General features: G+C 40.7%; 39 protein-coding genes, 1 pseudogene and 1 riboswitch (2 of these 41 cut by a window edge). Of the genes and pseudogenes, 16 read left to right on the top strand and 24 right to left on the bottom strand.

From position 1 onward, the window contains the following. The 10 genes from DW036_RS17080 to DW036_RS17035 all read right to left on the bottom strand — a co-directional run. A protein-coding gene (locus DW036_RS17080) for a sulfatase-like hydrolase/transferase (RefSeq protein WP_118465447.1) crosses the window boundary here: on the bottom strand, nucleotides 1-975 show its 5' portion. 441 nt of this gene lie to the left of the window's left edge; the window shows 975 of its 1,416 coding nt (coding positions 1-975); the start codon lies at nucleotides 973-975; the stop codon falls past the left edge of the window. Between the two features lie 19 nt (nucleotides 976-994). After that, complete coding sequence (locus DW036_RS17075; protein WP_118465446.1) at nucleotides 995-2,623, bottom strand: RagB/SusD family nutrient uptake outer membrane protein; 1,629 nt, start codon at nucleotides 2,621-2,623, stop codon at nucleotides 995-997. Between the two features lie 15 nt (nucleotides 2,624-2,638). Then, nucleotides 2,639-6,064 carry a TonB-dependent receptor gene (locus DW036_RS17070; RefSeq protein WP_233560480.1) on the bottom strand — a complete coding sequence of 1,142 codons (3,426 nt, stop codon included), beginning with the start codon at nucleotides 6,062-6,064 and terminating at the stop codon, nucleotides 2,639-2,641. 150 nt (nucleotides 6,065-6,214) lie between these two features. Then, nucleotides 6,215-7,159, bottom strand: a complete 945-nt coding sequence (locus tag DW036_RS17065) for a FecR family protein (protein WP_118465445.1) — start codon at nucleotides 7,157-7,159, stop codon at nucleotides 6,215-6,217. A 114-nt stretch (nucleotides 7,160-7,273) separates the two neighbouring features. Continuing rightward, complete coding sequence (locus tag DW036_RS17060; RefSeq protein WP_118465444.1) at nucleotides 7,274-7,855, bottom strand: RNA polymerase sigma-70 factor; 582 nt, start codon at nucleotides 7,853-7,855, stop codon at nucleotides 7,274-7,276. Between the two features lie 290 nt (nucleotides 7,856-8,145). Continuing rightward, nucleotides 8,146-9,750, bottom strand: a complete 1,605-nt coding sequence (locus tag DW036_RS17055; RefSeq protein ID WP_118465443.1) for an NAD(P)/FAD-dependent oxidoreductase — start codon at nucleotides 9,748-9,750, stop codon at nucleotides 8,146-8,148. Beyond that, nucleotides 9,747-10,433: a hypothetical protein gene (locus DW036_RS17050; protein WP_147401506.1), complete on the bottom strand. Its 687-nt coding sequence runs from the start codon at nucleotides 10,431-10,433 to the stop codon at nucleotides 9,747-9,749. The genes DW036_RS17055 and DW036_RS17050 overlap by 4 nt, the downstream gene beginning before the upstream one ends. Beyond that, a complete protein-coding gene (locus tag DW036_RS17045) occupies nucleotides 10,430-11,989 on the bottom strand; it encodes a hypothetical protein (RefSeq protein WP_118465441.1) in 1,560 nt (519 codons plus the stop codon). The genes DW036_RS17050 and DW036_RS17045 overlap by 4 nt, the downstream gene beginning before the upstream one ends. A 30-nt stretch (nucleotides 11,990-12,019) precedes the next feature. Continuing rightward, nucleotides 12,020-13,387, bottom strand: coding sequence for a DNA repair protein RadA (radA, locus tag DW036_RS17040; RefSeq protein ID WP_118465440.1), 1,368 nt, complete (start codon nucleotides 13,385-13,387; stop codon nucleotides 12,020-12,022). Nucleotides 13,388-13,667: 280 nt separating this feature from the next. Beyond that, the gene (locus DW036_RS17035; RefSeq protein ID WP_118465522.1) at nucleotides 13,668-14,708 is read right to left on the bottom strand and encodes an asparaginase; all 1,041 of its coding nucleotides are present in this window, start codon (nucleotides 14,706-14,708) and stop codon (nucleotides 13,668-13,670) included. 450 nt (nucleotides 14,709-15,158) lie between these two features. Between DW036_RS17035 and thrA the strand changes: the two genes are divergently transcribed. The 5 genes from thrA to DW036_RS17010 all read left to right on the top strand — a co-directional run bounded on the left by thrA (nucleotide 15,159) and on the right by DW036_RS17010 (nucleotide 21,688). Continuing rightward, nucleotides 15,159-17,591, top strand: a complete 2,433-nt coding sequence (gene thrA, locus DW036_RS17025; RefSeq protein WP_118465439.1) for a bifunctional aspartate kinase/homoserine dehydrogenase I — start codon at nucleotides 15,159-15,161, stop codon at nucleotides 17,589-17,591. 4 nt (nucleotides 17,592-17,595) lie between these two features. Further along, nucleotides 17,596-18,846 (top strand): cofactor-independent phosphoglycerate mutase, encoded by a 1,251-nt coding sequence (locus DW036_RS17020; protein ID WP_118465438.1) that lies wholly within the window; start codon nucleotides 17,596-17,598, stop codon nucleotides 18,844-18,846. 2 nt (nucleotides 18,847-18,848) lie between these two features. Beyond that, nucleotides 18,849-20,150: a threonine synthase gene (thrC, locus tag DW036_RS17015; protein ID WP_118465437.1), complete on the top strand. Its 1,302-nt coding sequence runs from the start codon at nucleotides 18,849-18,851 to the stop codon at nucleotides 20,148-20,150. 231 nt (nucleotides 20,151-20,381) lie between these two features. After that, the gene (locus DW036_RS26045; protein ID WP_147401505.1) at nucleotides 20,382-20,576 is read left to right on the top strand and encodes a hypothetical protein; all 195 of its coding nucleotides are present in this window, start codon (nucleotides 20,382-20,384) and stop codon (nucleotides 20,574-20,576) included. A 440-nt stretch (nucleotides 20,577-21,016) separates the two neighbouring features. After that, entirely contained in the window at nucleotides 21,017-21,688 is a 672-nt protein-coding gene (locus DW036_RS17010; protein ID WP_233560479.1) for a hypothetical protein, read from the top strand. A gap of 20 nt (nucleotides 21,689-21,708) precedes the next feature. On the opposite strand, the gene DW036_RS17005 is transcribed toward DW036_RS17010, so the two are convergent. Together DW036_RS17005 and DW036_RS17000 are read right to left on the bottom strand one after the other, a co-directional pair. Beyond that, the gene (locus DW036_RS17005) at nucleotides 21,709-22,020 is read right to left on the bottom strand and encodes a type II toxin-antitoxin system RelE/ParE family toxin (protein WP_009131995.1); all 312 of its coding nucleotides are present in this window, start codon (nucleotides 22,018-22,020) and stop codon (nucleotides 21,709-21,711) included. Next, nucleotides 22,005-22,196, bottom strand: coding sequence for a hypothetical protein (locus DW036_RS17000; RefSeq protein ID WP_118465435.1), 192 nt, complete (start codon nucleotides 22,194-22,196; stop codon nucleotides 22,005-22,007). The genes DW036_RS17005 and DW036_RS17000 overlap by 16 nt, the downstream gene beginning before the upstream one ends. Before the next feature lie 127 nt (nucleotides 22,197-22,323). On the opposite strand from DW036_RS17000, the gene DW036_RS16995 reads away from it, so the two are divergent. Next, nucleotides 22,324-23,232 (top strand): DMT family transporter, encoded by a 909-nt coding sequence (locus DW036_RS16995; protein WP_118465434.1) that lies wholly within the window; start codon nucleotides 22,324-22,326, stop codon nucleotides 23,230-23,232. Nucleotides 23,233-23,301: 69 nt separating this feature from the next. Here DW036_RS16995 and DW036_RS16990 read toward each other — a convergent pair whose 3' ends face one another. The 3 genes from DW036_RS16990 to DW036_RS16980 are packed head-to-tail and all read right to left on the bottom strand — an operon-like array spanning nucleotide 23,302 to nucleotide 26,889. After that, nucleotides 23,302-23,958, bottom strand: a complete 657-nt coding sequence (locus tag DW036_RS16990) for a thiamine diphosphokinase (protein ID WP_118465520.1) — start codon at nucleotides 23,956-23,958, stop codon at nucleotides 23,302-23,304. A 30-nt stretch (nucleotides 23,959-23,988) separates the two neighbouring features. Then, nucleotides 23,989-24,591, bottom strand: coding sequence for a nicotinamide riboside transporter PnuC (pnuC, locus tag DW036_RS16985; protein WP_118465433.1), 603 nt, complete (start codon nucleotides 24,589-24,591; stop codon nucleotides 23,989-23,991). Nucleotides 24,592-24,594: 3 nt separating this feature from the next. Continuing rightward, nucleotides 24,595-26,889 (bottom strand): TonB-dependent receptor, encoded by a 2,295-nt coding sequence (locus DW036_RS16980; protein ID WP_118465432.1) that lies wholly within the window; start codon nucleotides 26,887-26,889, stop codon nucleotides 24,595-24,597. A 34-nt stretch (nucleotides 26,890-26,923) separates the two neighbouring features. Then, nucleotides 26,924-27,020: riboswitch (TPP riboswitch) on the bottom strand. A 142-nt stretch (nucleotides 27,021-27,162) separates the two neighbouring features. On the opposite strand from DW036_RS16980, the gene DW036_RS16975 reads away from it, so the two are divergent. Further along, nucleotides 27,163-28,035, top strand: coding sequence for a mechanosensitive ion channel family protein (locus DW036_RS16975; RefSeq protein WP_118222869.1), 873 nt, complete (start codon nucleotides 27,163-27,165; stop codon nucleotides 28,033-28,035). 104 nt (nucleotides 28,036-28,139) lie between these two features. Here the strand turns inward: DW036_RS16975 and DW036_RS16970 are convergent, their stop codons facing one another. The 6 genes from DW036_RS16970 to DW036_RS16940 form a co-directional block, all read right to left on the bottom strand. Then, complete coding sequence (locus DW036_RS16970) at nucleotides 28,140-28,388, bottom strand: hypothetical protein (protein WP_118465431.1); 249 nt, start codon at nucleotides 28,386-28,388, stop codon at nucleotides 28,140-28,142. 183 nt (nucleotides 28,389-28,571) lie between these two features. Beyond that, nucleotides 28,572-31,199, bottom strand: coding sequence for a carboxypeptidase-like regulatory domain-containing protein (locus DW036_RS16965; protein ID WP_118465430.1), 2,628 nt, complete (start codon nucleotides 31,197-31,199; stop codon nucleotides 28,572-28,574). A 201-nt stretch (nucleotides 31,200-31,400) separates the two neighbouring features. Then, nucleotides 31,401-32,372 (bottom strand): FecR family protein, encoded by a 972-nt coding sequence (locus DW036_RS16955; RefSeq protein WP_118465429.1) that lies wholly within the window; start codon nucleotides 32,370-32,372, stop codon nucleotides 31,401-31,403. Between the two features lie 278 nt (nucleotides 32,373-32,650). After that, the gene (locus tag DW036_RS16950) at nucleotides 32,651-34,492 is read right to left on the bottom strand and encodes an LruC domain-containing protein (RefSeq protein WP_233560478.1); all 1,842 of its coding nucleotides are present in this window, start codon (nucleotides 34,490-34,492) and stop codon (nucleotides 32,651-32,653) included. Nucleotides 34,493-34,691: 199 nt separating this feature from the next. After that, on the bottom strand, nucleotides 34,692-35,243 hold the full coding sequence (locus tag DW036_RS16945; RefSeq protein ID WP_118465427.1) for an RNA polymerase sigma-70 factor: 552 nt from the start codon (nucleotides 35,241-35,243) through the stop codon (nucleotides 34,692-34,694). Nucleotides 35,244-35,391: 148 nt separating this feature from the next. Further along, entirely contained in the window at nucleotides 35,392-37,029 is a 1,638-nt protein-coding gene (locus DW036_RS16940; protein WP_369906782.1) for a rhamnogalacturonan acetylesterase, read from the bottom strand. Between the two features lie 243 nt (nucleotides 37,030-37,272). Here DW036_RS16940 and DW036_RS16935 point away from each other — a divergent pair. Further along, nucleotides 37,273-37,386, top strand: a pseudogene (locus tag DW036_RS16935) (DUF1622 domain-containing protein); the annotation flags it as partial. 215 nt (nucleotides 37,387-37,601) lie between these two features. On the opposite strand, the gene DW036_RS16930 reads toward DW036_RS16935, so the two are convergent. Continuing rightward, complete coding sequence (locus DW036_RS16930; protein WP_118465426.1) at nucleotides 37,602-38,450, bottom strand: hypothetical protein; 849 nt, start codon at nucleotides 38,448-38,450, stop codon at nucleotides 37,602-37,604. 875 nt (nucleotides 38,451-39,325) lie between these two features. Between DW036_RS16930 and DW036_RS16920 the strand changes: the two genes are divergently transcribed. Then, nucleotides 39,326-42,553, top strand: a complete 3,228-nt coding sequence (locus DW036_RS16920) for a glycoside hydrolase family 2 protein (protein ID WP_118465425.1) — start codon at nucleotides 39,326-39,328, stop codon at nucleotides 42,551-42,553. Nucleotides 42,554-42,671: 118 nt separating this feature from the next. Here the strand turns inward: DW036_RS16920 and DW036_RS16915 are convergent, their stop codons facing one another. Both DW036_RS16915 and DW036_RS16910 read right to left on the bottom strand, forming a co-directional pair. Continuing rightward, entirely contained in the window at nucleotides 42,672-44,735 is a 2,064-nt protein-coding gene (locus DW036_RS16915; RefSeq protein ID WP_118465424.1) for an alginate lyase family protein, read from the bottom strand. Between the two features lie 21 nt (nucleotides 44,736-44,756). Beyond that, the gene (locus DW036_RS16910; protein ID WP_118465423.1) at nucleotides 44,757-46,232 is read right to left on the bottom strand and encodes a sialate O-acetylesterase; all 1,476 of its coding nucleotides are present in this window, start codon (nucleotides 46,230-46,232) and stop codon (nucleotides 44,757-44,759) included. A gap of 204 nt (nucleotides 46,233-46,436) precedes the next feature. Here DW036_RS16910 and DW036_RS16905 point away from each other — a divergent pair, with 204 nt between their 5' ends. The 7 genes from DW036_RS16905 to DW036_RS16875 form a co-directional block, all read left to right on the top strand. Next, entirely contained in the window at nucleotides 46,437-48,953 is a 2,517-nt protein-coding gene (locus tag DW036_RS16905) for a hypothetical protein (protein WP_118465422.1), read from the top strand. 177 nt (nucleotides 48,954-49,130) lie between these two features. After that, entirely contained in the window at nucleotides 49,131-51,041 is a 1,911-nt protein-coding gene (locus DW036_RS16900) for a trehalase family glycosidase (RefSeq protein WP_118465421.1), read from the top strand. Between the two features lie 12 nt (nucleotides 51,042-51,053). Further along, nucleotides 51,054-53,861 carry a glycoside hydrolase family 31 protein gene (locus DW036_RS16895; RefSeq protein WP_118465420.1) on the top strand — a complete coding sequence of 936 codons (2,808 nt, stop codon included), beginning with the start codon at nucleotides 51,054-51,056 and terminating at the stop codon, nucleotides 53,859-53,861. Further along, the gene (locus tag DW036_RS16890; RefSeq protein WP_118465419.1) at nucleotides 53,858-55,633 is read left to right on the top strand and encodes a hypothetical protein; all 1,776 of its coding nucleotides are present in this window, start codon (nucleotides 53,858-53,860) and stop codon (nucleotides 55,631-55,633) included. The genes DW036_RS16895 and DW036_RS16890 overlap by 4 nt, the downstream gene beginning before the upstream one ends. 83 nt (nucleotides 55,634-55,716) lie before the next feature. Then, nucleotides 55,717-55,932 carry a hypothetical protein gene (locus tag DW036_RS16885; RefSeq protein WP_118465418.1) on the top strand — a complete coding sequence of 72 codons (216 nt, stop codon included), beginning with the start codon at nucleotides 55,717-55,719 and terminating at the stop codon, nucleotides 55,930-55,932. 40 nt (nucleotides 55,933-55,972) lie between these two features. After that, entirely contained in the window at nucleotides 55,973-56,152 is a 180-nt protein-coding gene (locus tag DW036_RS16880) for a hypothetical protein (protein ID WP_118465417.1), read from the top strand. Nucleotides 56,153-56,674: 522 nt separating this feature from the next. Further along, a protein-coding gene (locus DW036_RS16875; protein ID WP_233560477.1) for a TonB-dependent receptor crosses the window boundary here: on the top strand, nucleotides 56,675-57,671 show its 5' portion. Its footprint extends 2,174 nt past the window's final position; only the first 997 of its 3,171 coding nucleotides appear in the window; its start codon is at nucleotides 56,675-56,677; the stop codon falls past the right edge of the window.

The following is a 57,671-nucleotide window of genomic DNA, read 5'->3' as shown; positions in this document are numbered from 1 at the left end:
TCCTTTTCGACCTTTGAAGCCTGCATTGCAATTTAATACCTTAATAGGAGCCTGAATAGCTGCTCCATTGTCCGAGGCAAAAATAATCAATGTGTTCTTTCGTAGGTTGAGTTCTTCCAATTTGTCCAATAACCGGCCGATGGCAACGTCCATATGAGTAATTAGTGAGGCGTAGCGTTTAGTGTCCGGTTCCCAAGTTTCCTGTCCTTCGTACCATCCTGTTTGATCTATGTTATAAGGTTCATGAGGAGCGTCAAAAGCTAAGTAGAGGAAAAATGGGTTGTCTTTATTCCTCTGCACAAAGGCAATGGCATCATTGGTGCTCAAGTCATTGTTGTGGATGCCATGTTTTCCATCTGCATTTTCAGGGATATGGATGAGCGAATCGCCATGAAAACGGTAATAGGGATAATAATAAGGAGAATTGCTGTGCACTGTAGAGATAGTCCACCCATAGAACTCATCAAATCCGCGATGGTTGGGTGAGGCCTCTTTTTCATAGCCGTCCAAATGCCATTTGTTTACTAGACAAGTCCGATAGCCTGCTGCGCTTAGTACAGTGGCAATGGTCGTATCTTGTTGTAATAGGTTAGCCCTTCTGACGATTGTGGAATCACCGTTTGGATTTATTTTGATTCCGGCAATGCCTTCAGCTGTACACATATTATCTCGTATACGGGTATTTCCCGTATTTTTTCCTGTCATTAGTGCACATCTTGATGGTGAACTGATACCACTTCCTGCGTAGCATTGGTTAAACCGTGTTCCTGTTTCGGCTAATCGGTCAATATTTGGAGTTTTCACATATTGATTTCCATAGCAGGACAAGTCACCATATCCCATATCATCAGCTAAGATGAAAATGATATTCGGTTTATCAGGGGTTACTTCCCTGTTCTTGTCACCGGCAAAGATTATTTGCGGTATAATGATGCCAGCAGCACATAGGCTACCGGCAAGAAGATTACTTTTCATGTTTTATAAATAATAGTTATTAATATAATTCGTTCTGTTTCCAGTCGCCTGATAGTTGAATCTGGTCGTAAGGAATGCCGAACAAGATAGCGGCAGATGAACCCGTCCACTTCCATGTGCCCGGGGTACCGGTGGCATCGGATGCGTTGTTTACAGTCATACCATTATTGCCGGACTGAAGAGTGGGATTGAGCCCTTGTATACGGTGGGCAAAGTGATTTTCCATCACTTTCGTAATTCTTTCTCTACGAACCAAGTCATACCATCTGTGCCCCTCGAAACATAATTCCAGCATTCTTTCATTTTCGATGGCTATATCCATCTCTTCTTGTGTAGCGGCAGTTGTATTAGCCAGTCCAGCGCGTGTCCTCACTTGATTCAAGTAGTTGGCGGCAGATTCGGGGGCTCCTATTTCGTTTAGGCACTCAGCGTACATCAATAAAACATCTGCAAATCGGTATATGATGTTGTCGTTACCAGATGCGCAAGTTGTCATACCTTCATTTCCGAAATCGAAATATTTCAATGTGACGGGGAGGTAAGTATATCCTTCCTTGGTTACGTCCACCTCTTCGCTGGCTACAGATACATATTCGTTCGTATAAATTCCGTTATAGACTAATTTCCGGAAACGTTGGTCATTGCTGTTGGCTTTGAATGTGTTGTAGAGCTCCCACGTCATCAGCATGCAACTGGTACCTTGTGAAGTGGTAATGGTTGATTTTGTCCCGTCCGGATAGATGTAGGCGGGTTGGGTAGAAGGTGTAGCTGCCGGTATGGAGCGTCCCATAAGCGGATTAGCTACTACCGTTGCACCGTTGTTGTATTGAGCCGCAAAAATGATCTCTTTTCCCATGGGATTATCCGAAGCATGGATTCGTAGAACATCACTTTCCAAACCGAGTTTCTCACCATTTTGATTGGCATAGGTTAGTATGTTTTCTATAGACTTTTGGGCTGAGGTGAAATCTTGTAACGTCATGAAGACATCAGCTTGCATGGTATAGGCTGCTATTCTTGTTGCTCGTCCTTTCATGTTGTCGGCAGAATAGTTGTCGGGAAGATTATTTATGGCAGTTTTCAAATCTTCTTTTATTAGGTTATAGACTTCGTCCACGCTACTCCGTCCATAGCTGTAGAGGGTGGAGTAGTCCTCAATTGGAGTTTTAGTAACAGGTACCGGTCCAAAAAGCCTTACGAGCGTGAAATAAGCATATGCTCTGAGGAAGCAGGCTTCACCTTCGTATTGTGTCCTGTTTGCTTCAGTAGCATTGTCCAGCTTTAATAGGATGTTGTTGCAGCGGTTTATCATATTGAAACAATGTTCCCATATCTCACTGGTGATTCCTAACGTTGCATCCCATGTACTTTCATTCAGGTTAATGTGATCCACAGAATTGTTTTTCTTGTAGTCGTATCCTTCGTCTGTAGCCAGGCTGTTGACGTAGTTAACGTTTAATGTAATGTCTTGTAAATGGTAATAACCATTGAAGAGTATGTTTTGCAATTCGGTATCATTTTTCAGATAAGTTTCCATCTGCATGGAATCGGTAGGATAGCGATCAAAAAAGCTGTCACTACAAGCAGTATAGACAAGACTTGTCATGGAAATGATTGCAAGCGATATAAGTTTATTGAGAGTTTTCATACTACTGCGTTGTTTTTAAAAGTTAAAATTAAGGCCGAAAGTAAAAGTGCGTGAGATGGGATATCCACCGAAGTCCACACCATTGTTTGTTGCGGAGTTTCCTTCATAGTTTGCTTCGACAGAATATCCCGGATATTTATCAAAAGTCCACAGATTCTGTACGTTGGCACTGATACGTAACCCCTCTATACCTATTGTTTTACAGAACTTCTTCGGTAATGTATATCCGAGGGATATATTGCGGATACGCAGGAAGTCTGCGTCATAAAGGTATCTTGTGGAAGGTCCGATGTTGCTGCCCAAGTTGTTTGTACCGGCCTTGTGTGATGTACCGTTTCCGGTATTAGTTGGTGATATCCAACGTCCCAGCCCGGACTCTGCCAGTACATTATCATCGTAACGGTTCAGTGAGAAAGCACGTGCAGCCGCATAAATTACATTGCCGCCACATTGCCCATCGATAGTAACAGCCAGGTCAAGGTCTTTATACTTAAAAGTATTGGTCCAGCCAAAGGTGAAATCCGGTTGGTAGTTTCCTACCAATTGATAGTCATTGACGTCGATGGTGCCATCTTTTTTGTAGTCTTCAAATATTAAGTCGCCAATGCCTTGCGTACCGTTTGTGGCATATTGGGTCAAGTCCTCTTCCGTGTTAAACGTTCCTATTACTTTGAGCATATACATGTCACCCATCGGTCGTCCTACATAGTTCCTTATCACGTTGCCCCATTTGGTACCTGCTTTTGCGTTGGCAAGTTGGTTTTGGTTATTGGCAAGCGACAGAATTTTATTGTTATTCTTTGACCAACTGAGTGTTGTTTCCCAAGAAAACTCTCCTTTAAATGGGGTGGCGGAAATTTGAATTTCTATACCTTTATTTTCTATTTGTCCGGCATTCATGTAAACGCTGCCTGATATGCCGTTGAAGTTGGGGATATTAGCTGGCATCACGATGTCACTGGTTCTCTTATAGAAATCTACAACAACATTAAGGGCATTGAATATGCCGATGTCGAATCCTAAGTCTATCTGTTTATTCTTCTCCCATCCTAACTGCCTGTTTGAATAGCCGCTGGGGTAGTAGGTCGATATGGCTGTATTGCCGAATACCACATTTTGGTCGGAACTAATGCTGGATATCCATGCGTAGTTGTTGCCTATCTGGTCATTGCCTGTCACCCCATAACTGGCACGGAGTTTGGCAATGTTGAGCCAGCTTATGTTTTTCATAAACTCTTCTTCCGTTAGGTTCCATGCCAACGAACCGGAATAGAACCAGCCGGCACGTTTGTCCGGTCCGAACTTACTGGAGCGGTCACGACGGACAGAACCAGAAAAAACATATTTATAATTATAGTCATAAACTAAACGTGCAAACATAGCATCGAACACATAGTTTGAGCAATTGGAAGACCCCGTCCACAGTGCCGCGCCGTTTACATTGGTGATGGATGTATTATTATAGGCGATAGGGTTATCGGAGTCTGTTCGATCATCCTGCTGTACATCAAAGTCACTATTGTATTCGAAGTCATATCCAATCATGGCATTCAGGTGATGCTTTTCATTGAACATAACATCGTAAGTTGCTGTTGTGGACCAGTAGGTGTTATAGCCGAAACCGGACATACGATAGCCATCAATGCTGGTTAAATCAGGTGTAGATTTGTTACCTGTGTACTTTTTGCCCAGCAGATAAGCAGATTGGTAGTAGTCTTTTTTGGCAGAGTTGGTTGTGAAGTTTATTGATGAGCGCAATGTCAATCCCTTAATAGGTTTCACTTCAAGATAAGCGTTGGACATCGTGCGGATGGACCATGTGTCATTCCGGTTTTCCATCAAATTCGCAACGGGATTGCGGAGTTGGTTGTTGAGACCTAAGCCGGCATAATGCTGGGCGATTTGAGTATAATCCCCATTAGGTTGATAAACGGGGAGTATAGGTGGCATTGACAATGCTTGAGCGATTACGCCTGTTACGTCTTCGGTATTTCCACCTGTTGGCTGCTGAATGCGCTTTTTGCTATAAGTTGTGTTCAAGTTTACGCCAAGTTTTACCTTTTTGGATAGACTAGCTTCAAATCCTCCTTTTATTCCCGTTCTGCGATAGTAAGAGTTCAGTAAAATGCCATCTTCGTTTTGGTAGTTTGCAGAGAAGTTGTATTTTAAGGTTTCCGTTCCTCCTGTTATGGTGGTGTTACCTCTGTAATTCAGTGCATTGCGGAAGATGGCATCCTGCCAGTTCGTATTCACATAGTTTCCGCTCTCTCTCATCTGAACCAGTTGGGGGAAGTCTTGAATGGTTCCGTTGTTTGTACGAGCTTCAATAATCATATCCATATAGTCATTTGCTTCGAGTACATCTACATAGTTTTGAGCCTCGCTCCATCCCACCTGTGTGGAGAAGCTGACTTTAGCTTTTCCTGTTTGCCCTTGTTTGGTAGTAACAATAATAACGCCGTTACCTGCCTTGGAACCATAGATTGCAGATGAAGCCGCGTCTTTCAATATTTGTATGTCGGAAATATCGGCAGGGTTGATATTGTTGAAAAGTTCTGCGTCTGTTGTCGGGTAGCCGTCAATGACAAATAGAGGGTCGTTTCCGCTATTGATAGAGCCGGAACCACGAACGCGGATTGCCGGTGCGGCACCCGGTTCACCACTAATTTGTTGTAAAGTGATGCCTGATGACATGCCTACAAGACTTTGTGATATATTCGATGTCGGCATGTCAGATATTTTTCCACCTTTTACTGTTGAAATTGCAGTGGATACTGAACGTTTTTGTATGGCACCATAGCCTACTACTACTACCTCATCCAGTGTTTCCGTATCTTCTTCTAGTACTATGACAAGTTCATTGCTTCTGTCTACTTTGATTTCTTGTGTGATATAGCCTATATAAGAAATGATTATCGTTCCTTGACTGTTCAATTGCAGGCTAAAGTTTCCATTAAGGTCAGAAACTGTACCGTTTGCGGTTCCTTTTTCAATGATTGTTGCACCAATAATAGGAATGCCGTCTTTGTCTTTCACAATTCCCGTTACTTTATTGGTCTGTTGAGCAACGTCACCTGCCTTCTCCTTACTCATCAGCACGATATTCTTACCTTCCATGGCGTAATAAATATCAGTACCTTCAAATACTTTATTCAGAACTTCAGCTACCGACTTGTTTTCTGCATCTACTTGAACAGTGCGTTTCAGATTGACTTCGTTCACCTTGTATACGAACAAATAATCTGTTTGCTTTTCTATTTCATGGATAACTTTAGCTGTCGATATCTTATCTGCCACAACAGTCACTTTCATTGTTTGGGAATAAGATTCCGTGGCAAAGGTTGTTCCAACAAATATAAACAGGATTAAGGCTGTGATTTTCATAATATGGAATAAATGTTTAATTTCTACAATAGATTCCTGATACAAAATATTTTTCATATATTTGCATTACTAATTTTAGGTTTTTACTTAAGATTATTAGAAAAAACTGTCAATGCGTAATTGACTACCCATGGGATGGTGTTGCAGCACTGTCCCATTCTTTTTTATTCGAGTGTGTTACTTCATAGGCAAAACGATTTTAAAAGGTTAATTAATAGTGATTACATTCTTCTCGTCATCTTTTTTGTAGGTAAATTTATTATTCAGTCTGAGAACTTTTAAAACATGCTCTACTCCGTCTCTGGTTCTAAATTTACCTGAATAATGATTGTTTAATATTTTAGTATTGTTTACAATAATGTCTACTCCGTAATATAGCTTTAGCTTTTCCAGCATGTCTTTGACGGATACATTATTGAAACAAATCAAGCCTTCACGCCACAAAAAGTGTTCGGGGTCTTTGATTCGTTCTTTTATCAGTTTGTTTCCTTTTAGACTTACCATTGTATTGGGTTCTAGTTTCATCCTGTTCATTGTAGTACCGGGGCTTAAGATTTCTACCGCTCCTTCCAGTAAGGCCGTTTCCCAGATGCTATCCGTTGCGTAGGCCATGACATTGAATTCCGTACCCAATACTTTGACGTTACATTTATTTGTTTCTACAATAAAAGGCTGTTTTGCATTTTTAGTTACTGCAAAGTAGCCCTCACCATCCAACTTTACATTCCGGACATCACCGGTAAAATGTCCCGGAAAGGTTAACGTACTTAGCGAATTCAGCCATACTTTAGTGCCGTCTGCCAACATTAGTTCGGCTCGTTGTCCGGCAGGTACATGTATGGATTGTAGTGATTCACTTTGTTCTGTCTGATGTTTTTCGGACCAATAGTGTGTACCTAGCAGAATCACTGCAAATATTGCCGCAATTTTTGCAGTCTCTATCCAAAGTGTACGCAATGTAAAGTTCTTTTTTAATTGCTTATTTTCTGTTTTTACTGGTTCTGTGCGCCATAGGGCAATATCATGTAGCTTGCGCTGTGCCATATATTCGCGCATGTTTTCCGGACTTTCTTGCATCCACTCGGTAACACGTTGTTTTTCGGTTTCAGTGGCATTGCCGGATATATATTTTTGAAGTAATTCGGAATTCATTCTTTATTGTGTTTTATATAGTAACGACTAAAGTGAAAACAACCCTAAAAGAAAATTGGAAAAAATGAAAAAAAAGATTTCTGCTCTCAAAAAGGTAGAGATACATGGCTGAATTTAATAATAGAAGAAGAAATAAAATAGAGGAAGATAATCTTTTAAGGTTATCCGTAATGCCTTTAATGCTTTTGATATATGATATTCTACTCCTTTTATGGAAATTCCCATCTGTTCGGCAATTTCTTTATTGGACTTGTTTTCGAATCGGCTTAGTAGAAATATCCGTCGGGTTTGTTCAGGGAGTAATTTTAATGTTTCCCGGATGATACTTTCTACTTCATCCGAGAATATTTCATTGGGATCGCATGACTCTAAAGTTGAAATACGAATAGAAAGTTCCTGTTGATGCCAATCGACCATAGATTCAAAAGCCGTGCGTTTGACTTCTTCGTGCTTCAGATAGTCCAAAGCTTTATTCTTTAATATGGTAAGTAGGAGCGGCTCTATATAATCTATTTTCTCTGTTTTTAATTTTTCCCATAATTTAATCAACGACTCGGAAGCAATATCTTCTGCTGCCAAATCATCATGAACATATGATTTGGCAAAGAAGAATGACTTCTTGTAGTAAGAAGTGTATATCTCATTAAAAGAATTTACGATAGCATTGCTCATTGGTATGTCAGTTGTGCTTCTCATTATGTACATTAAAAAGGTATAGCAAAGTTAGCAATAAACATCCATATAACTTTATGCACTGTTAGAAAATCATTTGCTTTGATAATGATATTTTGTTAATGTGCTAGCTATCAGTGAACTGTATTTACCGACAAGTTACCTCTTTATGTAAAAGCATTTACCGCAGGATGTAACGACCTTTACCCCTTATTGTAACGCTCTTTACCTCGGCATGTAACGGCTTTTACTCCGGCATGTAAATGAAGTTACCATTTGAGATAAACGGTGTTACCGTGAAAGGAAAACAATTGTTATAGCTTGAAGTAGTTAGCTACTGCTTCTGCACATCGTTCCCCATCAATGCCGGCAGAAACAATGCCACCTGCATATCCTGCTCCTTCTCCACATGGAAACAATCCTTTAATTCTTACATGCTGCAAAGTTTCCCTGTCTCTTATGATCCGTACTGGTGCAGAGGTTCGTGTTTCCACACCAATCATTACCGCTTCATTAGTCAGGAAACCGTGGCTGTATCGTCCGAACTGCTGGAAACCTTTGCTGAGTCGGTCAGTGATGAACGGTGGCATCCAGAAGTGTAGGGGTGAAGAAATTAGCCCCGGAGCATAGGAACTTTCCGGTAAATCATAGCTCAATTTCTTACGTGTAAAATCCTGCATACGTTGTGCAGGAGCTGTCTGACGCATATTGCCTTGTTGCCAGCAATTATATTCTAATGCCTCTTGGAAATACATCATGCTGAGTTGGGGATAGGCAACACTATCATCCTGTGTAGCTGTTTTTCCATTTTCTATCTTCAATCCTTCGTTCTCCAAATCTTCCGGCCTCAATTCAACTACCATCCCTGAGTTGCTCCAACGAGATCCACGGTTGCTGGGACTCATTCCGTTGACTACAATCTGTTGCGGTCCACTGGCGGCGGGTACAACAAAACCACCCGGGCACATACAGAAACTGTATACTCCTCGTTCATCTACCTGATTTACAAAGCTGTATTCGGCGGCAGGCAGATATTTTCCCCGTCCGTTTCTGTTATGATATTGTATCTGGTCGATCAATTCCGAAGGATGTTCCAAACGTACACCGACTGCAATACCTTTAGCTTCAACCTCCACTTGATTGGCAGCCAACCAACGGTACACATCCCGTGCCGAATGCCCTGTTGCCAGGATCACCGGACCCAGAATTGTTTGTCCTGTATGGGTTTCGATACCTTTTATTTCATCTTCCTCAATAATTAAAGCTTCCATACGCGTCTCAAAGTGCACTTCTCCGCCACATTCGAGAATTGTATTCCGCATATTCTCTATTACACGTGGTAGTTTATCCGTTCCAATATGCGGATGTGCGTCTACTAATATAGCTGTAGAAGCACCATGCTGACAGAATACGTTTAATATCTTATCTACATTTCCACGTTTCTTGCTGCGAGTATAGAGTTTCCCGTCCGAATAAGCACCTGCGCCTCCCTCACCGAAACTATAATTAGATTCCGGATTCACTGTGTGCTCCCGGCTAATCTGAGCCAGGTCTTTCTTCCGGTCACGTACATTTTTTCCGCGCTCTACGATGATGGGGCGAAGTCCCAGTTCTATCAGTCTCAGTGCAGCGAACAGTCCACCGGGACCGGCACCCACGACGATGACCTGTGGCTTTCCTTCTACATCCTTATATATAGTAGGTTGATATTCACTATCTTTGGGCATTTCGTTCAGATATACCCGTACATTCAAATTGACGAAAATAGTCCGTTGCCGGGCGTCAATACTACGTTTCAGGATTCGTGTTGCGTTGATGTCCTGTACATTCAATCCTTTTTCATGTACGAGGTACTCCTTCAATCGTTGCTCATTGGCGGCTACTTCGGGCAGCACGCGTAGTTGGTATTCTTGTATCATTTCATTTTAAAATAAGTGACAATGCCTGCGCTGACACGTAGTCCGCTCCAGTTTGCATCATAAGAACTCTTCATATCTTTATTCCCTTTCAGGTGCAAGTTTCCGGTGGGATCCCATTCGTAGCCTACACTTGCGATAATGGCTGCAAAGGTAGTGATTTTATAGCGCACTCCTATGGCAGGTTGCAAGAAGACATTGATACCTACCAAAGTCTGTTTATCTTCCTGTACCTGTGAGTCTACACGCACGTATTCCTCCATCTTGGAGGTATTGAAAACGATTCCTGTAGACAACTCAAAGAATGGACTGACTCTCCCTTGCAGGAGGTGAAACCGGTAGAATGTTCCCAATAGGTTTCCGCTATTCTTCACTTTTAGTTTGTATTCCCCTGTAGGGTCGGCCAGGTGATTCTGTCCGCTTGTATTCTGGTGGCTGAAGGTGATACCCATCTGATGTTGTTGTACCTGTATGCCGGCCCGGAAGTTATGCGTAAAGTTCCCTGGAAATTCATCGGTGGTTTTTACTCCTTTCAGGCTACTGCTGGCTGCATTTTTCAGAAGATCTTTCATGTCGGACATGCTATACAGCCCATACCCGATATTATACTCCAGCGTAAATTCTTGTGCTTGCATACTGGTGATTGCCAGTATCATGCAGGCTAATGCCATTATAATCTTTTTCATGGTTTCTCTAGATAAGGTTCTATATTCAGGGCAAATCCTTCCCAGCACGTCAAGGTGCTGTTGAAAAGGCGTGGATAGATAGCTTCGCTTTCCAGCCGGAATAATTCTTCTCCATTCTCATCTGTAATGATAATATAATGAGGTATTTGGAACAAGTAGTTTCCGGTTGCCGGATCAATGTTGCAGAAAACGTATTCATCTCCTTTGGAAATGGTACGAACAATCTTTCCGCTTTGGCAATTCAGAATAGAAATTTTGTTGTTCTGATCCATGATAATAAGTTCGTGGGGATGGGTTGGATGAAAGAAATAACTGCTGTAGTACTGCGAATAAAAAACAGTTTTTCCTCTCTCAAAGTTCTGTAAAGGCGTGAGATAGAAACCATAGGTAACCACAGGCTCACACAGGTAATTTTCGTTTATCAGGTAATTCCAAGGCTCAGGATAGTCTTCCGGGGTAAAATTGGTTCCCGATAAGGATATGGTCTTTTCAAGTTGTCCATTATCTGCATCATAGAGGTATACCTTGGAGAGGTAATTATAATACAGTGCCAGTTTGTTGTCCGATGTCAATAATATATCTTTGGGTACATAACCCCTTTCGGGATAGTCTATCTTGGCAATGGGGTTTAAATCTTTGCCGGAGAAGATATAAACCTGGTCGGAATAGTCTACAGCTATCTTGTCGGAGTTGGGTGATGCGGCAATAGGCACTGCACTACTTTTGGTTTCTTTAAATTCCGCTATTTTGGTCAGCGAAGGAATGTTGTAAGAGTTCACCTCTGCGTATTGACTGGTATATAAGATATTAGAGTAGAGGCTATACAGGCGATTCAGTTGGCCTCCATTCAAGAACGTATCTACTCCTGCATAGCTGTATCCTTTCATTAAGGAAGGAAAAAGTTCGTTGCCGGCTTCATCCACTATTTGTACCTCTATATATCTGTAGGGACTGCCAAACAAAGGTGCGGGCAAAGTGATGCTGGTTTCCTTGGTCTTTTCAACTATAACTTCTCCATTGTTTATCACCTTGAAGTAATACTTTTCCAGATTGAATGTCCAGTGAATCGTGACATCGTTCAGTGAAGTCTCTTCGGGCTCCTGATAGAAAGTCAATTGAGGAGTAACGAAGCGGGCAGGCCAGCTCATTTCACCTTCGTATGTTTGTCCATTGTAAACTTGGTCTCGTATACTTTCGCCTTGCTTTAGCGACTTGGTGGTAATCTTACATCTCACCTGAACGTTTCCCGTCAGGTTGTTATTGTAAACCTGAAAGCTGCCTTGTGGAGTATTTCTCTCGGAAACCAGATTATCGCCAATGTAGAAAGAGGCGGAGACAAGCTGAGACTCCGGGGTATTAATGCTATAGTTCACATCTATACCTTCTACTAATAATAATTCTCCGGAGCTGCTTTGCTCTGCATCTAACTGTATCTCTATCGGTGTTTCCAGTGGTAGCAGTTCGGCGTCCACGTAGTTGTTGTCGTGCAATTCTACTTCGCAACCGCAGAGCGAGAGTAGGATCAAAAGTGACAGATAATGTAATTGCTTCTTCATAGTCGTATTATTGATTATTTCTGTTTTTCTTTATCCGAATAGCGTCCTGAAGGCTTCTTCCACCTTTCTCACCGGTATCAGTTCTATCTTGAGTTTCTTCGTATCTATTCCTTGCAGATTGTATTTCGGCAACACGAACCGTTTGAATCCCAGTTTCTCTGCCTCACCGATCCGTTGCTCAATCCGGTTCACCGGACGTATCTCACCGGACAAACCGATTTCGCCTGCCATACAAACTTCCGGTTCGATGGCCGTATCCATATTGCTGGACAGTATGGCACTGATGACAGCCAGGTCTATCGCCGGATCATTCACCTTCAATCCTCCGGCAATATTGAGGAATACATCCTTCTGCGCCAGTTTGAAGCCCACCCGTTTTTCCAATACAGCCAATAGCATATTCATTCTCCGGATATCGAATCCGGTGGCCGAACGTTGCGGATTGCCATATACCGCACTGCTCACCAATGCCTGAGTCTCAATCAGGAACGGGCGTACTCCTTCTATGGCTGAGGCTATGGCTATGCCACTCATTCCTTCATGGTCCTGACTCAACAACAATTCCGAAGGATTGCTGACTTGGCGTAAGCCATCCTGCCGCATTTCATAAATCCCCAGTTCGGCAGTACTGCCGAAGCGGTTCTTGATACTGCGCAGGATGCGGTACATATAATGCTGGTCACCCTCAAACTGCAACACTGTATCTACAATATGTTCCAGTACTTTAGGTCCGGCAATGCTGCCTTCCTTATTAATATGCCCGATAAGTAATACCGGTGTGTGCGTTTCTTTGGCAAAGCGCAAGATACTTGCCGAGCATTCGCGTACTTGTGCAATACTGCCCGGGGAGGATTCAATGCTTTCCGTGGAAATAGTCTGTATAGAGTCGATGATTACCAAGTCTGGATGGGTATTCTTGATGTGAACGAAAATCTGTTCCAATGACGTTTCGCAAACGATGAGGCAATCGCTGGAGCTATGCGATAATCGGTCGGCACGTAGCTTTAACTGGCGGGCACTCTCTTCACCCGATACATAAAGAACGCGTTTTTCAGGGATATGAAGCACAGTTTGTAGTACCAAAGTTGATTTACCAATTCCCGGTTCACCGCCAATCAGTACCAGAGATCCCGGAACCAATCCGCCTCCCAGTACCCGGTTCAACTCTTCATCATGCAAGTTGATACGTGGTTCATCATCCGCTTCTATCTCACTGAGAACGATGGGCTTTGGCTTTTCTGTCTCTATTCCGGATACCGGACGTTTGTTTACAACTTCTTTTCGTATCAGTTCTTCCACATACGTGTTCCACTCTCCGCACGACGGACATTTGCCAACCCATTTCGGAGACTCTTGTCCGCAGTTGCTGCACACATAAACCGTTTTTTCTTTTGCCATAAGGGAATTTACTTGCTGAATGATTGGCCAAATATACAAATTTAGCTGTTTACTTATCTGATTCAGGGATTATTTATTCTGATAGTATATGTGGGTTTGTAAGAATTTTCACTATCTTTGAGTCGTATCTGGGTATTACTAAATCCATGTCAAGCCCGTGTCAAGTCCGTACCAACTCCGTATCTGCTCCGTATAGAGGTACCTTTTTACGGAGCAGATACGGAGTTGGTACGGACTTGACACGGAGCAGATAAGACCTTAAACTTTGGTGTATTCCCTTTTAGATAGTAGTGATTTCTCCCGCCATTGGAGTACGCATCCGTTCCCGTACCTCATCAGGCGTATAACCGTGTCCCAGCAGGAACATCAGTTTTGTGACCGCAGATTCCGTCGTACTGTCATATCCGCAAACCACTCCTGCCTGCATCAACTGATAGCCCGTTTCGTAACGTTCCATCTCTACGGTTCCGGCACTGCATTGGGTGACGTTGACAATTACTATTCCCTGTTCGCAAGCATTCCGCAGGCGGCGGATGAACCATTCCTTACGGGGAGCGTTTCCCGAACCGTATGTTTCGAGCACGACCGCTTTCAACCCTTCAATGCCTAATATGCTCGACACCACAGTCTCCTGAATACCCGGGAAGAGTTTCAGCACAGCAACGTTCGTATCCAATAGATAATGTGGCTTCAATTCACGTTCCATTTCCTTGAAGCGGATCTGCACATTATTATATTTAATATGAATACCTGCTTCTGCCAATACGGGATAGTTGAATGAACGGAATGCATTGAAGTTCTCTGCGTTCATCTTGATGGTACGATTGCCGCGCATCAGGTGATTCTCAAAAAAGATGCAGACCTCGGGTACAAGCGGATTGCCTTTTGCATCATGTGCACTGGCTATTTCAAGACTGGTAAGAAGATTCTCTTTTCCGTCCGTGCGGAGTACTCCGATAGGGAGCTGTGAGCCGGTGAGGATGACAGGCTTGCTCAATCCTTCCAACATAAAGCTAAGGGCAGATGCGGTATATGCCATCGTATCCGTGCCGTGCAGAATTACAAAACCTGTGTATCTGTCGTAATGGTCACTAATGATATGTACCAGTTTGCGCCAGGCTTCCGGGTCCATATCCGAAGAGTCCATCGGAGGATCGAACTGGTAAGTATCGATATGGAATGTGAAATTTTGCAGCTCCGGTACGTGCTTTTTCAGTTGCTCGAGATTGAAATTCTCTAAAGCACCCGTTTCGGGGTTTTCTATCATCCCGATGGTTCCACCGGTATAGATTAGCAAAATGGAAGTTATATTTGGACTCATACGCATTCTCTTACGATAATTTAGTGCAAATATAATGATATATCTTGAATTTAATATCAAAATGTTATAAAACTATGCCAATGGTAGTGGAATGTTGTATGGTTATGTGTGAAAATGACACTTCGCTCTTTTGCATATTTCTGTCTCTTTTGAGGCCTTTCTATATTTTTATTACAAAAAAACCACAAAATGTGATAGATTGAATGTTTTTATTATTACTTTTGCGACACTTATCAATAATGAACGAAACAGAGAGTATGAACAAGTACTATCAACATACAGTCACATCCATGTGCATGACCATGACCCTTAGGGGTTAATGGATAGTATTTGTGTTTCTACGTGTTACACTATTTTTCAGCAGTTTTTCTTATTTAATTCAAGTCAATACAGGTATATACGTCCTGTTCCCGACACATTGTATCAACCTTATCAATAGTAATAAAGGATATGAAAGTAATAAAATTCGGCGGAACGTCCGTAGGTTCCGCGAACAGTATTTTGAGCGTAAAGAGAATTGTAGAAGCAGTAGAAGAACCGGTAATTGTGGTGGTTTCCGCACTGGGGGGCATCACAGACAAGCTGATAAACACGTCGAAAATGGCGGCTGCCGGTGATGCTGCTTACGAAAATGAGTTCCGCGAAATTGTTTACCGCCATGTGGAAATGATTAAAGAAGTGATTCCCGCAGGTGAAGGGCAAGTGGAACTGCAACGCCAAATTGGTGAACTGCTTAATGAACTGAAAGATATCTTCCAGGGTATTTATCTGATAAAGGACCTTTCGCAAAAAACTTCCGATACGATTGTCAGCTATGGCGAGCGTTTATCGTCCATTATCGTTGCGGAGTTGACGGGAGCCAAATGGTTTGATTCACGCAAGTTTATCAAAACTGAAAAGAAGCACTCTAAGTATGTATTGGATACCGAGTTGACGAATGAATTGATTCGTGAAACATTCAGCACTTTGCCGAAGCGTGCACTGGTACCGGGGTTCATCTCTACTGATAAGGTGACGGGAGATGTTACGAACTTGGGGCGTGGTGGTTCCGATTATACAGCTTCGGTTATTGCGGCGGCATTGGATGCCGACCAATTGGAAATCTGGACGGATGTGGATGGTTTCATGACTGCAGATCCGCGTGTGATTTCTACTGCTTATACTATTAACGAACTGAGTTATGTAGAGGCAACGGAACTTTGTAACTTCGGTGCCAAGGTAGTATATCCGCCGACTATTTATCCGGTTTGCCACAAGAATATTCCTATTTTAATAAAGAATACATTCAATCCCGAAGGAACGGGAACGATTATCAAGCAGGAAGTATCTGATCCGCGTACGAAAGCGATTAAGGGTATTTCTTCTATCAATGATACCAGTCTGATTACTGTGCAGGGGCTGGGTATGGTAGGTGTGATTGGTGTGAACTACCGCATCTTTAAGGCACTGGCAAAAAATGGTATCAGTGTGTTCCTTGTATCCCAGGCATCTTCGGAGAACTCTACGTCTATCGGTGTGCGTAATGCGGATGCCGATCTGGCATGTGAAGTGCTGAACGAGGAATTTGCCAAAGAGATTGAAATGGGAGAGATTTCTCCGATACAGGCAGAGAAGAACTTGGCTACGGTAGCTATTGTAGGTGAAAATATGAAGCATACGCCGGGTATTGCCGGAAAGCTGTTCGGTACGTTGGGACGTAACGGTATCAATGTGATAGCTTGTGCTCAGGGTGCCTCGGAAACAAATATCTCATTTGTAGTGGATGCCAAATCATTGCGTAAATCACTGAATGTTATCCACGACTCATTCTTCCTGTCGGAATACCAGGTACTGAATCTATTTATTTGCGGTATCGGTACGGTGGGTGGCAGCCTGGTGGAACAAATCCGTTGCCAACAGCAGAAACTGATGATGGAGAATGGATTGAAGCTACATATTGTGGGGATCGCTGATGCTGACCGGGCCATGTTTAGCCGTGAAGGCTTTGATCTGACAGATTTCCGTGCAGAACTGGCAGAGAAGGGCAAACCGAGTACGCTGGAAACTTTGCGTGACGAGATTATTAATATGAATATCTTCAACTCAGTATTTGTAGACTGTACGGCAAGTGCGGCAGTTGCTTCCTTGTACAAAGACTTATTGTTGCACAACGTTTCTGTAGTGGCTGCCAATAAAATTGCCGCTTCTTCGGAATATGAGAACTACCGTGAACTGAAACAGATTGCCCGCCAGCGTGGTGTGAAATACCTCTTTGAAACGAATGTAGGCGCGGGACTTCCGATTATCAATACGATCAATGACCTCATTCATAGTGGTGACAAGATATTGAAGATTGAAGCTGTACTGAGTGGCACGCTGAACTATATCTTTAATAAGATCAGTGCGGATATTCCTTTCAGTAAGACCATCAAGATGGCGCAGGAAGAGCGTTACTCCGAACCGGACCCGCGTATCGACCTGAGTGGCAAGGACGTTATCCGTAAACTGGTGATCCTGGCACGTGAAGCCGGTTACAGACTGGAACAGTCGGATGTAGAAAAGAACCTGTTCGTACCCGATGATTTCTTTGAAGGTTCACTGGATGATTTCTGGAAGAAAGTGCCGAGCTTGGATGCGGATTTCGAAGCCCGTCGCAAGGTACTGGAAGCTGAGAACAAGCATTGGCGTTTTGTTGCTAAACTGGAGAATGGCAAAGCATCAGTCGGCCTGCAGGAAGTGGGTGTAAATCATCCGTTCTATGGTTTGGAAGGTAGCAACAATATCATTCTGCTGACTACGGAACGTTATAAAGAATATCCGATGATGATACAAGGATACGGTGCCGGTGCCGGAGTAACGGCGGCAGGTGTATTTGCGGATATCATGAGTATTGCAAATGTTTAATAAAATGAAACATATAATCATATTAGGCGATGGAATGGCGGATTGGCCTGTGGAGTCATTGGGCGGTAAGACGCTGATGCAATATGCCAAGACGCCGTATATGGATAAACTGGCGAGCATGGGACGTACGGGACGGTTGAAGACTGTTGCCGACGGTTTCCATCCCGGTAGTGAGGTAGCGAATATGTCCGTTCTGGGCTATGATCTGCCGAAAGTTTATGAAGGACGAGGACCTCTGGAAGCTGCCAGCATCGGTGTAGATCTGAAACCGGGCGAGATGGCAATGCGTTGTAACATCATTTGCATTGAAGGCGATCATATTAAAAACCATTCTGCCGGACACATCACAACGGAAGAAGCCGATGTATTGGTGAAGTACTTACAGGAACATCTGGGCAATGAGCGGGTGTGTTTCTATACAGGCGTGCAATATCGTCATTTATTGGTGATCAAAGGTGGAGATAAACGTATTGATTGTACGCCACCGCACGATGTGCCGTTGAAATCTTTCCGCCCGTTACTGGTGAAACCGATGTCGGGTACGGAGAATATAACAGTTCTCGAAGGCGGTGCAGAACTGACTCCGCAACAAACTGCTGATTTGATTAATGATCTTATCCTGCGTTCACAGGAGCTTTTGAAAAATCATCCGTTGAATCAGAAGCGGATGGCGGAAGGGAAAGACCCGGCTAACAGTATTTGGCCCTGGAGTCCCGGATATCGTCCTAAGATGGAACGTTTGTCTGATAAGTTTCCACAAGTGAAACGGGGGGCAGTGATTTCTGCTGTAGACCTGATCAATGGTATCGGATATTATGCGGACTTGCGTCGCCTGACAGTGGAAGGTGCAACGGGCTTGTATGATACCAATTATGAAAATAAAGTGGCTGCCGCACTGGAAGCCCTGAAAACGGATGATTTCGTCTATCTACATATCGAGGCCAGCGATGAGGCCGGACATGAAGGGAATGTGAATTTAAAACTACTGACGATTGAGAATCTGGATAGTCGTGCTGTAGGTCCTATATATGAAGCCGTGAAAGATTGGGAAGAACCGGTAGCTATTGCCGTATTGCCCGATCATCCTACTCCATGTGAGCTCCGTACACATACCAATGAACCGATCCCTTTCTTCATCTGGTATCCGGGTATCGAACCGGATAGTGTACAGACCTTTGATGAAGCGTCTGTTTGCGAAGGTAGTTACGGTTTGATGAAAGAAGATGAGTTTATTAATGAATTTATGAAAAGCTGATTATGAAATATTACAGTACCAACAAACAAGCTCCCGACGCCAGCCTGGAAGAGGCCGTAGTGAAGGGACTTGCTGCCGACAAAGGACTTTTCATGCCATATAGCATTAAGCCTTTGCCACAAGAATTTTATGATAGTATTGATACTCTTTCTTTTCAGGAGATTGCCTATCGCGTAGCCGATGCTTTCTTTGGGGAAGATGTACCTGCCGAAACATTGAAACAAATCGTTTACGATACATTGAATTTTGATGTTCCTTTGGTGAAGGTGACGGAAGATATTTATTCACTCGAACTTTTCCATGGCCCGACGCTTGCTTTCAAAGATGTGGGTGGACGTTTCATGGCCCGTCTTTTAGGATATTTCATCAGAAAAGAAGGTAAGAAACAAGTCAATGTGTTAGTTGCTACCTCTGGTGATACGGGAAGTGCGGTTGCTAATGGTTTCCTCGGTGTGGAGGGGATTCATGTATATGTGCTTTATCCCAAAGGGAAAGTCAGCGAAATACAGGAGAAACAATTTACGACTCTCGGACAGAATATCACAGCCCTTGAGATAGACGGTACATTCGATGATTGCCAGGCATTGGTGAAATCTGCTTTTATGGATAAAGAACTGAATGAGCATCTGCAACTTACCAGTGCCAATTCCATTAATGTAGCACGATTCTTACCGCAGGCTTTCTATTACTTCTATGCTTATGCTCAACTGAAGAAGATAGGCAAGGCGAACGATGCCGTTATCTGTGTTCCGAGCGGTAACTTTGGAAATATCACTGCCGGATTGTTTGGCAAACGTATGGGATTGCCTGTGAAGCGTTTCATTGCTGCCAATAACCGTAACGATATCTTCTATCAATATTTGCAAACCGGAGTTTATACTCCACGTCCTTCTATCGCTACCATTGCCAATGCTATGGATGTGGGCGATCCGAGTAACTTTGCGCGTGTGCTCGATCTTTATGGTGGCAGTCATGCAGCTATTTCTACTGAAATCAGTGGTACCACTTATACTAATGAACAGATTGCTGAAACGATGCGTGAAACGTGGAAGGAATGTCACTACCTGCTTGACCCACATGGAGCCTGTGGTTTCCGTGCTCTGAAAGAAGGATTGAAACCAGGTGAAACTGGCGTTTTCCTGGAGACGGCGCATCCGGCAAAATTCCTCGAAACCGTGGAAGGTATTATCGGCGAAACCGTAGAGATTCCTGCGAAACTGAAAGCTTTTATGCAAGGTGAAAAGCAAAGTCTGTCGATGACAAAGGAATTTGCTGATTTCAAAAGCTATCTGTTGTCGCTATAAGAAGCGGAATTTCTTTAAGCAGGAAGAAATAAAGGCCCGGAAACTTGACTTTGGCGTTTCAATATAGTATATTTGTAACCGTAATTTTAACTCAGATTCAAGTTTAAATTAGCATAAGAGGAGGAGCATTGCTTCTCCTCTCTTTTTTTATCCCATCTGAAATGCCACATTTGATCTTCCCGAATGCCACATCTTAATGACTGAAATGCCACACTCTAACGGGCAATTAGTGTGGCATTTACCCGATTGAAGTGTGGCATTTGCTTCATTCAACTGTGGAAAATACACCATCTACTTGTGGCAAATGCATCATCTGTTTGCATGAAACACATGATGCGTTCGGGGGATGCAGACCATCTGTTTCAGAGGTATGCTACTAGCAAGGGCAGCAGTGATAAACCACTTGCCGGAGTTAAGAATGCATAAATCTGCTCTTGACAAAAAGTCGGCAACTACTCAAGGATAATATTATTATAACATGAAAAAAGGCCTCTGCTAACTATGTTGGATTGTTTTTTGTACCTTTGTACCCATATTCATTAATATTGCGAACAAGGAGTTGAAATAGACTTATAATGGAAAAGAAAAGAAGTGATTAGTGTTTAGTGATAAGTGATAAGCGCCATTCGGTATATTATTTTTTAGACGCGGATGACGCGGATAACGCGGATTTAAAAGGCTGCGCTATAAAAAAAATAAAAAAAGATCCGCGTCATCCGTGTCATCCGCGTCTAAAAGATTATTTATCATTTAGTTCATAACCCGTAAGAAAGGCATTTATTCAATTTCTGGTTCGCATTAACCATAAACAAGATAAAAACATGTTTGTATCGTCAATGTCGTCCGAAGAGTTATATGCTGAAGCAATGAAAGATTTTTCAATATTGCAGACCAAAATCGATTTATTTATGGATCGTTGTGGAAAGCGCTACAGGCAAGAACACTTTATCGGAAGATTTACTAAAAGAATGGTAGTTACGACAAAGCGGAATAATTCTTGGACCATTGCCTTTCTTACTCTCAATGAAGGTATTGCACTTCTTATTTACGCTCCGATAACAGGTCAGGAAACTTGCGGATATATTGCATTATCGAGCAATAGAAATCCTCTTGTTCTGGAGTATACTCCACATTTTATGCAGAGATACAGAGAACGTTACCTCAGGTATTATAATCTGGAAACTGGTAATTATAATGCATTTGAGTATTTTAGCTTGAAAAATAATAATACTCTTTATGTCAGGCAACCTGATAATTCATATTATTTTATATCAGAGCAAGGTGTCATGATTGGCAGACTGGTGTCAGAACGCATGATAAGTCACAGGACTTATATCGGAGATGATAACCTGTCTCTCCGTAAAAGGGTTATTCTTGATGAAGAATACAAAACCCTTTGTGCTGCAAACGCACTTCTCCGTTTACCTGATAATTTGAATTTGGAGACAGTACGTAATGTTGCCAGTCAATACAACTTGGGTGATGAGTTCACACAAAAATGGTATGCATGGCATGCGATGGAATTTGTTCAATCATAATCCGTTACTTTTTTTACATCTCATTCCTTTTTAGGGATCACCTTCAGTTCCCCCATTTTTAGTCGGTTGTCCCATAGTACAACAACTTCTATCTTCTTGAGGCTATGTCGATAGAAAAGTGTATATCCCGGGTGAGGAATGATGTAGCGTATATTTTCTACTTCTGTTGTTTGTCCGATGAACGGATTCATACTGATACGGTGTAATATGTTCTGTAATTGTACATAGAGCACTTCACCAACCTCATTATTCCCATTCTTTAGTTTTAGTATCTGGAATGCTTCCTTCAACTGTTTCTTGGCGACGAGCGACCATATTACTTGCTTAGCCATTCTGCTACCTCCTTGTTTATTGTTAAGTTATTCTGTCCTTCGCGGTTATCCAATTGGCAGCAGGCAGTTTCAACTTCCCGGCGCAGTTGATGAGAGAATATGAGCACTTGTTCTTTGCTCTTAGGTTCATCTTGCGTTTCGGTACGCAGTGTGTCTTTTTCTTCTTTACTTTTCATAGGGCTATTCTTTTTTGTTTTTCATAGAACATCCTAAAGATACGAATAGTTTTGGAATATCCATGCACGTTGAACAATTTTCTTTTCTCTGTGTTGTCTGCCTTGAAACCAAAATTGCGATATCCGAATGAAAGATAAGAAGCTGGAAGCCAATTTAAGTTTGGTAGTCTCGCGAATATTTGCGGGATTGAATATGAATGCCCTGAAATTCCTGCTGCCCGTGTGGATGGGGGCATTGACGGGTGTTACGGTACGTTGTATTTTTGCTGCTGTGGCGTTCTGGCTGACAGGATGGTTTGTGAAAGAAGCACCTATCACACGGCGGCAGCGTATCGGGTTAATTTGCTTGGGGGCATTCGGCATGTATGGTTTTATGTTCTGCTATTTGCTGGGTATCAGTAAGACGACACCTGTCAGTAGTGCCATATTCAATTCCCTGCAACCCATCTGGGTGTTTCTTATCTCCGTTCTCTTTCTGCACGAACGGGCTACACTGATGAAAATTATCGGTATTTCCCTCGGTTTCGGTGGTGCATTGCTGTGTATCTTGACCCAAGGCAGCGATGACTTGGCACATGATGCCTTTACAGGTAACATGTTGTGCCTGCTCAGTTCGGTATTTTTTGCCATTTATCTGATTCTGAGTAAGAAATTGCTGGAAGAGATCGGCTTGGTGACCGTAATGAAATATGTGTTTGGGGGCGCGGCGCTGTCCGGTCTGGTGGTATCTACTATCCTGGGCTGGGACGCGCCGTTGTTCGCCGACGCAGCACATGGAACTTGGCACTGGATGCCGTGGGTGGTTCTGGCATTCATTCTTATTTTCCCTACTTACCTTAGTTATTGGCTGATGCCCATCGGATTGAAATATCTGAAGACAACCGTAGTGGCCATGTATGGCTATCTGATACTGATTGTGACGACTGTCGTTTCTTATATCGTGGGGCAGGACCGCTTTACTTGGGAACAGGGGGTGGCTATCGGGATGATATGTTTGAGCGTGTACTTTGTGGAGGTAGCGGAGAGGAGAAAATAGTGATTAGGGGTTAGTGATTAGTGATTAGTGCCATGCGGAATAATAGCGCAGCCCACTAATCACTAATCACTAATAGTTTATCACTACCAAGTATTCCCCTTCTGCGTGAATGGTGAATTCTGTTTCCGTGCTTTCGTTCAGTGTACCTTGCCACCAGTTGGTGAAGTCGCTGAGAGGGTATACCAAGCCTTCACCTCGCAGGTGATGGGCGCCAAAGTTTATGATTGAAATCTGTTGGCCCGGCTGGCTGGGAAAAGAACAGGTATCATGGCAGGGAATGAAAATGCCATAATCGGTCAGCATGCGGACATGAGCTCCGGTACGCATATAATCAATGAGCAGGCTGATATTTCCTAAAGTATGGTCTTCCCGTTTGCCTGTGGCTCCTACGATAGCGATGTTTTTTTTACCTTGTGATAAAAGGAAGTTTACGGCTTTAGTCTGGTCGTTGGTTTCTTGGTCGGAGATGTAATGAAGAATATGACTATATTTCCGGCGGCTCTCTTCACTCAGGGAATCTCCGTCACCGATAATAACATCAGGTACGTTGCCGCAATCTATATAAGCATCTGCACCGCCATCACAGCAAACGATATAAGGAGCGTTTGCCAGTACCTGCAAAGGTATGGGATGGGCCGGATAATCACCATTGGCTAAGATTACTGCTTCCGGTTCACCACAGAGAATGCAGAGTTCCACTGAATTTTTATTATTATTTTCTTTCATCATTGTTTCTTTTATCACCTTACTACCTTATCACTCTACCACTCTTTCCATCATCCTCTTCCATTTGAAGTAGCCAAAGATAGCGATTATTGTATAAAGGGCATACAGTCCTGCTGTGAAATTGAGGTTTTTGTAAACATAGAGCCCTGCACTGACAATGTCCACCACAATCCATGCCCACCATTGTTCTACATATTTACGTGCCAGCATCCACATGCCTACGATACTGAGGGCAGTGGTGAAAGAATCAAGCCAGGGTACATTACTGTTGGTGAAACGAATGAGTATCCAGGCAATGCCGACAAAAGTGACGGCGAATACAATGCCGAGGGGCAGGTAATATTTTATCGGCATACGGGTAATGGGAAGTTCCTGCTGTCCTTCTTTGATACGTAGATGGAGTTTTCGTTTTACAAAACTGCCGTATTTCCACATCATCCAACCGTAGATGGCTGCCCCCAGATAATAGATATTTATTCCGAAATCAGCATACAGTCCGGCATCGTAATAGACGAAAATGTAGATAGCAGGCATGATGATGCCCGCTATCCAAAGATAGATATTCGCCCGGTATTCTAACCAGAGGTAGACAAGACCGACGATGGTTCCTATAATTTCAAGAGTTTGTTCCATATCTTAAAAACTCAGCGTAATATGTGCCAGCGCATTGATACCTGCATTAGGATAGTAGGCTGCGTAATTGGAAGTATAGAGCAGTTTACTGTCTTTGTCCTTTATCTGATTCTTTCCATGGCCTTCGTATACAGCACTTCCCGATGCATAACCATTGCTTTCGTATGTTTCGTCAAACAGATTATAAACTGTCACACCTACATTAACAGATTTCAATCCTTTCAGTTTGAAAGTATATCCGAGATTCAGGTTGCTCACACAATAAGCATCCAGTGTACAGTCCTCTTGATGAGCATTGTTTAAATATTGCTTGCTGACATATTGCGTTTGCAAAGATGCATTAAAACCTTTATAATCCAAAGAGATGAGACTATTTGCCATAAAGTCCGGTGAAAAGGAGATGGGAGTAGTGCCGATATATCGGGTTGTCTGAGAGATGCCCCAGCTTTCGCTGTACATATCTTTCCAGTCCTCATTCACATCACTTAGATATTCCGTATAATTCTTGATGCGGTTACGGCTCCATGTTGCGTTTACATCCCAGCGCAGCCAGTTTGTGATGCGTGCACCTGCCATCAGTTCAATCCCCATACGATAACTGTCCTTCACGTTCTCTGCTACGGCTTCACCAATTTCATTCAATTGCCCGTTCAGTACCAATTGATTTTTATAATCCATGTAGTACAGGTTGACGCCTGCATTGAACCAACCTTTACGGAACGTATATCCCACTTCGTAATCGAACATCCGCTCAGATTTGGGCTGTGCGGCAAATAAGTTATCAGTATAGTTATTGCGTGTCGGTTCCTTATTTGCCACACTGAAAGAGGCATAAAGATTATTATTATTGTTTATCTTCCAGAATATGCCGGCTTTAGGGTTGAAGAAGCTGAAATCTTCGTCAATATTCAGCGGTTGCAGATGTGCCGGATCAGCTGTCCAGTCCCATTTGTCATTATTGCCGTTTATCTTATAGCGCAGATAACGATATTGCATATCGGCATAGAAGTTAACTCCATCCAGTATTTCATAATTTATCTTAGCGTAGATGTTGCCATCCGTTTTCCGTCCGATGTTACGATAATATTCATGGTCAGGATTCAGTTCACCCAAATAATTCTTCACCCATACCACCTTGCCGTTATGGGTGTTTTTGTAATAATTCAGGCCACCGCCGATGGATGCATCCAATTTGTCTCCTTTATAATCGAAAGAGAATACTCCACCACCGAAACGGCTGTCTACCAGTTTACGGCGTACAAGGTCTGATTTCTCTATGGTAGTACCGTTTGTTTCAAAGGTTACCAAGCCATATTCTATCAGTGTACGCTTATTCTTATATTCCTCATAATAACCGTAGCCGTCTGTATAGTGTAGCGCTATGTTCAATTTCCACGAAGTAGACAATATCTGATTCAATAACAATTGATAATGCGTCTGGCGATAATAATCTATCTGGTTATCATAAAATCCGATTACGTTTCCATTATCATCTTCTATGGCGCCATTGGGATTATATTTGCGGTCGTTTTCCAGTGTTTCCTTATCCAGACCATCCCAGGCATGATAGGTTTCTTCTTTTCCCCCAAAGGTGATGAATTTTATAGTAGTCTTGTCTCCATAATATCCTCCTTGTACAAAGTAAGACTTCAGGTCGGCACTGGCGCGGTCACGGTAGCCGTCACTGTGGATATTAGATAAACGTGCATCGAATCCCCAGCGTCCATTAATGAGCCCCGTACCTACTTTTACGGTTTCTTTATGTGTATTGAATGAGCCGTAAGAGCCGGAGAACTCCGCATACGGTGTGGGCAAAATGCCTTGTGTTTTCATATTGATACTGGCACCGAACGCTCCGGCACCATTAGTGGAAGTTCCCGCTCCCCGTTGAATCTGCAAGTCCTGAAGTGAAGAGGCGAGATCGGGAGTATTTACCCAAAAGATAGAATGACTTTCCGCATCGTTCATGGGTATACCATTAGTGGTTACGTTGATGCGTGTAGCATCTGTTCCGCGTACTCGGATGCTTGTGTAACCGATACCTGCACCTGCATCGCTTGTTGTCAGTACTGACGGAGTAAATGACAACAGATAGGGGATATCTTGCCCGAAATTCTGCTTTTTAAGTTGTTCTTTACTGACATTGGTAAACGCCACAGGTGTGGTTCCCGTGGCACGGGTAGAGATAATTTCTACTTCCTGCAGGCTTATCACCCGCAAGCTGTCTTTTTCATGCGTCTGCGCACAGACACCCAGCGTTGCCATCAACAGGCAGGCCGCCATTGCATGTTTTCTCATTACAATTTTAACTATTAAAGATTAATACAGAAAAGGGGAACTTTTCTTCTTTTCCCTCCGCCGGCACTACCCGGATCAGGTCAATGGGTATGATCTCAGCCCGTCATATTAGGGCACCCCTTAGTTGAAATCGGGGGTAAAATTAAGCGTTTTCGCTGAAACACGCAAATCGAGTGAACGATAATCGGAAATATTTGTTACTTTTGTAAACCGGTGGGTGTTTCTCAATCCCGTTGGGAAAGTATAATTATTAACTTCAAACGAACAAATATTATGTTATTATTTTTACAAGCAGCGGCTCCTGCAACTGAAACTGTTGTGGAAGACGGTTTTAGTAAATTGCAGGTATTTCTCCAACAGTTGATAGACTGGGGAGTAAATGCGGGTGGCCATATCATTGGTGCTGTATTGATCTTTATTATAGGACGTTTCCTGATTTCTTTCCTTAATAAAATGTTGGCCCGCTTATTGGCTAAGCGACATGTGGATGCCAGTATCCAGAGTTTTGTAAAGAGTCTGGTGAACATTTTGCTGACTATCTTATTGATTATTGCCGTTATCGGTAAGTTGGGAGTGGAAACGACTTCATTTGCTGCCTTGCTGGCATCCGCCGGTGTGGCTATCGGTATGGCATTGTCCGGTAACTTGCAGAACTTTGCAGGTGGTCTGATTGTATTGCTGCTCCGCCCTTATAAAGTAGGTGACTTGATTGAAAGCCAAGGCATCACGGGTACGGTTCGTGAGATTCAGATTTTCCATACGATCCTGACTACCGGTGATAATAAGATTATTTATATCCCGAATGGTGCGTTGAGTAGTGGTACTGTGACTAACTACAGTCGTGAAGCTACCCGTCGTGTAGAATGGATAATCGGTGTGGAGTATGGCGAAAACTTTGATAAGGTGGAAGAAACGACCCGTCGTATCATTGCCGAAGATAAGCGGATTCTCAGTGATCCGGCTCCTTTTGTTGCCCTTCATGCACTGGATGCCAGTAGCGTGAATGTGATTATCCGTGCCTGGGTAAAAAGCGAGGATTATTGGGGAGTTTATTTCGATATGAACAAGACCATCTACTCTGTATTCAATAAGGAGGGTATTGGTTTCCCTTTCCCACAGCTGACGGTACATCAGGCAAAGGATTGATAGTAGTCTGGAATTGATTACCGTAAATGAATAAAGGGCATAACAAATTGTTGTTATGCCCTTTATTCATTATAGTTAATACTCGTGATATTTTTTATTGTAAATCACATTTCATATACTCCGAGTTCTTCCTCTATGGCTTCGCATTCATCTTTCTCTATATGTAGTAAGCGATTGATTTCCCTTCGCTTTTCGATATCAGTGAAATAACTTTCTACTACGGTATACAGGTCGAACCCTTTGGTGGAACCTGCTGCCATGTCTAATGACTCTACCATTTTCTCTACTTCCCTGTGAATGCGTTCCTTGTTGATGAAATGCAACTCATTACTATGAATCAGATACTTTTCCATGATCGTTGGTATTTAAAGTTCTATTGATATAACGTCTGTCGTGAACGGTTAGTTCATACAAAGGATGATAATTCATTCCGGTACCGGGGAATTTCCTGATACATCTTCTTTGCTTTTATCAGGATTTCAATAGAATATTTTCGCTATAAAACGATGTAAGCAATAAGTGTTCTCTTTCATAAACTAAAAGTAAATTTTATAACTGATATTCGGAATCATACCCGATCCGTCTTCTTTCTCTATCTTATGGGTCTTTTCGTTGTACTGGTAAAAGTGCATACCTGTGCGCATACCTACATTTAGCATTTTAATGGAAAACTCATGAGATATTTTCCTTTTGTTGATTCTATAACTGAAAGAAATATCACCATTGAGAGAAGGATCAAATTTCTTGCTGTAAGCTCTGGTTTCATCAAATTTGATATCATGTTCTATCAGGCTTTTCTCTTCGTCTACAGGAGTGTAGCGGTCGCCACCTTGGAAGAAGATACGTCCGTTAAGGCTTAGTACATTTTGTTTATTACGTCCCACCATCCATTCTTTTCCGGCAAGTACGTTTAGGAGGTAGTTTTTGTCTAAACGTGTGTTGCGCCAGATATGGTCCCCGGCTTTGTATCTCGATTTAAAAAGAGAAGCCGTTATCATATAGTAGAAACCATTTTTCATGTATTGTTCTAATGTGATGTCTATACCGTAGTTCACTCCGGAACCTCTATTCTTTAATATTCTTTCCAGGTAGAAGCTCTGATGGTTGATGATAGAAAAGGAAGAATTCTCTTCAACGGGAATACGGAATAAATATTGATAATAGGGTTCCACTTTTAAGTGCATATATGAGTTGATATTCCAGTCGTATGTAAGCCCAAAGTGATGAGCCTTTGAAAAATTCAGGTATCTGTTGGATTCAGTTTTTCCATTGACCTCTTGTTCCACAAAGTAGTAGTCAAGTCTTTCTCTTCGACTATGCAGACCGTATGCCAATGCCAGGGCATGTTTCGGATTGAAAGTCCATTTAAGAGCTGCTCTGGGTTCTACGGTCCAATTCTTATTTAGGGTGAAATACTGCGCAGTGATGCCCAGACTGGTGGTAAGATGATTATTTAGGTTGATGACAGAACTGCTGTATGTTGAGAACACACAACTTTCCCCATTTCCTTTTGAGATCTGTTCCATAGGTATATCTAAACCGAAATTGGGACTGATCTTGTAATCCAGATCGTATTTAAGTCCTGTGATTGTGATACCTGTCCGGTTGATGTGGCTGGAGTTGAACTTCTTGTTCAGATAAGAATTGAAAACTATATCCCATTTGGAATTCCGGATATCTCCTACATGGACCAGTTTATCGTCTTCTGTCACCTGATCAGCTTCTGTATGGTCTTTTGCATAAGTAGCGGCTAATGAAGAGCGGATATAAGTATCCGCATTGATAAGATACTTGTGAGTAATTCCTCCTGCTGCTTTATCAAAAGTAGTATTTCCGGATTGCCGGTCACCTTGTGTTTCCCATTCATTACGGTCGAGAATCTCCGGTTTATAGCGGTCAATCAGTCCGATCCCCCAAATAGAGAAAGTTCCTGCCTTCCGGGTAGGAAAATTCAGCTTGAATGACAAGTCCTGATATTTGAGATTTATGTCATTTCCTGTGGCTAAGGAAGTGGTAGAGAAACGGTAATTAAAGATATAGGAACTTCCATGTTTCCTGCTTATCGGACCTTCCGATGCCATGTCAATACCCAGAATACCCAACTGAAATGTATGTTCGTACTTCTGATTGTTACCATTTCGTATTTGCATGTCGAAGATACCTGATAACGCATTGCTGTATTCGGCAGGGAACGCACCGTTGTAGAAATCGGAGTTACCGATCACCTGTGTACTCAGGGCCGAAAGAAAACCTCCACCCAGTCCGGTAAGGTCAGCGAAGTGAGTAGGATTAGGAATTTCTACACCTTCCAGTCTCCATTGGGTAAACTGGGGTGAATTTCCTCTGATAGCTACAGCGTTGGTTCCTACATCTCCTGCCACACCTGCAAATGCAGAACTCAGACGTGCTGGATCATCAAAGCCATTGGCGAATCTGCCTGCCTCTTCCATACTGATCATACGTCCGCCGGTAATGGCCATTGCATTCAGGGGTTTATCTTTCTTTATCTCCGGTTGTATGACGACTTCCGCCAACGAATGAACATTCTCATCCAATGGGATTTCCATATATACTTCCTTGGAAGAGGTTACAGGTATTTCATTGAAAATATTGGCATTATATCCTACATAGGAGGTTTGTATATTGCATCGTCCCACAGGAACATGGTCTATCCGAAATCTTCCCAGACTATCTGTTGTACTGCCCAAAGAACCGCTATTCATAATTCTTACAGTAGCAAACTCTATGGGTGCATTGGTTTTGGAATCCAGTACGATTCCTCTGACTGTTTGGGTCGGTCTCTCTGTTTTTTCCTTGGTGGATTTCTGTAGTTCGTTGTCGGATGGAGTGATAATGATATGGTAGCCTGTTATTTTGTACGAATACCGGGTGTCTTTCAGGATTTGCGATAACGCCTCGTCAATACTCTGTTTTTCTAATGACAGGGATATTTTCTTCTTTACATCTACGGTCGACAACTCATAGGCTATGCTGTATCCGGTTTGTAGTTCTACCTCGGAAAAAGCTTCTTTCAGTGATATGTTTTTATTCTGTATGGTGATTTGCTTTCTGTCATTCTGTGCTGTGGCATTAAATGAGAGAAAGGCAAAAAATAGAAAAAGGAGTATCTTATTTATTTGTTTATTAATGGTTATTCGGTTCATTATTGTACATTTTTATAAGATAAGCTGCATTTCGGCAGAACTTTTTCATGCAAGCATGAAAGTTCTGCACTCAAATTGCATTATCTTTGTATGGTTGATACTTTATTTTAGTTCACTTTCAAATAGAGCATTAGCATTTCAGAACCGGGTTGAGGGTCTCAAGCTGCAATCCGGTTCTTTTTCTTCATAGGCAGTTTCTTTTTATTGTTTTTTGATTAGTTCTACTTTGTTTCCTTGCTTCTGATAACTGAAGCCAATCATCTCACTTAATACAGACAGTATTTCTTCCAGATTTTCATTTTTAAGGAATCGGACGGTATATTGTTTGGAGGCAGGAATGTTCATTGTGTGATTGATAGTCACATTATAACGTCTTTCTAATGTTTGCAGGATCTCGGTGAAAGGTGCATCGGAAAATATCAGTTTGCCCGTGATCCAGCCATCTGTATCGGTTGGGGAGACTTCGGTAATGTTGACGGCGGATGTTTTTTTATCGTATGTCAACTGTTCATTAGGCTTTAGTATCTGTGGGTCTTGAGTGGGAGGGATAACTTCAACTTTTCCACTTGTCAGGGTAGTGGTCACCAGTTCATCATCAGCGTAAGCCTTTACGTTGAATTTAGTTCCTAATACTTTAACTGAGAGTTGGGAGGTTTCTACAATAAACGGTTTACTTGTGTCCTTCCGAATAGAAAAATAAGCTTCGCCATCAAGGTGTACAAGGCGTTGTACTTTCGAGAACTCTTTCGGATATTTGACTACAGTTCCCGCATTCAGCCATATTTCAGAACTGTCCGGTAATAAGAAGTGTTTCTTGTCACCGTATGCAACTGATATTTCAATCCATTTATTTTGTGTGGAGGTATAATATAGATAGCCTCCTGTCATCATAAATAGTGGAATCAGAACGGCTGCAATACGTGCCAATTTCTGATAGAAAGGTCGGTGAACGATTTCTTTATATCCAATTCTTTGATTTACTCTGTCCAGTACAAGTTCAGTGTCCGGATCGGTTTTTGCTTCCAGTTCATTCCAATATTCCAGTGAGGCTTTTTCTTTTTCCTCAATATTTTTATCTTTAATAATCCATTTCTGAACCCTTTCTTCTGTATCGGAAGAGAAACGTCCGGATAAGTATTTCCTAATAATTCGAGTGATAATATTCTTGTCCATCTGGCTGCCTTTTATAATATATACAGCTAACAGATGAAAAGCTCAGTAAGAAAACAGAACTTTTTTTCTTTTTTTCTTTTTGGGAGTAGACTTTCTTTATTAACCGAGAAAAGGAACAAAATTATCTGCACCTTACTAACTCCATATCTTCTCCACACCAGCTCCATATCAACTCCACTGTTTTGTTCCCCGTATAGGAGTGGAGCAAGTGCGGACTTGATATGGATATGGAGAGCTTTTGACCAAGATGAGTTATCGGATTGATTCGTTTCCTAACTCTATTGTGCAGGATGCTTATACCAATCTTTGTTAGTTTTTCCCTCAGACTTTACCCAATCGTTGAATTGGGGATAAGCTAAGTCTATTCTTACACTTTCATCGGGTGTGGGGAAATCCTTAATACTTGCCAAATTCAGAGCAAAGGGAAATTTAAGCCTGTTCATTACGTAGTAGAGGCCTTCATCAGGGCGTGAAGCATCGCTGCCTGAACCGAATAGACTGAAATCAGCCTTGTCTGTCGGAGGATATTTTACCAAATGTACTTCTCTTCCTCTACCTTTGTCCGATTCTACAAAGATAAATGGATTATATGGAGGTACGACATTTGCTTCCTCAAGATCGTTCAATTCAAAACTTATTGTGATTGTCTTTTCAAGTACCCCTTTGATGTCATCGAATAATAAGAAAGTAGGATGACTTTGTCCAGGCTCCTGATTAGCTCCCTGCATATATTGGGATTGTTCGGTTCCGTCTATTGTTATATTACTTACATCACTGGATGAGACACTACTCAATTGGAAGCCAAATCCTGATTGGAGTGTACCACCATTATGACGTGGAATGAATTGATTCTCAATTTTATATACTCTATTGTTAACCGTGTTCTTGTATACTTTGCATGAGTAGTCTACCATCACATCATTCATGTCATAGTCTCCCATCCATGGCCAAAGATCTTCAAAGGTCAGTGTACCATAGTATGTAGTGAAGTTCTCCGTGTTACTCGGTGGATTTCCGACATCCGGTATTGTAGGTGTGTTGCTTTCGTCTATTGCTCCCTTCTCTTCTATTTGCAGATAGAAAGTGGCGTCATTGTAACGATAGTCATTATTATCCTCAAATCCGATAGCTACAAGTTGGTCAGAGTCTGGCTCTCTTAATGAAATACTTCGTTGTATCCCATCCGAATTTAGGTGGGGAAGTGAGAAGCTATTATATCTTCCCTCTACTTTATGTATAATATTTCCTGCATTGAATCCCATTCCTTGCAACCACCATCCGATGGTTACTCCTGCCGGAAATTCATCCTGGAATTTTTCTCCGTCCCAATATTTCAACTGCACCCTGTCTCCACTAACTAATGCTCCTGTCGCACCTTTTTGGGCAATAGACGTGGCACTGGGGAATGCAATGATTCTCTGCACTTCCGATACACTTTGGGGTTCCTGTCCGGTAGGGTAACTAAAGTAGCCGACACTGTTGTTCCAGGCGGCGGAACTGCTGATGAAACATAAGAAGACTTTTGTAGATTTTATGACTTTTATCTCAGAGCTAACACCAGGAGCGAAAAATGCTTTTCCATAATCTCTTTGCTCCATAGCAGTTCCATTGTATTTGACGAAGATCTCATTTATGTTATACAACGTTTTTGCATCAGGCAGTACTCTGCCGGGTGTTAGATAAGTCGGAGTTCCGAAAGCGCTCCAGTCACCCAAGGTCAGCCAGCCGTCAGGATATTGATGATTGTTAGGTGTTAAGGCTCGGGTTGTTGCTTTTGCAATGTATTTCTCCTGATTGTACATGATAGAGTTATCAGTAACTTCTAACTGAATGGGAGAAAGTGTGCCGGCATACTCTGAGTATAACCAGACCTCCGACAGAGCAGATTGAATTTGTATCTCTCCGGAAAATTTACCATCTTTATCTGTGGCGGCACGATAAATAGGAGAGATGTCTTTTTTGATAAGTTCCCCGTTTTCATTTTCTATTATCGGATTTTCGTCGTAGAGGTCGAATAAGACAACATAGTCTTTTCCTTTGAAGCCATAGTCCACAGACAGGTTTATCTTCTGGTTTAAGTCAAAATCGAAGAACTGGTCTGCTGGAATTTTAACATACACATCATTTTTTTCTAAACAACTTGTCGCCAGTAATAGTGTCGAAGTTATGCAAGTAGCAATAAATAAAAATCTTTTCCCCATAAAATTATAAATATAATAATCTGCAATGATACGAAGAAAAATGATTCTTTGTTGTTTTAGGTGAATATATTTTTTCTTAACCTCTTTTTAAGGTGTTAAAAGAACGAATGGGAACTGCTTATAGCAGTGAGCAAAAGAAGCATGAGATTGTTTTTCGAATTTCCTTCAAAGCGAGACTTAACTGGCTTTCTACATTTCTTTTGGTAGTATTCAGTTGTGTTGCAATCTCTTCGTTGCTTAAACCTTCGTTGCGGCTTAAGATGTATATCTTCTTCCTTTGTTCCGGCATTTTTTCTACTGTATCGTCTATCAGTAGTCCGAGTTCTTTGGCTATCAGGTCTTCTTCCGAGGTGGAACTACATTCTTGCTTTTGGATATTATTTAGATAGGCATCTTCTACATATTTATGTTTCAGGAAGTTGATGGCAGAGTTTCTTGCTATTGCATGTAAGAAAGAATCAAATGATTTTGAAATATCAATAGAATGACGGTTTATCCAAAGGTTCACAAATAAGTCTTCCGTAAGTTCCTCAGCATCTGGACCCGACTTGATGTAGCCATATATAAAGGCTTTCGTCTTACCATAATAAGTGATAAAAACTTCTTCGAAAGCCTTGTGGCTACCTTGCTGCAAGGCTTTCAGAGTTTTGATATCAATCTTATTGCTCATTTATAGTCCAGTTTTGTTTTTTGACAGGAGCAAAAGAAGTGATTATTTGTTTTATGCAGTTATTCTTTTGGATTAATTAACCATGTCTATTTTATTTTCTATATTCTTTCTTGGGTACGATCATTCCTGCAATGTTTTCATATAACTCCTATTTCAAAAACTTCTTCAGTGGACAATCTGTAGTTTTTAATCCTTCTGCAATACTTCGGGCATTCATTTGTGCTCCTTTCAAAGAAGTGTGTGTATGATCCGTATTGTAGAAAGCTGCGGCTTTCTCAGGGCCTACTTTTTGGAGTTTATCGGCAGATAGTTTATTCAGGTCTATAAAGTAAGCCCCGGTTGCCTCTGCCGCTTCACGTGTCCACTTTCCATAACTCTCGGTATTGCGCTCTATTTGTCCGTCTTTCCATTTATTGCGGGGTGTATGGCTTAAAACAATGGGAATCGCCCCCTTTTCTTGAGCATCCATAATAAATTTGCGGAGATACCAGCCAAAGGTATAGACTACTTGGTATTTTCCAGTCTTCTCCATTAAGAAGACTTTACTTTCGTTTCCTGAACCATGTAGCTCACCGCGGGCTTTTCCTGTGTTGATATCTCCTCCGTCATTGTGTCCGAACTGGATTAATACAAAATCTCCCGGTTTGAGTGCATTATAAACTTTGTCCCAACGTCCTTCGTCCAAGAAAGTACGGGCACTACGTCCTGCCATAGCACAATTCTCTACCGATATTTTTCTCGGATTAAAGATCTCGGCTATTACGCTTCCCCAGCCCCACATACCATTTTTATCATCATCTTTGTTTTTGACTGTACTGTCGCCAATGGTGAATACTACCGGACATCCTTCTTTTCGGCTGGAACCAGTGATTGTATCTTGTTCAATTGGTTTCAGATAGTTAGCCAGTTCCAGACCTGCATATTCCCGAATACCTTCGGCGGCAGATTCAGCATTTACTTTTGCTCCGAAAGCACTGGTGTGAATGCGGTCTAAATAGAACATATACTTGACTTTTTCCTTGCCGAATTTCTCGAATTTACGGGCAGTGATATCATTCAGATCAATGAATGGAATCTTTTGTTCTTCGGCTATTTGCTTGGCCCATAGACCAAAAGTGTGATTGACGCGTGTGATAATCGTACTATCCTTGTCTTCCCAAGCATTGCGGGGAGTCAGAGAGAATAGGATAGGATGGGCACCTTTTGCTTTTACATCCTGTACGAAACGGCGCATATATTCTCCGTAAGAGTATACGGTTTCCTGTACTCCGGTTTCCTGAATAGTGACATTCAGGCTGTCTTTACCGATACCTGGTATGGAGGCACGTGCACGACCGCTATCATAAGGCCCGTTGTCGTTATGTCCCAGTTCAATAATAACCCAATCTCCTGCCCGGACACCTTTAATAACATCCGGCCAGAGACGATTATAAAAGGTACGACTGCTTGTTCCACCCAGTGCATGATTCTCTACAGTGATTTTATTTGAATCGAAATGATCGCCGGCATAATATCCCCATCCCCATTGTCCATTATTACCATTTCCTAAGGTTCCGGTACGCATAGTAGAGTTACCCACTAAAAATAAAACGGGATTATTCCCTTTTCTACTTGACCCTGCTACAGGTCTTGCTGTGTGGGCTTTATTTAAACTATCCAGTGTGTTGTCAATAACTTGGTTGACGTCTTTCATGGGTGCAGTAACCTTGTTCTGAGCTTGTGCAGACAAGCCAAAGGTAAATGTCATACCTACTATCAAATAGCTGTAAAATGTGTGTTTATCCATTTTTCTATAACCTTAAATTCTTTGTTTGTGCAAAAGTAGGCGAAATATAGGTTTCTGTAAATGGAATATTATTCATAATTACTGTCTTTTTGTACACTCAAGTGGGATTCTTTTAAAATAGAATCCCCAGTTTTATTGAAATTGAGTTGTGATGGAGCTTTTCCTGGAATCGATTGTCGGGTTGAAGAAATATCCACCATTTACATCTTTTTCAGGAGCAAATGAATAACTTACATTGCAGGTAATGAACTGGCTATTTTAGGTGGTATAGTTGTTCTGAGAACTATCTTATCTGTCTTCCTGAATAGAGAAATCAAGGATATGGAGGCTGAAAGCGAAAAAGATCGTAGAAAGTGAAATTCTTTATGTTAATTGTTAACATAAAGAATTTGAATAGTTAACAACTTCCTTCATTCTATTAAACCATGTTATAAATGTCCCCGTTTAGTCTTGGAAATTTGGAGATATCCTGAAAGTCCGTATCTTTGCAATGTGTTTTTCATAGTATTAGATTTAAGGTTAACAAAAGATTGGCTGTCTGGGATAGATAGCCTTTTTTTATGTTGGTATGTTTACTTTATACTATCTCTGTATAGTCTCCCATCATAGCTTTTATATTTAGTGTCACTGTACATGCAAACTAACATATCGCTATAATCCCAAATTGCTTTATTGGCTTCCTGAGATAAGTTGGTAGCTAAAATGCCGCTCCCCAATATACCCGGGTTACAAGGAATCGTATCTTTTCTGATTGAATTCATGATTAACTCAATACAGGTATATTCTTTGATGTTTTCTTCCTCCAGTCTATTCACTATATATTGGTTAATGTGTATTTTGTCATTTTCAGTCATAAAACCGTACCACAATAGGCATTTCATACCTGCTTGGGTTGCTTGTATTAATACATCCAGATAGGTTGTTCCCGATATTCCCTTTTTATCAATTTCATAAGGATCGATATGGAGGAAGGAAGATTGGGAAAGTGAGGGTAGTAGTTTTATAACCCCTTCGAGCGAATCCGTATGACAGGTCTGGATATGTGATTCTAATTTCACTTGTTTGGCATAGGATTCTATATTTTCTAAAGCATCTTTTTCTATATCAAAGAGTAGATATTGGGATGTTCGTTCTGCCAATATATTCATAGCTAAAGCGGGAGAGCCTAAATAGTTTCCTTTTGCCATTTCTGTGCTTTCCAGCTTGTAATAAGAAGATTCCCTCAAAGTTTTTTCTTCACGGGCTTTCTTCAGGAAATGGTAAATGCCGTATTGCTGTTCCGGGGTATGCGCCATTTGATAAATGGCGGATGCTGAATTCGTTTCTATGTATATCTGCGGTTTTTCGATTTGAAGGACCTCACAAAGCACCAGGTGCTTGAATACATCAGCTTGTTTCCCATAATGAGTGTAAGTTGCCATACTTTTATGATTTATGTTTATGACGACAAAATTAAGCAATATAAAGTGAAAAAGCCTTGACCAAAGTCAAGACCTTTCGTTATACAGTTGCTTTTTTCGTATTCTGCTGAGGGTTTCGGGAGTTATGCCAAGAAACTGGGTTGTTTCTTTGAATGAAAGCTTTTCTTGTAAACCGGGGCATCGTTTCATTAATGCATGATAACGTTGTTCCGGAGTATCGCAATAAAATCCTAATAGTCGTTGGTATATTTCTGCAAACATGGTTTCGGCTATTTGCCTTCCTAATCGTTGGGTGTCCATGTCTGTTTCCCGGAATTGATTAAGTTTGCTCAAAGGGAGGAGACAAACCTCACATTCGGTAGAAGCTTGTATCGTGACTGTGGAAACTGTCTGTTTTATGAAAGAAGGATAGTCACAAACAAAATCATTTAGCTCATAACCCGAAAGGAACTAATTTATCATTCCAAGCAGTTGATTTGTTGCAATTTCTTGGTATTAAAAGGATTTTTTTTAAATACCTGATTATCAGATGTGTTATAATGATGGTATCTCAGTATGGGACTGAGGTACCCTAAGTATCATACTGAGATACCCTAAGTATACGACTGATTTCACAAATATCTCATTTTATAAGTATTTCTTATTCAAGTATGGAGGTGTCATACAGGATCATCATTTTTGCCTATAACGCGTCAGCAAGACATTAATTCAACTACTGATTTGCATTATTAATAGAAAAGTTCTGGATTCCGGAGGATTAATGTGTTTTTAATTCAATATTAATTCTGTTTCGGCTTACTTTTTAATGCTGCCCCGTTTACTTTGCAGACAGGAAAAAACAAATATGTCTAATACCTAATTAATAGTATTCTTAAATGAAACGAAATGCAATTTTATTAAGCTTGTTGACGACTTTGTTCTTGCTGCCGGGAAAGGCAGTGGGGCAAACCACATCGAGCGATGGTAAATTGGTGTATAATTTCCCGTTTGCACCAAGTGAGGGTCTTGTAAATAGGACAGAAAAGGAGTATAGGAAAGAAGTTTGCCTGAATGGTTACTGGGATTTCCAACCTGTGGCTTTGCCGGGTAGTTACGTGCAAGGTAAAGGAGTGGCACCGGAATTATCGCTGCCCAAAGAAGGTGCATGGAGTAAAACCCGTATAAAGATTCCTTCTCCATGGAATATAAACTCTTTTGCTAACAGAAATGTAGAGGGACCTGATCATCGCAACTACCCGTCTTATCCGAAAGAATGGGAACAAGTGAAAATGGCATGGATGAAGAAAACAGTAACTATTCCTAATGACTGGAATGGTCAGCAGATAAAATTATATTTTGAAGCTGTAGCCGGCTATACTGAGGTCTATATCAATAAAGAAAAGGTTGGAGAAAATTTTGATCTTTTTCTTCCATTCAGCATAGATATTACGAATAAGGTAGCTGCAGGTGAAACCGCTGAAGTATGGGTGGGAGTTCGTAGTCAATCTTTGTTTGAAAACAACTCTACAATTGGTCGTCGCATTGTTCCTGCCGGTTCTATGTGGGGATATCACATTGCCGGTATCTGGCAGGATGTATACTTGTTGGCATTGCCTAAAGTACATGTGGAAGATGTATATGTGAAACCGTTGGTTTCAAAGAATATGCTTGAACTGGAAGTGACTGTACAGAATAATACGGAAAAAAAGACTGATCTGCAACTTCAAGGTAAGATTAATGAATGGGTAAACCTGGCTGGGACAGATATTAATTCAGCTCCTGTACCTGCATGGGAACTTGGACAGGAAGCTTTGAGAGTGGTCCCTGTTAAAGTTAGTATCCCTGCCAATGCTTCAACAAAAGTTGTGTTGCAGGTTCCGGTATCCGGTGAGTTGAATTACTGGACTCCTGAACAACCGAATCTTTATGCCGTATTGCTTTCATTGCAGGCTAAGAAAGAAACCCTTGATATGAAATATGAACGTTTCGGATGGCGTGAATGGACATTGCAAGGCACCACACAATACCTGAATGGTAAACCTTATCAGTTGAGAGGTGATTCCTGGCACTTTATGGGGATTCCGCAAATGACACGCAGATATGCGTGGGCATGGTTTACTGCCATTAAGGGTATGAATGCTAATGCTGTTCGCCCTCATGCACAGATTTATCCTCGTTTCTACATGGATGTAGCTGACGAAATGGGTATCTGCGTATTGAATGAAACTGCTAACTGGGCGAGTGATGGTGGTCCGAAACTGGATTCTGAGCTCTTCTGGGAAGCATCAAAAGAACATTTGAAACGTTTTGTACTCAGAGACCGTAATCATGCCTCTGTCTTTGGTTGGAGTATCAGTAATGAAAATAAACCGGTGATTTTGCATGTTTACAACAGACCGGAATTGATGCCTCAGCAGAAGAAAGCTTGGGAAGATTGGAGAGACATCGTTCGTGCAAACGACCCGACCCGCCCATGGATTTCTGCTGATGGAGAAGATGATGGAGATGGCATCTTACCGGTTACAGTAGGTCATTATGGTGACATGAACTCAATGAAACATTGGGTTGGAATAGGTAAACCTTGGGGAATCGGTGAACATAGTATGGCGTACTATGGTACACCCGAGCAGGTTGCTAAGTATAATGGTGAAAGAGCTTACGAATCGCAGTTGGGACGTATGGAAGGATTAGCTAATGAATGTTATCATCTCCTTGGTAACCAGCGTGATATGGGGGCTTCTTACAGTACCGTTTTCAATATGGCATGGTACTCTTTGAAACCGCTGCCGTTGGGAAAGAAAGATATGACTACAGAACCGGATATCAATAAAGATGGTATCTTTTTCACTGAATATAAAGAAGGTGTACCGGGTGTGCAACCGGAACGTGTAGGTCCTTATTGTACAACATTCAATCCGGGATATGATCCGAATCTACCTTTGTATGATCCATGGCCTATGTATGATGCTATGCGTGCAGCCAATGCACCGGGACACCCTGCTTGGTCTGCTTATGCTGATATTGACAAAAAACAATATGAAGCACCGACAGCTACTCCGGCAGAGAAATATAAAGAAGTGATTTTCATAGGCGGAGATGACAGTAAATTGAAAGGTATTCTGGATGCGCAAGGCGTGAAATTTGCTGCAAAGATTACTGCACCTGCACGTATGATCTATATTGTAGATGGTACTTACACTTTGTCTGCTGCTGAAAAGAAGAGTATGTTAGCTAATATTGCTAAGGGTGCTGATGTATGGATTTGGGGATTAACACCTCAGACATTGAATGTATACAATGAGATATTGCCTCTTCCGGTAGCGCTGGACAACCTTAAACGTTCTTCTTTCCTGCCGGTTCAGAAGTCATGGATACGCGGCTTGAATAACTCTGATTTCTATTTCTGCGAACTTCAGAGAGCTGACGCTTCAGAATATTCATTAACAGGTGCGTTGGTAGAAGAAGGAGATGTCTTGCTGAATGCTTGTAAAACAGATTGGAGAGCTTGGAATAAACGTCCGGAGGAAATCAAAACTGCCAGTACGGTGCGGAGTGAGTACGAATGTACAGCTGCTACTCCTGTGTTTGTGAAGTATCGGAAAGATGCCTCTTGTTTCTATATCAGTACCCTGAAAGAATTCACTAACTCTGAAAAGGGATACAATACACTGGGAGTGATTTTAAAGAATGCCGGTATTGATTGTAATGAGATTGAAGTAAAATCAAATGAAGTCTTCTTCTTGCGTGATAATCAATTGGTATTTCCGGTTGCAGCGAAAGAAAAGTTAGTGAAAAAAGCGGATGGATGGGCCTTGGATATCTATGTATTTAGTCCGCGTCCTTTGGATGACTTGCTGATTGAACCGAATATGCCGAAGCTGACTTTGGTTGTGAAAGCAAAAGAATGCCAGCTTGCTATTAATGATAAAGCATATGCAGCCGCTTCGCAAAATAGGCATGAGGCTACTTATAAAGAACTGCCCTTGCTGCAAGGTTGGAATAAGGTGAGCATAAAAATAGGAGAAAGAGATAAAAATGAATTCAGTGGTAACTTTAAATGTGATAACAGAAATGAATTCCTTTCTTCGTTGAAGATTATGTATATTAATCCTGAAGCTAAATGATTATAGATAATGATTAGAAAGATGTAGTTTTTAATAGGTTCTTTTTCGATAAGTTCAGTGTTGCAATCCAGTGTAGTGCGAGATAATTCGCATAGCACTGGATTGCTTATTTTATTTTTTATTCTTTATAGTTATGGCAGCTTATGTTATCTTTAATACTTGGTTGGATGGCCGTTCTTGCATCAATACCATAACATCTGTTGTTTTGTACAGTGTTATGATGGATTGTTATATCTTTGCAGTTATTCATTTGCTTTTCGATAAATATTCCATTTTCTCCATTTCCTTCAGCGAGGCTGTTGATTATAGCTATTTGGCTACTTTCCGCGCATCGTATGCCTGAGAGTCCATTACGAGCCATCTCCGAATGAGTTGCTTTTACATTCATACAGAAGGTAACGTTTATGCCATTTCCATAGGGAGAGGTATCAAAACGACTACTTGTTATTTCGCAATTGGTAATGTATGATAAATGAAGATTGTGGTGAAATCCGGCACCCGGCACTACACTGGCTCCATTATCACTGAAATCACATTGGTGAATGCGAATGTTTTTTCCACTGACTATTGCTACACCATTTTTTGTGAAATTCTGTACTGTAATATTTTCCAAAACAACATTCTGTATACCATCTTTCTCTTTGGATTTGAGAATGATACCTTCCCGGCTGGGAGCATTCATATATGAACGGCTTCGACGGTCATGATTAGGGTCGGCATTTTCGATAACTTTAGTGGCGCCTTCTATTAAAAGATCGCGAATGGTGACATCAGAAAGGATATCTTCTCCGTTAATGATCGCAGTTTCAGTACGTGGAGAGGGAAAGATTATTGTTTCACGTCCCTTGCCGGCAAGGAGAGTTCCACTGTATATTTTAAGAGGAGCATCCAACGTATGTACTCCTGCTTCCAGAATAATCCATTTACCAGTATTTCTGTTAGAGTTTATAGCCTCTTGTATAGATTCTCCTGGTTTTAGATGGATACTATTGGCAGGGAACTGTTTCGATTTACCTTTTAAAGCCCCGATTACAGTTGGTTTCAGAAAGTTATCAGGTTCTCTATAGATAGAAGGTTGTGTAGAGACATTAGAAATTGGAGCTTTTACAGCTGTCAGAAAGCCTACTGACGATTTGGAGCGAGTGTGTTCTTTTATCGCTTTCTCAGTATATGGCAATATTACACCTTTTACTTTTTTATAATGATGATATATAGATTCATAAATATCCCTGAATTTATCGTTATCTCTCTCTGTAAAAACTCCAAATAAATCGATATGCTCTCCTAACATGAAGCGTGCGGTATATTCGAATCCTTGTGCTAGCCTATCATCGGCTACACTGTAAAAGTCTAACCCCTGCGTGTTGGCTGTTTGTGCAGCTTTGGCAAATTCACCTATGCCCAATTGTACATGTCCCCAGTCTCGTGTAGTTTCTTGACATTGCCCTCCGGGATAGAGATACCGGGTGATACCAGAATTTCCTTCGCCCCAGTAAAATCTTTCTATTGCACGGTTGAATATATTATGGTTATCAGTAAAAATACCAATACACATGATGGTACTAATCATGGATGCATCCCAGTTGCCATTGGCTTCAGTGAAAAAGTCTTTGATGGTGGGATAAAAGACTGTAAGAACCATTTGTGTAAATTGTTGCAAGTCTTTGGAGGTCCAACCGGAATCGGTATATTTTAGGATCTCAGCAGCATTAAGATAGTAATATCCGAAAAGTCCGACATTCAATTTAGCATTGTTTGCATCGAATCCGCGGAGCAGGTAGCTCCATGCATTCAAAATGTCGATGGCTTTTTGCGCATAAGCTTTGTCCTTAGTAATATACCACATCAATGCATGATTATATGCCATCTCGGCACTTTCGGAGAATTCACGCCCGCCGATGCTATTTGCACCGTAAGGGCCAACAGATATTTCTGTACATGGGCTGGGAATGAAATCTAAAGAGGCTCTTTTCTTTAAGTTTTCGTAGGCTGTTTTCCAAGGCTGTACGCCTTTTAGTGCCATTTCGCGCATATAATCAAGATCTTGTTTACTTTGCGCCATTCCGGGATGTACAAAAGCTTGAGTCAGGAATTCCGCTTTGGATTCCTTCTCACTTGAGGCTGATATGCTATATATTGAACTGCATAGCAAACATACCAATAGGAATATTTTCTTTTTCATGCTGTTTATGTTTCTGTATTTTTACCAGTTGTCGGTTCTGAATGGAGCCACGGGGATACCATGGATATTGAATACACTTGCCTTTGTGTAGTTTTTATAGGCGTATCGAACAGCAACTGGATTTGGAACTTTATCACATGATACAGCGAGTCGAGTGGTTTTAGTTTCTATTTCAGCATAGGCAGGGTAGAAGATTTTATCTTCACCGGCAATTTCGAATCCTTCAAGTGGAGTCCACATCGGACAGAGTCCACGTTGTGCATTATCTACATTGATATATATCTTATTGCCAGATATTTCCATTGATTTATAAATGGGAGTGGCGTAACCAAATCCTTCCCGTCCATATGTTTGGGAAAGGGCCCAAAGAGCCAAACGATTTCCCACAGTTTCTTTATCCATAGGATGAATGAATACCGGATGTCCGATATCCAGGGTAGTGACCATTCCACTGTTGGGAATATCTTTCATATTTTGCTGTTGAACTTCACGCATACGGGCTGCTGAGGTACCATCAGCACTTTCGTAATTGAAAGGTGCTATTTCCACGAAATAAAAAGGAAATTCTCCAATACTCCATTTATTGCGTAGGTCTTTGACAAAAGCTGGCATTAAACTTTTGTATAGGTCTGCATTATCGCGGTTGCTTTCACCTTGATACCAGAGAAAACCTTTTATAGTGAAATTTGTAAAAGGTGCTATTTTCCCATTATATAATACGCAAGGGGTAGCTGTGATATTTTTTATAGGTTCATCATTGTCGAGTATAGATAAGTCAATGCTTTTGAAGGGTGTTATCGCTTCCCGGCTCATCCATGCTTCTACTTTAGAACCTCCAAGTGAAGACACGATGATACCGACCGGTACTTCCAGTACTTCCTGGATATATTTGGCAAAAAAGTAAGCAGCTGCGCTTGTGTGAGATACGTTACTTGGACTATTTTCTAACCATTCGCCTTTGCAGTCTTCCTGTGGAGTTTTGCTGAATTGTCGTACCCATCTTCCATCTTTAGAGTCGGTGTTATAAATACGAATAGGAGTAGATGCTTTAGCTTTTGCAATAATGTCATTTGTACCCTGTGTTGGTTGGCGATCGAAGCCACTCATGGGCATTTCCATATTTGACTGGCCAGAGCAGAACCAGACTTCACCTATTAATATATTTTTTAGTGTTAGGGTTTCTCCATCGCTGAATGATATCTCGTAGGGACCACCGGCTACTGGTGTAGAAACAATTAATAGCCATTTCCCTTGTTGGTCAGTAGCTGTTTTATATGACTTATTATTCCATGATGTTTTTATAGTAACGAAAGAGTTTTCTTTGGCTTCACCCCAAAGTTTAACATTGGATTGTTGTTGTAATACCATGTTGCTGCTAAGTACAGAGGGCAGTTTGACTTTGGCTTCTACAGATGTAGAGATAGAAAGAAAATGTACTAATAGTAAAAAAGTAAATAACGATCTTACTTTCATGTGATTAAAAAAAAGTTTTTTCATAATACAGTTTTAATTTGATAAATAGAACGATCTTTTTTATTCTTTGTAGCAAAAGTAAATTGAAGATATTACTTCCTTGATTAATTTGTTATTAATTTACGCATAATATCAGTTTAATTGAGCTCTAATTCCAAATTCTCGTATCCTTTATTTGTAATGGACGATTTTTTGTTACCTTTGCAGTATGTTCTTTAACGACATACTATGAAAAGTAAATTGCTAATTTGGATATTATTATTCTCTTTTGGGTATTTGGAAGTGTTGGCTTCTATAGATTATGGCCTTCATTTCAAATCTCATTCTGTGCCTGGTAATGAACGTACTTCTTTGTCTCTTGATGAGAATGTTCCTTTCCATATAAAAAATGAATTTATTATTGATTTTCAAATGTGGGTCCGTAATGAACCTGATTTTGGTGCTATTCTTCATTTGTGTACCAATGAAAATCAATTTCTTCATTTTGTATTTGCAGCAGGTGACAATAATCGAAATTTTCCAGCTCTTGTATTCAATGAAGGGATGTTTGCTATTAATACCAATATAGAAAAAGGTAAATGGACCCCTGTCTCTTTGCATCTTAATATAGAAGCAAATCAGATTGATTTGAAGTATGATAGTAAGGATACTACAATGGTAGTGCCTTTGCGTGGAACTAAGGATATAACGGTCTCGTTTGGAAAATCTCCATATTTTTCAGCCGATGTAGCTCCAATGAATATTAGAGATGTAAAGATTACCCGTGATGGAGAGTTGATTAGATATTGGAAGTTATGGAAACATAATGGTGATGTTTGTCTTGACGAAGAAAAAGGAGCTGTGGCATTGGCATCTTATCCTTCATGGTTAATTGATAATCATATTGAGTGGAAAAAAATATATGCGGAGAAAACATCAGACCGTTTGGATGTTGCTTTTAATGCCCGTGATGCCTTGTTCTATCTTGTGCGACAAAATAAAATAGACATATTAAATGGTATTTCCGGTAACCGGAACGAGGTCTCTATTATGGAGGGGTATCCGGCTATGGAATATACAGATCATATGATTTATGATACACTGACTAATCAGTTATTGTCTTATTCTTTACACGAAAAGTTGGTTTCAGCTTTATCTGTCGACGAAGGGAAATGGAGTCTGAATGAAAGACATTTGGATGAGCCTCGTTACTACAACCATGCACGTACGTTTAATCCATCTGATTCTTCATTTTATTTTTTTGGAGGATATGGATTCTATCAATATAGGAATAACCTGTATCGGTTGAAAGTGGGTATGAAACAGGTTGAAGAAGTTGCATATACCCCTGTTATTTCTCCTCGTTATTCATCTGCAGCAGCTATAGTAGGCGATGAACTGTATATTTTTGGTGGTCGTGGAAATAAACAGGGAAAGCAAGAATTTAATGCTCATTTTTCTTATGAGTTGTGTGCCATTAATCTGAAAACGGGAAAGTCTCGTAGTGTATGGAAGAAAAAGCAATCTACGGATATGTTGTTGATGGCATCTTCCATGTACTTTGAACCTTCGGACAGTTCTTTTTATGCTGTTAGTCTGAAAGACGGAGGCAGCCTTTGGAAGGTTTTCATGAATGATTCTGCTTGGGTAGAGATATCGAAACCTATTCGTAATGATTTGGTTCATCAGGATTGTGATTTTAGTTTTTATTCGTCGCCTGCCTATCATAAACTGTATCTGGTGATGGATAAGATTTTGAGTGACCGTACACATGATGTGGCTATTTATTCTATCAATACTCCTTTACTGAATGATAATGAAATTGTGCAGAGGGTGAATAAGGACTCTGCTTCGGTATGGTTATGGTGGTCATGTGGTATCCTGTTGTTGGCAGGAGCAGTATTCCTTTTATACCGGATAAAATGCAGCAGAAAGAAAGTCAAATTTGAAGATACCCAAGAAGATAATACTCAGGTGGAGGTTCTTCCTGTTAATGAAACGGTAGAGGAGGTTGCTGTGGTAGAAAAATATTTTGATCGCAGTCGTTCGGCAATCTCTTTGTTGGGCACATTTAATGTTCGTGATAAAGATGGTAATGACATAACAGGAGCTTTTACACCACGATTGAAAAGCTTGCTTATATTGTTGGTGCTTTATACGGAAAAAAGTAAGCAAGGCATCTTGACTAAAAAAGCTACAGATATTCTGTGGTCAGACAAAGAGGAAGAGTCTGCTCGCAATAACCGTAATGTGACTTTGCGTAAGTTGCGTATATTGTTAGAAAAAGTAGGTGATGTGGAAGTTGTCAGTGATGCGGGATTTCTGTGTATCAGATGGCATGAGGGAGTATTTTGTGATTATCGGATGGCGTTGGATTGTATTCGTCAATTTAAGGAAAATGGTGATCATGGAGATGACAAGCTCCTGAATCAGATATTGGAAATCTTATTGTATGGTCCGTTGCTGTCAAATACCATTGTTGATTGGTTGGATGAATTTAAAGATTCTTATTCCAGTCTTTCTATTGATTTGTTGAGGAATTTGTTGGATGTACAGCGCAATAATTATGATACAGTACTGCGTATTACTGATATCCTGTTCTTGCATGATCCTTTGAATGAAGAAGCTTTGGCGGCTAAATGCTCTATTCTTTTTATACAAGGTAAAAAGGGTATTGCAAAGAGTGTATATGACCGCTTCTGCAAAGAGTATAAAGATTCATTAGGAGAGGAATATAAGATCCCCTTATGCAATTTATATAAATGATAATTTATAAAAATAAGAAAAAGCGCTTAATCATAACAATTAAGCGCTTTTTTAATGTCCAATTAATAAAGGATGGCTCTGTTTTTTAAGACTAAGGCTTTTATTTTGCATTCGTGGAAGTATTCTTAAAATCCTCCAATGAAAAGTTAAACTGATGTCTAATTTAGTCTTTAAACTATGAAAAAGTACTTGTTGATCGGATTATTTTTATTAGGTCTGTTTATCTATCCTATTAAGGCCATTTCAGGTAACACTCCTGAAGAATTATATGAGAGTTTGCAAAAACGGTTGGCTTCCGGTTGGAATACCTGGGATACCCGTAGTGTGCTGACTCATGTATTTCTTCCTTATGGTTTTGCTGTCGACCTGAATATGATGGATACAGATGGAAGTCGTGTAAGGAAATTCAGAATCGGAGATAGGGCTAAAGGAGCACCATTATTACAGCCGGGACCTCATTCTTTTGATGGAGCGTATACCAAAATGACCATAGATTGGAGAGGATATAAGTTGCAGGTAGAAAGTGCTGCTATAGGACTTAAAAACGTAATTCTAATCAGACCACTGGCTGAGACGAAGAAAGGAGGACGATTGGTGGTTATCCCTGAAAGTCTTTGGAAACGGGGCAATACACTTAGCGTGGATAGTTTAGGATTTACATTGGCATCACGTGATAAAGTTGTTGAAATCAAAACTTATATAGAGGGTGAACTTCTGGAAAAAAAAGGAAGGGAGTTTATTCTGTCTTTAGATACTCCGGTTGCTATCTGTTGCGGAGAAAATATGGAATTGGATGAGGCAATTGCTTTCATTAATGACCGCGCCCGGGATTTTATTAATTCTAATCAGAAAAAATTTGGTGAAAATTATGATTGCTATAATGCCATGCAGAGTGTTTTGGCTTGGGATAATATATATGATCCTGGCATTAGGAGGGTGATTACTCCTGTAAGTCGGATTTGGAGTTCCGAATGGTTTGCCAGTGAAGATTTTGGTGGTTTTACACTGTTCTGTTGGGATACCTATTTTGCGTCGATGATGCTTGCTGTTAGCAATAAAGAATTGGCTTATGCAAATGCTGTAGAGATAACTAAGGCGATAACAGAAAGTGGATTTGTGCCTAACTGCTTTTATAGCAATAATTTTAGATCAAGAGATCGTTCTCAGCCACCTGTTGGTTCTTTGGCTGTCTGGACATTATATAAGCAATATCAAGAAAAGTGGTTCTTGGAGTTATTATATAAAGAATTGCTAACCTGGAATCGCTGGTGGAGCCGGAATAGAGAGGATGGAGGATTATTATGCTTAGGTAGTAATCCTTATGAAAAGGTTACTTATTTCAGGTCTGAGTTTGATACGGATTGTCACTATGGCGCTGTTTTGGAATCAGGATTGGATAATTCTCCAATGTATGATGGAGTACCTTTTAATAAGCAAAAACATTTGCTGGAGCAGCATGATGTAGGCATGTCTTCTTTATACATCATGGATTGTGATTATCTGGCTTTAATAGCGGAAGAACTTGGCTATAAAAAAGATGTAATCGAACTTAGAAAACGCGCGGAATATTATCGCAATAATTTAGCAGGGTTGTGGGATGATAAGACTGGATTTTACTATAATCGTTCTACCAGAGATCTGAAATTTAATTACCGTACTTCACCCACTTGCTTTTATCCATTGCTGGCAAAAGTACCTACAAAGAATCAGGCTGAGAGGATGATAAAAGAGCATTTGCTGAACACTGATGAATTCTGGGGGGAGTACGTAATTCCTTCTGTACCTAAAAATGATTCTGCATTTAAAGATAATGAATATTGGCGGGGACGCATTTGGGCACCATTGAATTTTCTGGTATACTTAGGATTGAATAACTATGAATTTCCGGAAGTGAGACATGCCTTTGCCGAAAAATCCCAAAAATTATTATTGAAATCCTGGTTGTCACATGGATATGTCTTTGAGAATTACAATGTTCTCACTGGTGAAGGTGATGATGTTGTGCGAAGCGATAAGTTCTATCATTGGGGGGCATTGCTGGGATATATCGCTCTTATAGAGAATGGAGTTGTAAGTAAGTGTAATTAATAATAATCGATCATGAAAAATATAATTTTGATTATCAGTTTTTTGTTTTGTACAGTTTCTATTGTATATGCCCAGAAACTGCCTTTTTTAAAGGATTCCTGGAAAGGGGATATGACCTTCGTAAAACAAGAGAAAGGAAGGTTGAAGATAGCATCTGTTGCTGTACCCGAAATATGTTGGCATTTAGATGCTTTTCCCAAAAAGGTGAGTATGTATAGAAATGTGCAATTGAACGACGTGAATAGAACTGTTTGGTGTAGTTTTCTGGCGTTGAAAGAAAAAGGAAATTCGCGTTTAGGCCTTTCATTTGAGAAAGGCAATAGTGAAAAACTATTTGTTGCAGTCAAACAGACACAGGAGCCGCAGTTGGTTGTGGTGCGTATCGATTTTTCTGAAAAGGCTGATAAGGCATATGTTTTTTATAGCCCTACCGCAGCTTCTGTTCCTGATTTGGAAAATGCCGAGTATACTTTATCGGGTAAATTTGATTTTGACCGCATTAGAATCATAGCAGAAAAAGGGAGCAAAGGGATTTTTAGCGATGTCTCTTTGGGTGAGAATTATCAGGATGTAGTACATCCTAATGTCTTACAAGTTGTAGCCAAGGAAGGACAACCACAAACAGTTCTTTCCTGGGAAAAGAAACAGCAGGCTTTATGGATTCAGACTTCGGGCGGAACTTTGTATTTGCAACCCTATAATATAAGAAGTGTACATGTGATGTTCGGCTCTGAGAATGAAATAAAAGAATATAAGAGTTTTGCCGTAACGCAACAGGCAAAAGTGGCAGAGTTTAAAGTGGAGGATACTCAGGAAGATATTGTATTACGTTCTTCCCGTTTAGTTGTTACTGTGAATAAGAATAAAGGGTATATCAGTCTACTTGATGAGTCTGGAAAAATTTTATTGAAAGAGTTTCCGGAAAAAGCGAGAATGAATATGTGTGGAGATTCTGTCAATGCATATTGTAAGTTCCAGTTACGAGATGAAGAGGCTTTATATGGTTTGGGGCAGTTCAGAGATAACTTAATGAACTTGCGGAATGCCAAGCGGGAACTGGTTCAGTTTAATACGCAAGCTGCAGTACCGGTTATTTATTCTACTGGTGGTTGGGGATTGTTTTGGGATAATCCTTCCCGGACTATTTATACAGACAATAGTACCGGTATGAGTTTGGCTTCTGATTACGGTAAGATCGTTAACTATTATCTTTTTGTAGGTGATAAAATGGATAATTTGGTAGCTGCATATCGTTCTTTGACGGGAGGGGCTCCGATGTTGCCCGATTGGGCTTTAGGTTATCACCAAAGCCGTAACCGTTATGCTACGCAAAAAGAGGTGATGGAGATAGCTAAAAAGATGAAGGAAGAGGATATTCCTGCAAGTACTATCTTTATAGATTATCATTATTGGGGTAAGTATGGAACAGGTTCACATAGGTTTGATGAAACTTTATTCCCTGATGTTCCTTCAATGTTGGACAGTCTTCATAACGTTTATGATATGAAGGTAGTTTTGACAATGTGGCCCTGCTTCAAACCGGGTATCCCAAATTATAATGAAATGTCACAAAAAGGGTATATATTGGAAGGAGCCAAAGCTATTGACGGCTATATATATGATACTTTTAATCCGAATGCAGCCAAAATGTATTGGGATAAGGTTTCTTCTTTAGTGGACTTGAATATCGATGGCTGGTTTTTAGATGGACCGGAACCTGACCATGTAGCCTCATACTTGCCACTTAATACTTATGCCGGACCAGCTCAGAAGGTACGAAATGTATACCCTTTGGTTCATGCATCACATTTTTATGAAGGAATAACCAAAGCTCGTCCCGGTATCCGTCCTTATATGTTGACCCGTTGCGCGTGGGCTTCCCAACAAAAGTGGGGAACGGCTGTGTGGTCTGGTGATATTCCAACGACATTTGCCGAATTACAAACACAGGTAGCAGCAGGATTAAACTTTACAGCAACAGGAATCCCCTATTGGACTACAGACATTGGTGGTTATTCAGGAGGAGACCCTTCTAAAAAAGATTATCAGGAATTGTTTGTACGTTGGTTTCAGTATGGAACATTTTGTCCCGTTTTTCGTTGCCATGGACGTCGTTATCCGGGAGATACGAAAGCACCGAATGAGTTATGGGCATACGGACCAGAAGTACAACGTATCTGTACTGACTTTATAAAGTTGCGATACCGGCTTTTGCCTTATATTTATACCCTATCAGGTAAAGTTACTCACGAGCATTATACACCAATGCGCTTACTGGCTTTTGATTTTGCTTATGATCAAAATGTATTAGACTGTAAAGATCAGTTTATGTATGGACCTGCTCTCCTGGTTTGCCCCGTTTTGGAGGCAGGAGCAACTTCCCGCTCTGTATATCTGCCACAAGGATGTACTTGGGTAGATTTCTGGACCGGTGCAATCTACCAAGGAGGAACTACAATTACTGCAGAAGCACCTCTGGATAAAATGCCTTTGTTTGTGAAGTCTGGTTCTATCATCCCCTATTATACTTCTGTTGAGAAAAATATTAATGTTGATGTTCCGCTTGAGATTCATGTCTTTGGTGGGGAAAACGCAAGTTTCAATTTATACGAAGATGATGGTGAGACGTTGAAATATAAAAATGGCAATTATAGTACTATTCCGTTTAAGTGGAATGATCGTACAAAGGAATTTATAGTTGGAGAACGCATCGGCGACTATGCAGTAAAAGACATGGACCTTATCATTAAACTCGAAGGTAAAGATATGATAAAGAGGATAAAATATAGTGGTAAAGAAATAAAAGTCATATTGAAATGAGTCTCAGGAGATTTATAATAGTTATTTTCTTTTTCTTATCTTTCTTTGCAAATCTTTTTGCGGGTGGAAGTGTTAGGGGGTGGATCATTCTGTCTGACAATATGGATCGTGCTATCCGGACAATAAAAACAGCAAAAGAGTATAATATAAATCAGCTTCAGTTGTCCCATGAGATCATTCATGATTTAAAGGCCATTAAAGAAGAAAAGGTATGTGAACAGGTTAATAAACTCATTCGTCTTGCACATTTAGAAGGTATTGATGAAGTGTTGCTTTGGGATCATAGCTTATACTCTCTGGATTATTATCCGTCATGTTTTAGAACGGGACCTAATGGTACAATAAACCTGGATAATCCTAAATTTTGGGAATGGTTTAAAGATGACTATCGCCGGATGCTCAACAGGGCTCCTGAAGCAGATGGACTTGTGCTAACGTTTATTGAAACTGGCGCTTATGCGGAAAAGCAGTACTCGGTGAATATGAAAAAACCTGAGGAAAAACTGGCAGCTGTTGTAAACGCTATTTCCGATGTAGTTATTGGTGAAAGAGGAAAGAAACTCTATATTCGTACTTTTGCTTATTCGGAAGAAGAGTATAAGAGTACTGTTGGATGTATAAAGCATATAAAGAGTGATAAGGTCATTTTAATGATGAAAGAAACCCCTCATGATTTCTTTCTGACACATCCGGATAACTCTTACATCAGAAAGATGAATAGATCTACGATTGTAGAGTTTGATTCTGGTAATGAATACAGTGGGCAAGGCGTTGTAGCTAACACATGGCCTGAATATACTATGAAAAGATGGGGTAGCTATATTAACTGTCCTAATGTTACCGGATATGTTGCAAGGACGGATCGTTATGGGGATACCAGCATAGTAGGAACAGCTAATGAAATTCAGTTGTATGCACTGAAGCGGATGACGGAAGAACAAACTGTATCTCCAATGCAAATCTATAATGAATTTATTACGTCGAGGTATGGTGAGGATGCTTTGTTGCCCATTAGAAAAGCGTTTCAAAATGCATATGATATAGTCACATCTGTTTTTTATACCTTAGGAACAAACCTAACAGATCATTCTTCTCTAAATTATGAAAATAATAAATGGGGATATAGCAGGCATGTGTCTGGAAGATGGATTGATCCGCCTATGGTTCTTGTTAAGCATGATATAAATAAAACATTTCATTATTGGAAAGATATTATAAATCATATTGCTCCTGTACACTTTAAGTCATTATCATCTCTGTTAGCTGTTGAAGTGAAGACCGTTTTTGATAATCAATGGATAGAACCTGATGAAAAAATGGATAGTGTATATTATAATTATATTCTAACGGAAAAACAGTATGGAGTTAAACTTGCTTCCGAAGCAGTCGCTGAAGTAGAAAGGGTAAAGCCTTTATTAGAATCTGCGGCATATAATGATTTATACCAACTGTTTTATCGTACTTATTTGACTGCATGTTTGCATGAAGCTGTATGTACGGCGTATTATGGTTCTAGGATCTATGGCAGAGCTAAGCAATTTCATCCTGTAGGTTTGAAGGAACGTATTTTTTTATCTCTGAAAAAGATAGAACAAGTTTCGGAGGATATGAATTTGTTGGTGAATGCATACCCTATCGGTCAATATAACTGGTTGAATGATGCAAAAACCGCATTAAAATACAGAGATAAGGTTTTGAAAATATTGAAGGAACATGCTTCTGAATCTGATATTACTGAAAGAAGCTTATCGAAGGCTGAATATTTCTCTTGAATAAACAATACTAATGAAGGAACTACAGAATCACAGACATTGGGCAATTTATTTTTTTTGAATGGCTTCGTCAGGAATATGGGATGCAGTTGGATATATATGCTTTTGATGCAGGGCTGATTGATGGTAAGAATATTTATGAAAGTATAAATTCCCAACGATTTAAGAATAAATTCCCTAAAGGGTTGGAATCTACTTATCTAAAAGCTAAACAGAATGGAGTACGTTTAGGGCTTTGGGGAGGACCAGATGGTTTTGGGGATACTTTGGAGAGTGCAGGAAATATTCTCCAGACTTAATTCTTTTGAATCGCCGTTTAGGGTTGAAAAAAGCGGAACAATGGCAACAACTTTTTTGTGGGAGGGCAAAGAGAGCTATATTGATGTAAATTCATTCAATACATGTGCAGCTCCTCACAATAGGGTAGGAGCATTGGGAAGAGGTCTTGTACCCGATTTGAAAAGATTAACGGAGAACCATGAGGTGCCTTTCTTCCTGTTTGGATTATTGGGAAGATGAACTTGTCTTACAGGCATTTAATAGGTCTTTGTTACTTTCTCCTCAAATATATGGCAATCCTTGGTTATTGTCAGATAGAGAGTTTCCTAAATTGGAGAGAATTTTTAATCTGCATCGGAAGTTTTCAGGTTTATTGGTAGATGGTATAGAACTACCTCCAACCTATGGAAAGTATGCTGTTTCGATTATTTGTTTCAGATCATTCTATATGTTGGTAAAGAAGCAATTAATCTTTTAATTTAATTTAAAATTAAGCGTCAGATAAGCGCGATATCACTCAATTTTTAATCTCAGGCATATAATTTTGCCATATCAAAATGATAATAATAGGTTCTTTTGAAGGTGAAAAATACAAGATTGAATTTGGGATAACAATTTAAAAAAAGATAAGTAAACTAAAAGAATACATAACTTTAAAAGAAATGCATATGAAAGATACAAGTTAACCGGAAACATATCCTTCCTACTTATTTAATCTAAGGGATACGTTATTTGATGAAAAACAATTTTAAAAGTGAGATTATGAAACACATGAAAAACAAATCTAATTTTGTGAAAGTTAGCAAATACACTTGTTGGTGTATGCTAATGATGTTCTTGATGGTGCTTACTCCGATGCGTGCACAAACTTCTCGAAGTATATCCGGGCAGGTTGTTGATGAATTAGGTGAAGCTATTATTGGTGCTAATGTGACTGTAGTTGGAAATAAGTCATTAGGTACAATAACTGATATTGATGGAAATTTTACTCTAACAGTTCCCCAAGGAACAACGTTGGAAGTTTCTTACATTGGTTATGTGAATAAAAAAGTGGTAGTGGATAACAAAACCAGCTATAAAATTACTTTGAAGGAAGATGCAGAACAGCTGGATGAGGTCGTGGTAGTAGGATACGGTACGCAGAAAAGAGTGAATCTAACAGGAGCAGTGTCTGCTATTACTAATGAAGAACTGGTTGCTACTAAAAGCCAGAATGCTCAGAACATGTTGACTGGTAAAGTTCCTGGTGTTCGTGTAATTCAAAAAACATCTGAGCCGGGTGAGTTTACCAACCAGTTTGATATCCGTGGTTTTGGTTCTCCATTGATAGTAGTAGATGGTGTTCCTCGTGGCAATTTGCAACGTATGGACCCGAATGAAATTGAGTCGATTTCTGTTTTGAAAGATGCTTCGGCTGCTATATATGGTGTACGTGCGGCTAATGGTGTTGTCTTGATTACTACAAAGAAAGGTGAAAAGAATAAGCCGAAGATTGAATACAACATGTATTATGGTATTCAAACTCCGGCAGAAATGTTGGAACCAGTAGGTGCTGTAGATCGTATGAGACTATTTAATGAAAAGTCAATGCGTAATCTGACAAACCCTCAGCTTACTTATTCAGACGAGCAGATTGAAGAGTATTTGAATGGAACATTAAAATCTACTGATTGGTATGATGCAGTAATTCGTAATTCAGCTCCCCAGCAGCAACATAATGTTTCATTAAGTGGTGGAAGTGAAAAAACTGATTATTATG

Origin of the sequence: Bacteroides sp. AF39-11AC (assembly GCF_003474285.1) — a bacterium.
In the GTDB taxonomy this organism is placed as follows: domain Bacteria; phylum Bacteroidota; class Bacteroidia; order Bacteroidales; family Bacteroidaceae; genus Bacteroides.
Note: the sequence above shows the minus strand (reverse complement) of the source record. Positions and strands in the feature narration are given on the sequence as shown.

Coding starts and splice junctions, on each gene's coding strand:
- DW036_RS17075 (WP_118465446.1), bottom strand. CDS start 2,623: ATGAAAACTCTCAATAAACTTATATCGCTTGCAATCATTTCCATGACA.
- DW036_RS17070 (WP_233560480.1), bottom strand. CDS start 6,064: ATGAAAAATATTTTGTATCAGGAATCTATTGTAGAAATTAAACATTTA.
- DW036_RS17065 (WP_118465445.1), bottom strand. CDS start 7,159: ATGAATTCCGAATTACTTCAAAAATATATATCCGGCAATGCCACTGAA.
- DW036_RS17060 (WP_118465444.1), bottom strand. CDS start 7,855: ATGAGAAGCACAACTGACATACCAATGAGCAATGCTATCGTAAATTCT.
- DW036_RS17055 (WP_118465443.1), bottom strand. CDS start 9,750: ATGATACAAGAATACCAACTACGCGTGCTGCCCGAAGTAGCCGCCAAT.
- DW036_RS17050 (WP_147401506.1), bottom strand. CDS start 10,433: ATGAAAAAGATTATAATGGCATTAGCCTGCATGATACTGGCAATCACC.
- DW036_RS17045 (WP_118465441.1), bottom strand. CDS start 11,989: ATGAAGAAGCAATTACATTATCTGTCACTTTTGATCCTACTCTCGCTC.
- radA (WP_118465440.1), bottom strand. CDS start 13,387: ATGGCAAAAGAAAAAACGGTTTATGTGTGCAGCAACTGCGGACAAGAG.
- DW036_RS17035 (WP_118465522.1), bottom strand. CDS start 14,708: ATGAGTCCAAATATAACTTCCATTTTGCTAATCTATACCGGTGGAACC.
- thrA (WP_118465439.1), top strand. CDS start 15,159: ATGAAAGTAATAAAATTCGGCGGAACGTCCGTAGGTTCCGCGAACAGT.
- DW036_RS17020 (WP_118465438.1), top strand. CDS start 17,596: ATGAAACATATAATCATATTAGGCGATGGAATGGCGGATTGGCCTGTG.
- thrC (WP_118465437.1), top strand. CDS start 18,849: ATGAAATATTACAGTACCAACAAACAAGCTCCCGACGCCAGCCTGGAA.
- DW036_RS17010 (WP_233560479.1), top strand. CDS start 21,017: ATGAAAGATTTTTCAATATTGCAGACCAAAATCGATTTATTTATGGAT.
- DW036_RS17005 (WP_009131995.1), bottom strand. CDS start 22,020: ATGGCTAAGCAAGTAATATGGTCGCTCGTCGCCAAGAAACAGTTGAAG.
- DW036_RS17000 (WP_118465435.1), bottom strand. CDS start 22,196: ATGAAAAGTAAAGAAGAAAAAGACACACTGCGTACCGAAACGCAAGAT.
- DW036_RS16995 (WP_118465434.1), top strand. CDS start 22,324: ATGAAAGATAAGAAGCTGGAAGCCAATTTAAGTTTGGTAGTCTCGCGA.
- DW036_RS16990 (WP_118465520.1), bottom strand. CDS start 23,958: ATGAAAGAAAATAATAATAAAAATTCAGTGGAACTCTGCATTCTCTGT.
- pnuC (WP_118465433.1), bottom strand. CDS start 24,591: ATGGAACAAACTCTTGAAATTATAGGAACCATCGTCGGTCTTGTCTAC.
- DW036_RS16980 (WP_118465432.1), bottom strand. CDS start 26,889: ATGAGAAAACATGCAATGGCGGCCTGCCTGTTGATGGCAACGCTGGGT.
- DW036_RS16975 (WP_118222869.1), top strand. CDS start 27,163: ATGTTATTATTTTTACAAGCAGCGGCTCCTGCAACTGAAACTGTTGTG.
- DW036_RS16970 (WP_118465431.1), bottom strand. CDS start 28,388: ATGGAAAAGTATCTGATTCATAGTAATGAGTTGCATTTCATCAACAAG.
- DW036_RS16965 (WP_118465430.1), bottom strand. CDS start 31,199: ATGAACCGAATAACCATTAATAAACAAATAAATAAGATACTCCTTTTT.
- DW036_RS16955 (WP_118465429.1), bottom strand. CDS start 32,372: ATGGACAAGAATATTATCACTCGAATTATTAGGAAATACTTATCCGGA.
- DW036_RS16945 (WP_118465427.1), bottom strand. CDS start 35,243: ATGAGCAATAAGATTGATATCAAAACTCTGAAAGCCTTGCAGCAAGGT.
- DW036_RS16940 (WP_369906782.1), bottom strand. CDS start 37,029: ATGGATAAACACACATTTTACAGCTATTTGATAGTAGGTATGACATTT.
- DW036_RS16930 (WP_118465426.1), bottom strand. CDS start 38,450: ATGGCAACTTACACTCATTATGGGAAACAAGCTGATGTATTCAAGCAC.
- DW036_RS16920 (WP_118465425.1), top strand. CDS start 39,326: ATGAAACGAAATGCAATTTTATTAAGCTTGTTGACGACTTTGTTCTTG.
- DW036_RS16915 (WP_118465424.1), bottom strand. CDS start 44,735: ATGAAAAAGAAAATATTCCTATTGGTATGTTTGCTATGCAGTTCAATA.
- DW036_RS16910 (WP_118465423.1), bottom strand. CDS start 46,232: ATGAAAAAACTTTTTTTTAATCACATGAAAGTAAGATCGTTATTTACT.
- DW036_RS16905 (WP_118465422.1), top strand. CDS start 46,437: ATGAAAAGTAAATTGCTAATTTGGATATTATTATTCTCTTTTGGGTAT.
- DW036_RS16900 (WP_118465421.1), top strand. CDS start 49,131: ATGAAAAAGTACTTGTTGATCGGATTATTTTTATTAGGTCTGTTTATC.
- DW036_RS16895 (WP_118465420.1), top strand. CDS start 51,054: ATGAAAAATATAATTTTGATTATCAGTTTTTTGTTTTGTACAGTTTCT.
- DW036_RS16890 (WP_118465419.1), top strand. CDS start 53,858: ATGAGTCTCAGGAGATTTATAATAGTTATTTTCTTTTTCTTATCTTTC.
- DW036_RS16885 (WP_118465418.1), top strand. CDS start 55,717: ATGCAGTTGGATATATATGCTTTTGATGCAGGGCTGATTGATGGTAAG.
- DW036_RS16880 (WP_118465417.1), top strand. CDS start 55,973: ATGGCAACAACTTTTTTGTGGGAGGGCAAAGAGAGCTATATTGATGTA.